At 52.8% G+C, this 55,592-nt stretch carries 56 protein-coding genes, 1 tRNA gene and 1 riboswitch (1 of these 58 running past the window's edge); of the genes, 31 read left to right on the top strand and 26 right to left on the bottom strand.

All coding sequences use genetic code 11. The features are described from left to right. The 11 genes from NNO02_RS04860 to NNO02_RS04810 all read left to right on the top strand — a co-directional run. A protein-coding gene (locus NNO02_RS04860; RefSeq protein ID WP_271441541.1) for a phage tail tape measure protein crosses the window boundary here: on the top strand, nucleotides 1-913 show its 3' end. 1,055 nt of this gene lie to the left of the window's left edge; 913 of the gene's 1,968 nt are visible here — the last part of the coding sequence; its start codon lies off the left edge, out of view; its stop codon occupies nucleotides 911-913. Then, complete coding sequence (locus tag NNO02_RS04855) at nucleotides 910-1,239, top strand: DUF2590 family protein (protein WP_024232403.1); 330 nt, start codon at nucleotides 910-912, stop codon at nucleotides 1,237-1,239. Before NNO02_RS04860 ends, NNO02_RS04855 begins: the two co-directional genes overlap by 4 nt. Beyond that, entirely contained in the window at nucleotides 1,236-2,420 is a 1,185-nt protein-coding gene (locus tag NNO02_RS04850; RefSeq protein WP_271441542.1) for a baseplate J/gp47 family protein, read from the top strand. The genes NNO02_RS04855 and NNO02_RS04850 overlap by 4 nt, the downstream gene beginning before the upstream one ends. Next, nucleotides 2,413-3,000: a phage tail protein gene (locus NNO02_RS04845; RefSeq protein ID WP_271441543.1), complete on the top strand. Its 588-nt coding sequence runs from the start codon at nucleotides 2,413-2,415 to the stop codon at nucleotides 2,998-3,000. Before NNO02_RS04850 ends, NNO02_RS04845 begins: the two co-directional genes overlap by 8 nt. Before the next feature lie 10 nt (nucleotides 3,001-3,010). Then, nucleotides 3,011-4,579 carry a phage tail-collar fiber domain-containing protein gene (locus NNO02_RS04840; protein WP_271441544.1) on the top strand — a complete coding sequence of 523 codons (1,569 nt, stop codon included), beginning with the start codon at nucleotides 3,011-3,013 and terminating at the stop codon, nucleotides 4,577-4,579. Further along, nucleotides 4,579-5,166, top strand: coding sequence for a tail fiber assembly protein (locus tag NNO02_RS04835; RefSeq protein ID WP_271441545.1), 588 nt, complete (start codon nucleotides 4,579-4,581; stop codon nucleotides 5,164-5,166). The genes NNO02_RS04840 and NNO02_RS04835 overlap by 1 nt, the downstream gene beginning before the upstream one ends. Then, on the top strand, nucleotides 5,156-5,881 hold the full coding sequence (locus tag NNO02_RS04830) for a hypothetical protein (RefSeq protein ID WP_271441546.1): 726 nt from the start codon (nucleotides 5,156-5,158) through the stop codon (nucleotides 5,879-5,881). Before NNO02_RS04835 ends, NNO02_RS04830 begins: the two co-directional genes overlap by 11 nt. Beyond that, entirely contained in the window at nucleotides 5,853-6,398 is a 546-nt protein-coding gene (locus NNO02_RS04825) for a baseplate complex protein (protein WP_271441547.1), read from the top strand. The genes NNO02_RS04830 and NNO02_RS04825 overlap by 29 nt, the downstream gene beginning before the upstream one ends. A 2-nt stretch (nucleotides 6,399-6,400) precedes the next feature. After that, nucleotides 6,401-8,101 (top strand): hypothetical protein, encoded by a 1,701-nt coding sequence (locus NNO02_RS04820; RefSeq protein ID WP_271441548.1) that lies wholly within the window; start codon nucleotides 6,401-6,403, stop codon nucleotides 8,099-8,101. Nucleotides 8,102-8,759: 658 nt separating this feature from the next. Beyond that, a complete protein-coding gene (locus NNO02_RS04815; protein WP_271441549.1) occupies nucleotides 8,760-9,209 on the top strand; it encodes a hypothetical protein in 450 nt (149 codons plus the stop codon). Nucleotides 9,210-9,284: 75 nt separating this feature from the next. Beyond that, nucleotides 9,285-9,893 (top strand): BRO-N domain-containing protein, encoded by a 609-nt coding sequence (locus tag NNO02_RS04810; RefSeq protein ID WP_271441550.1) that lies wholly within the window; start codon nucleotides 9,285-9,287, stop codon nucleotides 9,891-9,893. Nucleotides 9,894-9,987: 94 nt separating this feature from the next. Here NNO02_RS04810 and NNO02_RS04805 read toward each other — a convergent pair. Beyond that, nucleotides 9,988-10,063 (bottom strand) — tRNA-Ile (locus NNO02_RS04805). A gap of 124 nt (nucleotides 10,064-10,187) precedes the next feature. Between NNO02_RS04805 and mug the strand changes: the two genes are divergently transcribed. Then, the gene (gene mug / locus NNO02_RS04800; protein ID WP_271454312.1) at nucleotides 10,188-10,694 is read left to right on the top strand and encodes a G/U mismatch-specific DNA glycosylase; all 507 of its coding nucleotides are present in this window, start codon (nucleotides 10,188-10,190) and stop codon (nucleotides 10,692-10,694) included. Nucleotides 10,695-10,871: 177 nt separating this feature from the next. Here mug and rpoD read toward each other — a convergent pair whose 3' ends face one another. The 3 genes from rpoD to rpsU form a co-directional block, all read right to left on the bottom strand. After that, nucleotides 10,872-12,719: an RNA polymerase sigma factor RpoD gene (gene rpoD / locus NNO02_RS04795; RefSeq protein WP_003024699.1), complete on the bottom strand. Its 1,848-nt coding sequence runs from the start codon at nucleotides 12,717-12,719 to the stop codon at nucleotides 10,872-10,874. A 359-nt stretch (nucleotides 12,720-13,078) separates the two neighbouring features. Beyond that, complete coding sequence (gene dnaG, locus NNO02_RS04790; RefSeq protein WP_271441552.1) at nucleotides 13,079-14,824, bottom strand: DNA primase; 1,746 nt, start codon at nucleotides 14,822-14,824, stop codon at nucleotides 13,079-13,081. Between the two features lie 237 nt (nucleotides 14,825-15,061). Then, nucleotides 15,062-15,277, bottom strand: a complete 216-nt coding sequence (gene rpsU / locus NNO02_RS04785; RefSeq protein ID WP_001144069.1) for a 30S ribosomal protein S21 — start codon at nucleotides 15,275-15,277, stop codon at nucleotides 15,062-15,064. A gap of 236 nt (nucleotides 15,278-15,513) precedes the next feature. Between rpsU and tsaD the strand changes: the two genes are divergently transcribed. Further along, nucleotides 15,514-16,527, top strand: a complete 1,014-nt coding sequence (tsaD, locus tag NNO02_RS04780) for a tRNA (adenosine(37)-N6)-threonylcarbamoyltransferase complex transferase subunit TsaD (protein WP_038633989.1) — start codon at nucleotides 15,514-15,516, stop codon at nucleotides 16,525-16,527. Between the two features lie 48 nt (nucleotides 16,528-16,575). Here tsaD and ureG read toward each other — a convergent pair whose 3' ends face one another. From ureG to ttdA, 10 genes are all read right to left on the bottom strand, one after another. Next, nucleotides 16,576-17,193 (bottom strand): urease accessory protein UreG, encoded by a 618-nt coding sequence (gene ureG, locus NNO02_RS04775; protein ID WP_271454311.1) that lies wholly within the window; start codon nucleotides 17,191-17,193, stop codon nucleotides 16,576-16,578. 9 nt (nucleotides 17,194-17,202) lie between these two features. Continuing rightward, on the bottom strand, nucleotides 17,203-17,874 hold the full coding sequence (locus NNO02_RS04770; protein ID WP_271454310.1) for an urease accessory protein UreF: 672 nt from the start codon (nucleotides 17,872-17,874) through the stop codon (nucleotides 17,203-17,205). After that, the gene (gene ureE / locus NNO02_RS04765) at nucleotides 17,874-18,332 is read right to left on the bottom strand and encodes an urease accessory protein UreE (RefSeq protein ID WP_271454322.1); all 459 of its coding nucleotides are present in this window, start codon (nucleotides 18,330-18,332) and stop codon (nucleotides 17,874-17,876) included. The genes NNO02_RS04770 and ureE overlap by 1 nt, the downstream gene beginning before the upstream one ends. A gap of 9 nt (nucleotides 18,333-18,341) precedes the next feature. Further along, nucleotides 18,342-20,045, bottom strand: coding sequence for an urease subunit alpha (ureC, locus tag NNO02_RS04760; RefSeq protein ID WP_271454309.1), 1,704 nt, complete (start codon nucleotides 20,043-20,045; stop codon nucleotides 18,342-18,344). Next, nucleotides 20,038-20,358: an urease subunit beta gene (locus NNO02_RS04755; protein WP_271441557.1), complete on the bottom strand. Its 321-nt coding sequence runs from the start codon at nucleotides 20,356-20,358 to the stop codon at nucleotides 20,038-20,040. Before NNO02_RS04755 ends, ureC begins: the two co-directional genes overlap by 8 nt. A 9-nt stretch (nucleotides 20,359-20,367) precedes the next feature. Beyond that, nucleotides 20,368-20,670 carry an urease subunit gamma gene (locus NNO02_RS04750; RefSeq protein WP_137382538.1) on the bottom strand — a complete coding sequence of 101 codons (303 nt, stop codon included), beginning with the start codon at nucleotides 20,668-20,670 and terminating at the stop codon, nucleotides 20,368-20,370. A gap of 10 nt (nucleotides 20,671-20,680) precedes the next feature. After that, nucleotides 20,681-21,505, bottom strand: a complete 825-nt coding sequence (locus NNO02_RS04745; RefSeq protein ID WP_271454321.1) for an urease accessory protein UreD — start codon at nucleotides 21,503-21,505, stop codon at nucleotides 20,681-20,683. Between the two features lie 123 nt (nucleotides 21,506-21,628). Beyond that, nucleotides 21,629-23,092 (bottom strand): anion permease, encoded by a 1,464-nt coding sequence (locus NNO02_RS04740; protein ID WP_271454308.1) that lies wholly within the window; start codon nucleotides 23,090-23,092, stop codon nucleotides 21,629-21,631. Nucleotides 23,093-23,141: 49 nt separating this feature from the next. Continuing rightward, entirely contained in the window at nucleotides 23,142-23,747 is a 606-nt protein-coding gene (gene ttdB / locus NNO02_RS04735; protein WP_271454307.1) for a L(+)-tartrate dehydratase subunit beta, read from the bottom strand. Beyond that, a complete protein-coding gene (ttdA, locus tag NNO02_RS04730) occupies nucleotides 23,744-24,655 on the bottom strand; it encodes a L(+)-tartrate dehydratase subunit alpha (protein ID WP_271441567.1) in 912 nt (303 codons plus the stop codon). Before ttdA ends, ttdB begins: the two co-directional genes overlap by 4 nt. Nucleotides 24,656-24,865: 210 nt before the next feature. Between ttdA and ttdR the strand changes: the two genes are divergently transcribed. After that, complete coding sequence (ttdR, locus tag NNO02_RS04725; protein ID WP_271454306.1) at nucleotides 24,866-25,807, top strand: L-tartrate utilization transcriptional activator TtdR; 942 nt, start codon at nucleotides 24,866-24,868, stop codon at nucleotides 25,805-25,807. A 31-nt stretch (nucleotides 25,808-25,838) separates the two neighbouring features. Here the strand turns inward: ttdR and plsY are convergent, their stop codons facing one another. Continuing rightward, on the bottom strand, nucleotides 25,839-26,456 hold the full coding sequence (gene plsY, locus NNO02_RS04720) for a glycerol-3-phosphate 1-O-acyltransferase PlsY (RefSeq protein WP_202037729.1): 618 nt from the start codon (nucleotides 26,454-26,456) through the stop codon (nucleotides 25,839-25,841). Nucleotides 26,457-26,562: 106 nt separating this feature from the next. On the opposite strand from plsY, the gene folB reads away from it, so the two are divergent. Next, a complete protein-coding gene (folB, locus tag NNO02_RS04715; protein ID WP_137382544.1) occupies nucleotides 26,563-26,931 on the top strand; it encodes a bifunctional dihydroneopterin aldolase/7,8-dihydroneopterin epimerase in 369 nt (122 codons plus the stop codon). Between the two features lie 90 nt (nucleotides 26,932-27,021). Beyond that, nucleotides 27,022-27,840 (top strand): undecaprenyl-diphosphate phosphatase, encoded by an 819-nt coding sequence (bacA, locus tag NNO02_RS04710; protein WP_271441560.1) that lies wholly within the window; start codon nucleotides 27,022-27,024, stop codon nucleotides 27,838-27,840. Nucleotides 27,841-27,949: 109 nt separating this feature from the next. Here the strand turns inward: bacA and NNO02_RS04705 are convergent, their stop codons facing one another. Continuing rightward, on the bottom strand, nucleotides 27,950-29,185 hold the full coding sequence (locus tag NNO02_RS04705) for a multifunctional CCA addition/repair protein (protein ID WP_271441561.1): 1,236 nt from the start codon (nucleotides 29,183-29,185) through the stop codon (nucleotides 27,950-27,952). A 62-nt stretch (nucleotides 29,186-29,247) separates the two neighbouring features. Continuing rightward, nucleotides 29,248-29,868, bottom strand: coding sequence for a TIGR04211 family SH3 domain-containing protein (locus NNO02_RS04700; RefSeq protein WP_137382547.1), 621 nt, complete (start codon nucleotides 29,866-29,868; stop codon nucleotides 29,248-29,250). Nucleotides 29,869-30,109: 241 nt separating this feature from the next. On the opposite strand from NNO02_RS04700, the gene NNO02_RS04695 reads away from it, so the two are divergent. From NNO02_RS04695 to glgS, 4 genes are all read left to right on the top strand, one after another. Next, complete coding sequence (locus tag NNO02_RS04695) at nucleotides 30,110-31,411, top strand: CYTH domain-containing protein (RefSeq protein WP_271454305.1); 1,302 nt, start codon at nucleotides 30,110-30,112, stop codon at nucleotides 31,409-31,411. 126 nt (nucleotides 31,412-31,537) lie between these two features. Continuing rightward, nucleotides 31,538-34,378, top strand: coding sequence for a bifunctional [glutamate--ammonia ligase]-adenylyl-L-tyrosine phosphorylase/[glutamate--ammonia-ligase] adenylyltransferase (gene glnE / locus NNO02_RS04690; protein ID WP_271454304.1), 2,841 nt, complete (start codon nucleotides 31,538-31,540; stop codon nucleotides 34,376-34,378). Between the two features lie 59 nt (nucleotides 34,379-34,437). Beyond that, entirely contained in the window at nucleotides 34,438-35,871 is a 1,434-nt protein-coding gene (gene hldE / locus NNO02_RS04685; RefSeq protein ID WP_137382550.1) for a bifunctional D-glycero-beta-D-manno-heptose-7-phosphate kinase/D-glycero-beta-D-manno-heptose 1-phosphate adenylyltransferase HldE, read from the top strand. A 273-nt stretch (nucleotides 35,872-36,144) separates the two neighbouring features. Beyond that, nucleotides 36,145-36,351, top strand: coding sequence for a cell surface composition regulator GlgS (gene glgS, locus NNO02_RS04680; RefSeq protein WP_137382553.1), 207 nt, complete (start codon nucleotides 36,145-36,147; stop codon nucleotides 36,349-36,351). Between the two features lie 33 nt (nucleotides 36,352-36,384). Here glgS and ubiK read toward each other — a convergent pair whose 3' ends face one another. Continuing rightward, entirely contained in the window at nucleotides 36,385-36,681 is a 297-nt protein-coding gene (gene ubiK, locus NNO02_RS04675; RefSeq protein WP_202037734.1) for a ubiquinone biosynthesis accessory factor UbiK, read from the bottom strand. Between the two features lie 132 nt (nucleotides 36,682-36,813). Continuing rightward, nucleotides 36,814-36,963, top strand: a riboswitch (FMN riboswitch). A gap of 106 nt (nucleotides 36,964-37,069) precedes the next feature. On the opposite strand from ubiK, the gene ribB reads away from it, so the two are divergent. Together ribB and NNO02_RS04665 are read left to right on the top strand one after the other, a co-directional pair. Continuing rightward, complete coding sequence (ribB, locus tag NNO02_RS04670) at nucleotides 37,070-37,723, top strand: 3,4-dihydroxy-2-butanone-4-phosphate synthase (RefSeq protein ID WP_137382554.1); 654 nt, start codon at nucleotides 37,070-37,072, stop codon at nucleotides 37,721-37,723. Between the two features lie 500 nt (nucleotides 37,724-38,223). Beyond that, nucleotides 38,224-38,400 (top strand): hypothetical protein, encoded by a 177-nt coding sequence (locus tag NNO02_RS04665; RefSeq protein ID WP_271442242.1) that lies wholly within the window; start codon nucleotides 38,224-38,226, stop codon nucleotides 38,398-38,400. A gap of 62 nt (nucleotides 38,401-38,462) precedes the next feature. Here NNO02_RS04665 and zupT read toward each other — a convergent pair whose 3' ends face one another. Then, nucleotides 38,463-39,236: a zinc transporter ZupT gene (zupT, locus tag NNO02_RS04660; protein ID WP_003024600.1), complete on the bottom strand. Its 774-nt coding sequence runs from the start codon at nucleotides 39,234-39,236 to the stop codon at nucleotides 38,463-38,465. Between the two features lie 147 nt (nucleotides 39,237-39,383). Between zupT and ygiD the strand changes: the two genes are divergently transcribed. Then, nucleotides 39,384-40,172 carry a 4,5-DOPA dioxygenase extradiol gene (gene ygiD / locus NNO02_RS04655; protein WP_137382555.1) on the top strand — a complete coding sequence of 263 codons (789 nt, stop codon included), beginning with the start codon at nucleotides 39,384-39,386 and terminating at the stop codon, nucleotides 40,170-40,172. Nucleotides 40,173-40,257: 85 nt separating this feature from the next. Here ygiD and NNO02_RS04650 read toward each other — a convergent pair whose 3' ends face one another. The 3 genes from NNO02_RS04650 to tolC form a co-directional block, all read right to left on the bottom strand. Continuing rightward, nucleotides 40,258-41,418: a glutathionylspermidine synthase family protein gene (locus tag NNO02_RS04650; RefSeq protein ID WP_271449653.1), complete on the bottom strand. Its 1,161-nt coding sequence runs from the start codon at nucleotides 41,416-41,418 to the stop codon at nucleotides 40,258-40,260. A 5-nt stretch (nucleotides 41,419-41,423) separates the two neighbouring features. Beyond that, nucleotides 41,424-42,101 (bottom strand): DUF1190 family protein, encoded by a 678-nt coding sequence (locus NNO02_RS04645; protein WP_016154521.1) that lies wholly within the window; start codon nucleotides 42,099-42,101, stop codon nucleotides 41,424-41,426. 148 nt (nucleotides 42,102-42,249) lie between these two features. After that, nucleotides 42,250-43,731 carry an outer membrane channel protein TolC gene (gene tolC, locus NNO02_RS04640; protein ID WP_271454303.1) on the bottom strand — a complete coding sequence of 494 codons (1,482 nt, stop codon included), beginning with the start codon at nucleotides 43,729-43,731 and terminating at the stop codon, nucleotides 42,250-42,252. 199 nt (nucleotides 43,732-43,930) lie between these two features. Between tolC and nudF the strand changes: the two genes are divergently transcribed. From nudF to parE, 5 genes are read left to right on the top strand one after another with little or no spacing between them, the layout of a single operon-like run. After that, entirely contained in the window at nucleotides 43,931-44,563 is a 633-nt protein-coding gene (gene nudF, locus NNO02_RS04635) for an ADP-ribose diphosphatase (protein ID WP_040233966.1), read from the top strand. Further along, nucleotides 44,560-44,982 (top strand): DUF1249 family protein, encoded by a 423-nt coding sequence (locus NNO02_RS04630; protein ID WP_005123087.1) that lies wholly within the window; start codon nucleotides 44,560-44,562, stop codon nucleotides 44,980-44,982. Before nudF ends, NNO02_RS04630 begins: the two co-directional genes overlap by 4 nt. 24 nt (nucleotides 44,983-45,006) lie before the next feature. Further along, nucleotides 45,007-45,834: a 3',5'-cyclic-AMP phosphodiesterase gene (cpdA, locus tag NNO02_RS04625; protein ID WP_271442239.1), complete on the top strand. Its 828-nt coding sequence runs from the start codon at nucleotides 45,007-45,009 to the stop codon at nucleotides 45,832-45,834. Then, complete coding sequence (gene yqiA / locus NNO02_RS04620; RefSeq protein WP_271454302.1) at nucleotides 45,834-46,415, top strand: esterase YqiA; 582 nt, start codon at nucleotides 45,834-45,836, stop codon at nucleotides 46,413-46,415. Before cpdA ends, yqiA begins: the two co-directional genes overlap by 1 nt. Before the next feature lie 28 nt (nucleotides 46,416-46,443). Further along, on the top strand, nucleotides 46,444-48,336 hold the full coding sequence (parE, locus tag NNO02_RS04615) for a DNA topoisomerase IV subunit B (protein WP_271454301.1): 1,893 nt from the start codon (nucleotides 46,444-46,446) through the stop codon (nucleotides 48,334-48,336). Between the two features lie 107 nt (nucleotides 48,337-48,443). On the opposite strand, the gene NNO02_RS04610 is transcribed toward parE, so the two are convergent. The 4 genes from NNO02_RS04610 to qseB form a co-directional block, all read right to left on the bottom strand. After that, the gene (locus NNO02_RS04610; RefSeq protein ID WP_003024557.1) at nucleotides 48,444-48,758 is read right to left on the bottom strand and encodes a putative quinol monooxygenase; all 315 of its coding nucleotides are present in this window, start codon (nucleotides 48,756-48,758) and stop codon (nucleotides 48,444-48,446) included. Between the two features lie 30 nt (nucleotides 48,759-48,788). Then, nucleotides 48,789-49,370 carry an NAD(P)H-dependent oxidoreductase gene (locus tag NNO02_RS04605; RefSeq protein ID WP_271442236.1) on the bottom strand — a complete coding sequence of 194 codons (582 nt, stop codon included), beginning with the start codon at nucleotides 49,368-49,370 and terminating at the stop codon, nucleotides 48,789-48,791. 109 nt (nucleotides 49,371-49,479) lie between these two features. Then, entirely contained in the window at nucleotides 49,480-50,829 is a 1,350-nt protein-coding gene (gene qseC / locus NNO02_RS04600; protein WP_271442235.1) for a quorum sensing histidine kinase QseC, read from the bottom strand. Then, a complete protein-coding gene (gene qseB / locus NNO02_RS04595) occupies nucleotides 50,826-51,485 on the bottom strand; it encodes a quorum sensing response regulator transcription factor QseB (protein ID WP_137382562.1) in 660 nt (219 codons plus the stop codon). The genes qseC and qseB overlap by 4 nt, the downstream gene beginning before the upstream one ends. A 152-nt stretch (nucleotides 51,486-51,637) precedes the next feature. Between qseB and NNO02_RS04590 the strand changes: the two genes are divergently transcribed. The 3 genes from NNO02_RS04590 (at nucleotide 51,638) to parC (ending at nucleotide 55,381) form a co-directional block, all read left to right on the top strand. Further along, a complete protein-coding gene (locus NNO02_RS04590) occupies nucleotides 51,638-52,033 on the top strand; it encodes a YgiW/YdeI family stress tolerance OB fold protein (RefSeq protein WP_137382563.1) in 396 nt (131 codons plus the stop codon). Between the two features lie 75 nt (nucleotides 52,034-52,108). Further along, nucleotides 52,109-52,975, top strand: a complete 867-nt coding sequence (locus NNO02_RS04585; protein ID WP_271454300.1) for an AraC family transcriptional regulator — start codon at nucleotides 52,109-52,111, stop codon at nucleotides 52,973-52,975. Nucleotides 52,976-53,122: 147 nt separating this feature from the next. Continuing rightward, nucleotides 53,123-55,381 (top strand): DNA topoisomerase IV subunit A, encoded by a 2,259-nt coding sequence (parC, locus tag NNO02_RS04580; RefSeq protein WP_271454299.1) that lies wholly within the window; start codon nucleotides 53,123-53,125, stop codon nucleotides 55,379-55,381. The last annotated feature ends 211 nt before the right edge of the window (nucleotides 55,382-55,592 follow it).

The following is a 55,592-nucleotide window of genomic DNA, read 5'->3' as shown; positions in this document are numbered from 1 at the left end:
GCTGAACCGCCTGGCCGATATGGGGCAGACCTTTGCCCGCTGGATGCAGCTGTTTCCCAACATTGCGCGTGTTGTCGGGTATGCGGCAATGGCCTTGCTCAGCTTTGCGGCTGTGGGTGCTGTCGCCAATATTGTGATGGGTGCCTCTAAATTCATCATGATGGGGTTGCGCGGGATCTGGGGGGCGCTGACGGCCGTCACGAAAATTTACACCGCCACTGTCTGGCTGGGAAACATTGCCGTTGTTGCCTGGAATGCCACGCTGAAATTTCTGCGCGGTACGTTGCTGGCGGTTCGTATGGCGGCAATGATGGCCGGGATAGGTATCAATCTGATGAGTTGGCCGATCCTGCTGGTGATTGGTGCCGTTGCCTTGCTTGCTGCCGGTTGCTGGCTGTTGATTAAACACTGGGACACAGTTAAGAACGCGGTCATGGATACCGCAGCATTTCAGGCATGCGCCAGGGTAGTGGAATGGCTGGCTGGAGTGTTTGCTTCAGCCTGGCAGTTTATCAGCGAAGGATGGAACAGTTTTATTTCCATGCTGACTGGGTTTTCTCCTTCACAGGCATTAAGCGGTCTGGCCACGGGTATTGTCTCGTTGTTTGATAATGTCTGGCTGTCCGTTAAAAACGGTTTTCTGAAGTCGTGGAACTGGATTGTTGAGAAACTGAATAAAATCCCAGGTGTGGATATATCAATGGCCAGTACAACTTCACCCCCATTAACTGGAAATACGTTATCAACGGGTGGGGAGCTAAAAGGAATTGATAAGGGCGGGATAAATAAAACAATCAGTAGCAATTCTAAATCAGTCACTGATAACAGTAAAAAAATAGGGGAGGTTCATTTTCATACCAAAGAAGCGATGTCCCCTGGTCAGTTAATGGAATGGCAGGAGCTAAATGCGTGAATGAACCACTTTATATAGATTTGCTGATCCTGAAGGGTGATTTTGTTCTGAATACCGGATATGAACCTGAACTGTGTAATAACCGTAAAAGTATCGGGCAGGACATTATTCACGCCATTATTGAGAGCGGACTGGCAACGGAACTGATTGCTGAACGCAGCCCAACAATGCGGGCGGATATTTTTACCCGTATGGAATTATTGATTGAAGATGATGAACGGATTATTCCGGGAACAGTAGAAATCAGTGAGGAAAGCCAGAAACGTTTATGGATAACTGCCAGCACCTATGACTTTGGCGGCATTTCTGCGCAGGTGGATTTATGACAGAAAAACCGCAGGTTGATTTTGAGGACGTCGTGAAGGCCAGCGGGATGCCGGTGACAGAATCTGAAGTGCGGGATCGCTTTAATGCGATTGCGGCTGAGGAAGGCATGATCACTAACACATCCCGCATGTCACCGTTCTGGCGGTTAATTACGGCCATTGTGACTGCACCGGTGATGTGGCTGAAAGAGGTTCTGGTGTCCACGGTACTGGCCAATATGTTTGTGGCCACGGCCAGTGGGAGCATGTTGCGTCTGCTGGCCTGGGCGGTAAACGTCACGGCAAAGCCCGCCAGTGCTGCACAGGGGGTGATCAGGTTCTTTAAAGAAGATGCCAGAGCGGTGGTGACGGTGAAGGCCGGAACGGTTATCCAGACTGAACGCATAAACGGCCGGGTGTATGAGCTGTCGACCACTGAAGATGTGGTGATCCCCTCAGGTACAACCAGCGCGTTGCTGCCGGTAAAAGCAACTGGCACAGGCGGCGCATACAACCTTGCGCCGGGTTATTACCGCATTCTGCCGGTGGCCGTTGATGGCATCAGCCATGTGGTCAGTGAGGAAAACTGGCTGACGGTACCAGGGGCTGATGAGGAAAGTGATGATGAACTGCGGGAACGCTGCCGGAATCAGTTCAATCTGGTAGGCAATTACCACACGGATGCGGTTTACCGTTCAATGATTGCCGGTGTTGTCGGGCTGAGTATTGACCGGATTTTCTTTGAGCACGACGCGCCGAGGGGACCCGGTACCGCAAACGCGTATTTGTTGCTGGACAGTGGGGTAGCCTCCGCGCCGTTTGTGAATGCGGTGAATGATTACATCAACACGCAGGGGCATCACGGCCACGGCGACGATATGCAGTGTTACGCCATGCCGGAAACCCTTCACGATCTGGCCGTGACGGTATACGTCAGAAATCTGGCCAACCTGACAGGCGATGAACAGCACAGCCTGAAAAACGGGATTGAAAACCTGATCCGTTGTGCTTTTCGTGAGAATGCGGATTTTGACGTCAGAAAGACGTGGCCATATTCGCGTTTCTCATTTTCCCAGCTGGGGCGCGAGATCCATAAAACCTTTTCACAGGCGGATTCGCTGGCTTTTTCACTGGGTGACATTACCAGTGAGCTGAATGTGCCGCGTCTGAAATCACTGGTGGTGAGTCTTGAAAATGAATGAGTTCATGAAAAAGCTGGCCGGAATGGTGCTTCCCTCCTGGATGAACCAGGGGGAGTCGAAGAAGCTGCGGAATACAGCGCGGCGATTCTGGGCGGAGGTTTACGGCTGGATAACCTGGCCGATGAATCAGTTTGATCCGCTGACCTGCACACCGGCATTACTGAACCTGCTGGCTTATGACCGCGATATTACCCGTTTTGACGGGGAGTCGTTGAGCCTGTTCCGCAGGCGCGTGGCATTCGCCTTTATCAATGCGCGTGATGCCGGTTCGGTAGAGGGGTTTATCAATATCTTTGAACGGCTGGGTATTGGGTATGTGGAACTGCGGGAACGTCAGCCAGACATTGACTGGGATGTGATTCTGGTTCGTGTCACGGACAGCCAGATCGCGGACAACACGCAGTTACTTATCCAGATTATCCGCCAGTACGGGCGAACATGCCGCCGTTATCAGTTTGAAGTGATTACATCTGAAAAGGTAACCATCCGGGCGGGATGGGATCAGGGGGAATACGTGGTTTATCCGGCAACGTTAAGCGGTATGGAAACCCACAGCGCGACATTTAGCGCGGGTTTGTAAGGAGTTTTATATGTCACAGACAGCTATCACGCTGGCATTTGAGCAGTGGAAAGCGCAGCAGGGTGCCACTGGCGAACCGGTGGTGCTGGATGAATTTGTGTTTGCGGATGTACCGGGGCTGAATCCGGATGTACCCATTGACCGGAATGAAGCACTGCCAGCTGTCGCGCAGATTGTGCACCGACAACCTGTTACCCGTACTGGTGTGGTGAATGAAAATGGCGTGGTGTATTCCGCCGTTCTGGGTGCTGACGTGGGCGACTTCAGCTTTAACTGGATCGGTCTGCTGAATAAGGCCAGCGGTACGCTGGCGATGATTGTTCATGCGCCGGTACAGCAGAAACTGAAAACAGCGGAAGGCCAGCAGGGGAACGTTCTGACCCGTTCGTTTCTGATGGAGTACAACGGCGCACAGGCTGAAACCGGGATTAATACACCGGCTGAAACCTGGCAGATTGATTTCACGGCGCGTATGGCCGGGATGGATGAACGCCAGCGCCTGGAGAATGTGGATATTTATGGTGCTGCCGCATTCTTTGGGGATGGTTATCTGGTCGGAAAAACCGGCAATCAGTATTTTGTCACCAAAGGCACCGGCTATGTGGCGGGACTGCGTACGTCACTGGCAGAAAATCAAAATATTACCGTGACAACAAAACCGGTAAAAGTCTGGCTGGATGTGTGCTGGGCGGGTGCGCTGACCAGTGTCTGGAATGTTCAGCGCAAAATTACCGTAGCGGAAAACCTGGCTGATTATGTGCAGAACGGTGAACAGCATTACGTGTTTGCAGTGGCCAGCATTGATGTGAATGGGAACATTACCGATTTACGGCCAAAGGGGAGTCTGAATGAACAACAGGCCAGCAGTGATTTCCTGCGAAAAGATACAAATTTAGCCGATGTTCAGGATAAAGCTGAAGCCCGTAAAAACCTGAATCTTGGGGAACTGGCGCTGTTAAGCCGAAGTGACGTTCTGCCGGTAGGTGTCCCCCTGCCGTGGCCGATGGATACGCCACCGGACGGTTGGGGGATTCTTCAGGGGCAGGCTTTTGATAAGGCCGCTTACCCGCTGCTGGCGAAGGCTTACCCTTCCGGCGTTCTGCCTGATATGCGCCGGATGACAATTAAAGGGAAAACAGACGACCGCGCCGTGCTTTCTTATGAAGAAGACGGCATCAAATCACATGCCCACGGTGCAACTGTTTCTGCGACCGATCTGGGGACAAAAACAGTGTCCACGTTTGATTACGGTTCAAAGCAAACAACAGGATTTGATTACGGTAACAAAACCACGGATGTGCAGGGGCATCACGACCATGGATATCCGGTGGGTGGTGTCGGGGGATCTAACTACCCTGTTTTGTCTAACGGTAATGGCAGCTGGAGCAGGACTACCGCAGAGGGAAACCATGCTCATAACGTTTATATCGGGGCGCATGATCACTGGGTGGGCATTGGTGCACACAATCACACCGTAACACTGGGCGCACACGGACATAACGTGACGATTAATGCGACGGGTAACGCAGAGAACACGGTAAAAAACATTGCTTATAACTACATTGTGAGGCTGGCCTGATGACTTTCAAAATGACCGATGAAAACCGGACGATTACTGTTTATAACCTGCGTGCGGATACGCATGAATATATTGGTAAAGGTGATGCGCTAATCCCGGCACATACGGGACTCCCTGCGAACTGCACCACGACAGAGCCGCCAGAAACAAAGGCGGGTTTTATTCCCGTTTTTAATATGGAAAAACAGCAATGGCTTGTCATGGAAGACCACCGGGGAGAGGTTGTTTTCGACACGCAGACAGGCAATGCGCGTTTTATTTCTGAGCTGGGAGCATACCCGGCAGGGACAACGACAATTCCAAAGGATTCTGCCTGGCAAAAATGGGATGGCAGTAAATGGGTATCTGATCCCGATGCTGAACGCGTGGCGCTGGTCAGTGAAGCTGAGACGACGAAAACCAGTCTGATGAAACAGGCCAGTGAGGTAATTTCAACCTTACAGGATGCGGTTGATTTTGATATGGCAACAGATAAGGAGCAAACGCTGCTGGTTGCCTGGAAAAAATACCGTGTGCTGTTAAGTCGGGTTAACCCTGATGATGCCGGGAATATAGTCTGGCCGGAGGTGCCTGATAATGTGGCGTGAAGCACGTCTGGCCTTCGCTGATTCGCTGGCCGCGCTGAATTGCTCAATTGTTCCGGCGCATCCGTGGATAAACGGGCTGGGACAGCAGACGGATAACGGTGCATATCTTAGCCCGGTGAATGCTGTCCGCTATCTTGCCGGGAGGCTGGCCGGAACGGGCGGAAATGCCGATGTGATGATCATGATGGTGACAGGCCAGACGCATGAAAATTTCATGAACAGCCTTAACAGCCTGGTGGATGTTTTCCCCGCGCCGGCATTCACCCAGGTAAAGCGTCTGGCGCAATCCGCTGCGGCGCTGGCCATCGAAAAAATGCAGATCCCCGCGAAAGCCGGGGCGGGGTTGCCGGTTGCTGTTCCGTTGTCTGTGCCAACCAGCAGGGCGGCATTGTCAGCGGCGGCGGTAAGCCAGGCACAAAAAGCGGCCAGTGCGGGCTTCAGTCTGGATGGCATGAAGCAGCAACTGGGGGAGTTTGCGCAGCTGCGTGACAAACTTATCAGTGATGTGGCCAGCGGACTGGGCGATTTACAGGGAAAAAGTGCCAGAGCCTGGGTTTTTACGGGCAACGGCGATACAGCCACCACGCTGCTGGAACTGGTAAAAGATATTCCGCAGCCATCAGCCGTTTATACGGCGGCGATGATGCTGGTTGGTGACAATCTGGATGGAATAAAGGGAATGATTCATGACTTCGATCCCAACACTGGCGCTTAACGGCGAGGCCATACCGCTGAAAAACATGCGTTTAACCGTATCGCAGCAGTTCCAGGATAAAGACCAGTCCGGCCAGACCAGCGCCACCACAAAATCAGAGCAGGGTGCAAAGGGCAAGGAACTGCGTATCAGCGGTGAAATTCCGTTTAAAAGCCCGGAGATCCTGAAACGTATTTTCGAGCTGGCCAGCGCCACGGATGCCGGAGGAAACCGCCAGAAATACCGTGTGGCGCATGAAGTGGCCAGAGCGGTGAATTTTCGCGAGGCGACATTCAGCGGGACGATCGATGCGCCGCAGCAGGACGGAAAAATGGCCTGGCTGGTCACGTTTACGCTGGCAGAACATATCAGCGTGCAGGAAAAGCGGGAGGCCAGAGCCACAGGGAAATCCAGCGCGAAAAAACAGACGGCCGGAGGAACCGGACAGGCCGGTGGCCAGAGTGCCGGGGAAGATGAAGAAAAACTGACGTGGTTTGAGAAACGTGTGCTTAAACCCGTCAATGATGCTTTGGGTTAACGATGAAACCAGTTAAACGCCTGTACCTTTCAACGGATGAAGTTCACCTGGCGGATGCCAGTCTGGTGCTGGAGCTGAACAGTTGCGGCCGGGGATTTATTACTGCACAGACAACCACGGACTATACCGGGAAACTGGTGCGGCTGGATGTGGGGTATTCTGACCTGCTTTTGCGCTGGTTTACCGGCTACGTGGAACGCTCGCAACCTGCTGAAAATGGCTTTCAGCGCCTGTTTGTACGTGAGCTGGTCGGTGTGTTTGAAAAAGCGTGGCCATGTTCATTTCAGCATCCCACGTTGCGTAAAATCGCCGGCTGGCTGACGGAAAACAGCGGGATAACGGTCAGTGTGCCGGATACATCATACAGCGATAAGCCGATCCCCCATTTTACCCATAACGGCACGGGTTATCAGTTGCTGAATAACCTGGGCAGGGCATTCAGTATCCCGGATTACATCTGGTATCAGTTGCCTGATGGTTCCCTGTATGTGGGCGGTGCAGAAAAGGCGCTGTTTGCCGGTCGTCCGGTAGATATCCCCGCAGAGTTCAGCCAGGGGGCGGCGGGCGGTAACTCCATGACGCTGCCGGTGATCCAGAGTCTGCGACCGGGAGTTGAGCTGAACGGGGAGCGCGTGACCAGAGTTCATCTGACCAATGACACAATGGCCGTCACCTGGACACCCAGAAACCGCGCTACAGGTCAGCCATTACAGAAAACACCGGCGCAGCGCCAGATTGAAAGCCATTACCCGGAACTGGCTTCCGGGCTGCACCTGCCGAAGCTGGCCAGAGTGGTGGCACCCAGCGAAGCGGTGAAAAGCGGTGATTTTTCCGATCCGTTCCGGCCACGTTATGCCGTTGATGTGCAGCTGCTTGACGCAGACGGCAATCCCGACAACCAGACGCCGGTTTATTCGGCAGTGCCGCTGCCGGTACCGATGGCTGGTAATGACTCCGGCATGTTCCAGTTCCCGCCAGAAGGGACGCTGGTTGAAGTTGCTTTTACCGGGGGGAGACCTGATAAACCGTTTATCAGGCAGACACTGCCGGATGGTACCAGTCTGCCGGATGTTAAGCCCGGGGAGCAGTTGCAACAGCAGCGGGCGGAGGTATCGCAACGCGTTACCCAGGCTGGCGACTGGGTGCGGCAGACCGATCAGACCATCAGCGAGACATCGATGGCGAGGACGGTCAAAGCCGACACGGAACAACGTGATCTGGTCAGTCGGGAAACCACGGTTAAAGCCACCGATAAGACAACGGTACTGGGTACCGCCACCCTGATGGCCGGAGCCATTCAGCAGGTCAGCGCCGGTGATTTTAGCCAGGCCGTGAAGGGCAACAGGCTGGCCAGCATTGAAGGGAATGACGAAGCCGATATAACCGGGAAGCAGTCCACGAAAGTGGCCGGTGCTGTGGATGTTGATGTGGGGGGAACCCTGACTGAAAAGATTGCCGCGCTGCGTAAATCGGTGGCGGCGGGCGGTCAGCAGATTATGGGACCAACCGTCCATATTGGCAGTGAGAGTGTTAACACGCTGACCATGATGCTGGATACCATTGATTTACTGGCAGAGCTGGCGCAGCAGTGTGCGAACCATTCACACCCCAGCGTGGGTACGCCAACCAATGCCAGCGCATTTACCCAGACGGCAGAGAAGGCCGGGCAGACCCGCAATAAGTACCAGAGCATAATCGCCTGACCATCCCATCAGCCCGCATCTAAGCGGGCTTTTTTGTACCCATTCCCAGGCCTCACCAGACGCATTCTAAGCGTTTATTTTCCCTGACCACTACCACGCAACACCATAAAAGGATCTGTGCTGCCACGTTATGCTGGCGGCGCTAAATGCTGACAAAATAAATCTTTCGCAGACAAAAACGGCACTACACCGCACCCGCCTGCGGTTTCTGGATCGATAAAATTTTTCAGTTTTCTTTTTCTACAAACCAGACCGCCAGACAGCGCCAGTACTGGCAGTTTCGCGGAAAACCAGAACTGAAAAGAATGAAAGGAATTTCAGTAATTTTCAGTTTGAAGGATCTGCGAAGGATCTAAGAAAAATATCAAGTTAATGAAATTTAAGAGAAAAATGTATTTTACGTGCGTTTGAGAAGATCAAAAGGCGGTAGGTGGCTGGAGAAAGAAAAACCCGCGAACTCAGTGAGGGCGCGGGTTGTGGAGGTGCTTGGCAAAAAATGAAAACTGAAATTCTTACTGTGTAGTTTCTGTGTAGTTCAGGTAACACCAACTACACACGAGTTACACGTTAAGATAGAACCTGTAGATTCGTTGTTGTCATTGATTTGGCGTTGAGGTATAACTTGATGCGTATCTTTAATCAACTGGAGAATTTTTAGATGAATAGCGGTTTCTTTATTTCCCGCTCTGACTTTCAAAAAATGTCGGAACGAACTCAGGCTGAGATTTTAAGTGCGGTGACTGGGGAGGATAACTCACAACACTCAGAACCAGACTATAGCGGCTTGGCAGCGGATTTATCCTCTTTGCAGGCAACACAATTTGTTAAAGGGTTAAGTGGTAAGTCTCGGAACGTTTTGAAAGCGATTCTTGAAATTAAAGATGTGGAGTCGGGCTTCTGGATGAAAACTCTTGCTGTAACTTTATCGGTGGAGGCTGATTCGTTGACAGGGGTATGGTCGGGGCTAACACGCCGCAGCAGAACGGTTACTGGTGATGCGAATGCCTACTTGATCGATTGGGTATGGCGTGAGCAGGAAGAGGATTATTTCGGAACGTTGAATGCAATCACAATTAAAAATCTAAAGAAGGCAATGAATATTCGATGAATGTAAATAGTGAAGCCCCAGCTGCGCTAACAGCCAGGGCTTCGGTTTTGTCCAATCCCAGCAAGGAATTTAGACATGAAGACTGTAGCAAAAACGGAACTCGTATTCCACGAAACAAAATTCACTACTGCTAAAAGAAACGGCCAGATTTGGTTCACCGCTGCTGATTTGGCTCATGCGCTTCAGTACGCGAACATGAAATCGATTACTAATCTTTTTCACCAAAATTCTGATGAATTTTCGCCAGGAATGTCTCAGGTCATTGAATCAGTGACCTCAGGGAATTATCGGAAGCGGGTGCGCATTTTTTCACTTCGTGGTGCTCACCTTCTGGCTATGTTTGCCAGAACCCCCATTGCTAAAGAGTTTCGCCAGTGGGTGCTAGATATCCTTGAACGTGAAAGTTCTCCACGAGGGTTGCCAACTGAAGCAAAGCTGAATTCTATTTGCCCATGTTGCGGTAAACCATCAGTCATTATTGAAAGCAGGTATATCACACGGTATCGAACAGAAATTATCTCTAAGTGTGAGCGGCGAGAGTGTCCTGATCAGCTTTTCAGCTCAGAGATTTCGTTCTCCTATTACATAGATAAAGCGGATAGCTTGGGTATGGATGGGGTCATTTGGTCTTTATCATCTGGCCAAAGGGAAAGGCTGATCCGGCTGCTATCGACCTCTATGTGATCTTTGAGGGGACGAAAAGGGGACAGTAACTATTGTGTCAATAAAAAAGCCACTCGTTAGAGTGGCTTAATTATATGATTTTAAAGATAAAATTTGGTGGCCCCTGCTGGACTTGAACCAGCGACCAAGCGATTATGAGTCGCCTGCTCTAACCACTGAGCTAAGGGGCCGTGGCGGTGGATTATAAAGTAACTCCGCGTTGCAATCCAGACATAAGCGTACGGATGCTGTTTTTATAAACAATGTATTTTCAGTCCGTTATACTTGTTCCCTGATGTATTGTGTGGAGTGAATATGGTTAAGGACATACTGGCGCCGGGGCTGCGGGTGGTTTTTGGCGGCATCAATCCGGGGCTGTCTTCTGCGGGGACCGGCTTCCCATTTGCGCATCCGGCTAACCGCTTCTGGAAGGTTATCCATCAGGCGGGATTTACTGAACGCCAGCTAAAGCCGGAAGAGGCGCAACACCTACTGGATTTCCGCTGTGGCGTCACCAAATTCGTCGACAGGCCAACGGTGCAAGCCAATGAGATAAAGCTACAGGAGATGCGTAGCGGTGGCCGTAAGCTCATTGAGAAGATAGAAGAGTTCCAACCCGCAGCGCTCGCAATCCTCGGGAAACAGGCATTTGAGCAGGGGTTCAGTCAACGTGGCGCGCAGTGGGGGAAACAGACACTGACGATTGGTACGACGCAGATTTGGGTATTGCCGAACCCCAGTGGGTTAAGCCGTATTACGCTGGATAAGTTAGTGGAGGCGTATCGGGAAGTGGATGTGGCGTTGAAGGCGCGCGGCTTGTAAGGTGGATAAGTGAATCTGCCATCCGGAAGAACCCGCGCAAATTGCCGGATGGCGGCGTAAACACCTTATCCGGCCTACGGGTAGCCCGGCCAAGCGTAGCGCCGCCGGGAATGCTTCGATTGACAGGCGAAAAAAAAGCTCCCATGAGGGAGCTTTTTCACGTTTTAAACCTTGAGGTTAATCGTCGAGGAAGCTGCGCAGTACTTCAGAACGGCTCGGGTGACGCAGTTTACGCAACGCCTTCGCTTCGATCTGACGGATACGTTCGCGGGTAACGTCGAACTGTTTACCGACTTCTTCCAGCGTGTGGTCGGTGTTCATATCGATACCGAAACGCATACGCAGAACTTTCGCTTCACGCGCTGTAAGTCCAGCCAGAACGTCGTGCGTTGCAGCACGCAGGCTCTCGGTGGTGGCAGAGTCCAGCGGCAGCTCAAGGGTGGTATCCTCGATGAAATCACCCAGATGCGAATCTTCATCGTCGCCGATCGGCGTTTCCATGGAGATAGGCTCTTTCGCGATCTTCAGCACTTTACGGATCTTGTCTTCCGGCATCAGCATACGTTCAGCCAGTTCTTCCGGCGTTGGTTCGCGACCCATCTCTTGCAGCATCTGGCGGGAGATACGGTTGAGCTTGTTGATGGTCTCAATCATATGTACCGGGATACGGATGGTACGCGCCTGATCCGCGATCGAACGGGTGATCGCCTGACGGATCCACCAGGTTGCATAGGTGGAGAACTTGTAACCACGACGGTATTCAAACTTATCAACCGCTTTCATCAGACCGATGTTGCCTTCCTGAATCAGATCCAGGAACTGCAGACCACGGTTGGTGTATTTCTTCGCGATGGAGATAACCAGACGTAAGTTTGCTTCAACCATCTCTTTTTTCGCACGGCGGGCTTTCGCTTCACCGATGGACATACGACGGTTGATGTCTTTAACCTGCTCGATGGTCAGGCCGGTTTCTTCTTCAATTTGCTGCAGTTTCTGCAGGCCGCGGTGAACATCATCTGCCACATCGTGCAGTTTTTCAGACCACGGTTTGTTCATCGCGATTGCCGCGTTGAACCAGGTTTCGCTGGTTTCGTTGCCAGTGAACAGAGTGATGAAGTTCTTCTTCGGCATTTTGCACTGCTCAACGCAGAGCTTCATGATCAGACGTTCCTGAGTACGCACGCGGTCCATCATGACGCGCATGCTGTTGACCAGGTAGTCGAACTGTTTTGGCACCAGGCGGAACTGCTTGAATACTTCAGACAGCTTCTGAATTTCTTCCTGCGCGGCTGCATGGCTGCGGCCTTTCGCTTTGATAGTGTCGCGGGTGATTTCGTACTGAGTACGCAGTTCACCGAATTTCTCGCGCGCTAATTCAGGGTCGATGCTGTTGTCGTCGTCGCTGCTGTCGTCGTCGCCGTCTTCTTCATCTTCGTCTTCGTCATCATCCATCTCTTCCTGAGAAAGTTCAGAGCCGACGTGGGTCGCGGTTGGCGCCATGTCTTCTTCTGCGTTCGGATCGACAAAGCCGGTTATCAGATCGGAAAGACGTGCTTCTTCAGCTTCTACGCGATCGTATTGCTCAAGCAGATAGGTGATGGCTTCCGGGTATTCGGCAACGGAGCATTGAACCTGGTTAATCCCGTCTTCGATGCGCTTAGCGATGTCAATTTCGCCTTCACGGGTTAACAGTTCAACGGTACCCATTTCACGCATGTACATGCGGACCGGGTCAGTTGTACGACCGATTTCGGACTCAACGCTGGACAGAACCTGGGCAGCCGCTTCTTCCGCGTCTTCATCGGTGCTGTTGGAGGTTTCAGCAAGCAGCAGATCATCGGCATCCGGTGCTTCTTCCATCACCTGAATACCCATGTCATTGATCATTTGGATGATGTCTTCGATTTGATCTGAATCGACGATATCTTCCGGCAGATGGTCATTGACCTCGGCATAGGTCAGATAGCCTTGCTCCTTACCACGTTGGACAAGAAGCTTCAGCTGTGACTGCGGGTTTTGCTCCATAAGACGGTATCCACACTTAATTCGTTTGATTGGTGTTGGGCGGTAAAACCGCCAACGGCAAAACGAGGGCATACTTATATTTTGCCGCTGCCTCTCCGTGCGGCTGTCGGGGGCTTCCCGATCGATATTCGGCAGTTAAGCCGTTAAATACTTCATCCTTCACGTTGTCTCTGCGTTAGCTGCGTTCGTTACTCGGCTCATCCTGAGCCTCGCCCCTTACGGGGCCGCCGCAAGCAGCGTTCAAATCCGCTCCCGGCGGATTTGTCATCCTGGTCATGTACTGATGTACACTCCCAGGCGTTCGTTCACTTGCTGCCTTGATACAACGCGAATGATTTTGTCTTTGTTTTGTCTTTCTCTTATTTCTTGGCCAGTTCCTGGTTCAGCGTCCAGAGTTCCCGGCGTTCTTCGCTGCTTAAACCGTGTGTGCGCTCACGAGCTATCAACTCTTCCTGGCGCAGTTCAAGCATCGAATCAAACATATGGTTGAGTGAGTCGGTGAAGGTTTTTTCTGCGATATCTTTATCTGCTATATCGTCCCACATCGACAGTTTTTCAAGGGTCGCAGCATCATTTGTACCGCGATAGTGCTCTAAAAGTTGTCCGGTGGTCAGACCTGGCTGAGACAGACAAGTGTTGACCAGTTCTCTGAATAAGCCAAGTCCAGGTAGCTTATTTTGATCCAGAGCGCCTAACGACGGAACCAGTGGGGCCAAATCCGGGTTTTGCACCAGTAACCCTATAAGTATACGCATGGTCGTACGTTTTAGCTGTGGAACAGGGCGGGAAGCCCCATTTTCTGCCAGTTTTGGCATTAAACGTTCAAGCTGGCTGTCATCCAGGATGCCGAGCTTGTTCCCTAACTCCTGTCGCAGATAAATGCGTAACGTTTCGCCCGGTACCTGAGTAATCAGCGGCAATGCCAGCGTGCTGAGCTGTGCGCGTCCGTCCGGGGTACTCAAATCGACCTGCGGTAACAGGCTGTTAAATAAAAACGCGGAGAGCGGCAGCGCCTGCTCCATCCGGGCTTCAAAGGCCTCTTTCCCTTCTTTACGCACCAGCGTATCGGGGTCTTCGCCGTCAGGTAAAAACATAAAACGTAGCTGGCGGCCGTCTGTCATATAAGGCAGTGCGGTTTCCAGCGCGCGCCATGCTGCATCGCGCCCGGCGCGGTCGCCGTCGTAGCAGCAGATGACGTTGTTCGTTGCACGGAACAACAGCTGAATGTGATCGGCGGTGGTTGACGTCCCAAGGGATGCCACGGCGTAGTTAATGCCGTACTGTGCCAGGGCGACCACATCCATATAGCCTTCGACCACTAACAGACGCTGCGGATCGGCGTTATCCTGTTGGGCTTCATAAAGGCCATACAACTGACGGCCTTTATGGAAAATATCGGTTTCCGGGGAGTTCAGGTACTTCGGCAGGGCATCGCCCAGCACACGTCCACCAAAACCAATGACCCGACCACGTTTATCACGAATGGGGAACATCACCCGTTCGCGGAAGCGATCGTAACTGCGTCCTTGATCGTTGGTGACCAACATTCCCGCGTCGATCAGCGATTTGCGATTCTCGGGATTGCCGCCAAACCGTTTCAGGACGTTGTCCCAACCAGGGGGCGCAAAACCAATGGCAAAACGGGTGATAACGTCGCTACTTAATCCTCGCTTTTCCAGGTACTGGCGCGCAGGGGTAGCGGCGGGTTGCATCAAAGACTGTTGATAAAAAGTGTTCAGGCCGTCCATCAATTGATAAAGACTTTGCCGTTGATGGCGCTCTATCTGACTGGGGCCACTGCCTGCTTCATAGGGCACTTCTAAGTTGTGCATTGCGGCCAGTTCTTCGACGGTTTCCACGAACTCGAGCTTGTCGTAGTTCATGAGAAAGTCGACGGCGTTGCCGTGTGCACCACACCCAAAGCAGTGATAAAACTGTTTTTCACCGTTTACGGTGAAAGAGGGGGTTTTTTCGTTATGGAACGGACAGCACGCGTGATAATTTTTGCCCTGCTTTTTCAGCTTTACCCGCGCGTCGATGAGATCGACGATGTCGGTTCTTGCCAGCAGGTCATTGATAAAAACGCGAGGAATTCGTCCAGCCATAAGCCCCTGTTTTTTGATGACTCATATACACAAAATCATTCAGGATGCATCAAGGCGGCAAGGAAGCGAATCCTCAGGAGCGTACAGCAGTACGTGACTGGGGTGAGCGACTGCAGCCAACACTGAGGCAGCTTGAATGATGACGTGTATAAACGAAAATAAGCCGCGCATTCCTTCCGGAAGCACGGCCTTACAACTACAACTCAGTCTGAATTGAGAGCGTTGGCTCTCAATGGATTAGTACAGACGAGTACGGCGTGCGTTTTCGCGAGCCAGTTTCTTCGCGTGACGTTTCACAGCAGAAGCTTTAGCGCGCTTACGTTCGGTAGTCGGTTTTTCATAGAACTCACGACGACGAACTTCCGCCAGAACACCTGCTTTTTCGCATGAACGCTTGAAGCGACGCAGTGCTACGTCGAACGGCTCGTTTTCACGTACTTTAATTACCGGCATGTAACTCTCACCTTTAATAAATTCGGTTTGCCGCTGGCATCAACGCCAGCTTATTTCAAAATGGTGCGGAATTTTACTGCAATTGCTGCTGCTTTGTAAAGCACCGACGCGATTTTGAAAGGGACTTTTATAAGGACAAGGAGTATACACGAGCGGAACTCCTGGGGCGAACAAAGTTTTACATCAACCCGCATTGGTCCTACACTGCGCGGTAATAGAGCGAGGTAAAACAAGTCATGCGTGTATTGGGCATTGAAACATCCTGCGATGAAACCGGCATCGCCATTTACGACGATGAAAAAGGTCTTTTAGCCAACCAATTGTATAGTCAGGTGAAATTACATGCTGACTACGGCGGCGTGGTGCCAGAACTGGCTTCGCGCGATCATGTGCGTAAGACCGTACCGCTGATCCAGGCCGCGCTGAAAGAGGCGGGACTGACGGCCAAAGAGATTGACGCGGTAGCCTATACCGCAGGTCCTGGTCTGGTTGGTGCGCTGTTGGTCGGCGCAACCGTGGGGCGTTCGCTGGCATTTGCCTGGGGCGTTCCAGCAATTCCAGTACACCACATGGAAGGCCATCTGTTAGCCCCAATGCTGGAAGAAAATCCGCCTGCATTCCCGTTTGTCGCGCTGCTGGTCTCCGGCGGTCATACACAGCTGATTAGCGTCACCGGAATTGGCCAGTATGAACTGCTGGGCGAATCGATTGATGATGCGGCAGGTGAAGCATTCGATAAAACAGCCAAGCTGCTGGGGCTGGATTATCCTGGCGGTCCAATGCTGTCAAAATTGGCATCACAGGGCGTCGAAAAGCGTTTTGTCTTCCCGCGTCCAATGACTGACCGCCCGGGGCTGGATTTCAGCTTCTCTGGTCTGAAAACGTTTGCTGCGAATACCATTCGTAATAACGAAAATGACGATCAGACCCGCGCAGATATCGCCCGAGCCTTTGAAGATGCGGTGGTCGATACGCTGATGATCAAGTGCAAGCGCGCACTGGATCAAACCGGTTTTAAACGTCTGGTGATGGCGGGGGGCGTCAGTGCGAACCGTACGCTGCGTGCAAAACTGGCCGAGATGATGCAAAAACGCCGTGGCGAAGTGTTCTACGCGCGTCCGGAATTTTGCACCGACAACGGGGCAATGATCGCCTATGCCGGGATGGTGCGTTTTAAAGCGGGCGCGACGGCCGATCTTGGCGTGACGGTGCGTCCACGCTGGCCGCTGGCGGAATTACCGGCGGCATAAGCACACAATATCGTAGGCCCGGTAAGCGCAGCGCCACCGGGCAATACGCTACATCCGCAGCATTCCCTTCTCTTCCAGAAACGCGATAATTGTTTCCAGACCCTCTCCGGATTTTAAATTACTGAACGTCCATGGCCGCTCGCCGCGCATGCGCAAGGTATCGCGCTCCATCACCTCCAGTGATGCGCCGACGTAAGGAGCCAGATCGGTTTTATTGATCACCAGAAAATCGGATTTGGTGATCCCCGGACCACCTTTACGCGGGATCTTCTCGCCTTCAGCAACGTCGATCACGTAGATCGTCAGGTCGGCCAGTTCCGGACTAAAGGTGGCGCTCAGGTTATCGCCGCCGCTTTCCACGAAGATCAGATCCAGATTACCGAATTTGTCGCTCAGTGCTTCTACTGCCGCCAGGTTCATTGACGCATCTTCACGGATTGCGGTATGTGGACAGCCGCCGGTTTCCACGCCGACAATCCGTTCAGGCTCCAGTGCGCCAGCCTCGGTGAGAATGCGCTGATCTTCTTTGGTGTAGATATCGTTGGTCACGACGGCGAGTTGCCAGGTGTTGCGCATGGCTTTGCATAATGCCTCCAGTAGCGCGGTTTTTCCGGAACCCACCGGGCCGCCTACGCCCACGCGCAGGGGATGTTTGTGTGTATTCATGTTTTCTCCTCAGGAGCGGAATAGTCGGGAATATTGCGTTTCGTGCCGGGCAGAGGCGATGGCGGCCAGTGGCGTAGAGGAGCCGAGACCAATGTCAGGGCAAGCCAGTGCCTGTGCCAGACCCTGCGCATAGCGATCGCAAAGCGAGATAATCAAGCGCTGCGCCGCCTGCTGACCAAAGGGAACCAGTTTGACGCCGGCCATCACCGCACTTTCAATCCAGCTGTAGCCGAAGCTTAACGCCAGCTCTGTCAGCGGGATTTTCCAGCGTACGCCCAGCCAGGCCATGCCGCAGAGCTGGCTTTCACTAAAGAGCGCACGCCATTGCGGGGAACAATCGGGCTCCCAGTCGGTGACCAGGCGCGTAAAAGCGGTGCCCCGACTGCGTTCTTCATCCCGCAGTTCGCGGGTTTCCCGGCAGGCCAATAACCAGGCCGTCCAGCGATGTGCCGCCGTAAGATCGTCCTGTTCGCAGGCACGATAAAGTCTTGCCAGTAGCGGCAGGTCGACGGTAAAAAAGTTCTGTTCCATCTGCTGGATTTGCCAGTCAGAGAAGTCATCGACGTTTGTCACCCAGCCGATTTCGACCGCCCACTCCAGGCCCTGGGACCAGGTAAACGCCCCGACCGGTAAACTGCCGCTGGCGAGTTGCATCAGGCGCAGCTGTTGGGTGTTATGCATCAGTGCGCATGACCGTGATGATGGCCGTGTGACTCGCTGGCATAAGCGCCTGCCTCTGGTTCAAACGGCAACTGGGCGAACGTGACCTCAAGGTTGAACTGGCGCAGCATATCGTCCAGCACATGATCGTGGTGGTAGCGCAATTCAGTGGGCAGGATTTGCAGAGGAACGTGGCGGTTGCCGAGGTGATAACAGGCTTTAGCGAGCAGGAAAGGATCGGCGCAGCGCACGACAGAAACCGACTCCGGCGCGGCGATGACTTCGATGACTTCGCTGCCTTCGTCGTTGGTCAGCAGATCGCCGCCGCGCAACAGTAAGCCTCGCGGTAGCATCAACCCGGCTTCGCGGCCGTCGTTCAACGCGACTCTGGCGCGACTTTTTACCCGAACATCAATGGGTAGCGTGACGCTTGCAGTGACAGGATGGGCGTGGTTAAGGCGTTGGGTCAGGTAGATCATCATCACTCCTTAAAACAGGAAATAGCGTTGCGCCATCGGCAACACATCTGCCGGTTCGCTGGTGATAAGTTCGCCATCAATACGCACCTCGTAGGTTTGGGCATCGACGGTGATATTGGGCTGTAGGCTGTTGTGGATCATGTCGGCTTTTTTCACCGTTCGGCACCCCTTAACGACAGCGATGGCACTTTGCAGATTGAGCTGTAGCGGGAGGTTTAGCGCATCAGCAGCCTGAGAGATAAATGTCAGACGACTGTGATGCCGCGCCGCGCCAAGCGCGCCAAACATCATGCGGTAATGCACCGGCTGCGGAGTCGGGATCGAGGCGTTGATATCGCCCATCGGTGCGCAGGCAATCATCCCGCCCTTAACGATCGTTGCCGGTTTTACGCCAAAGAATGCCGGTGACCACAGCACCAGGTCAGCCAGTTTGCCAGGCTCAATGGAACCGACTTCGTGGGCGATACCGTGGGTCAGCGCCGGGTTGATGGTGTATTTGGCGATATAGCGTTTAACGCGTTGGTTATCGTTATCGCCGGTTTCTTCCGCCAACGGACCGCGCTGGACCTTCATGCGATGCGCCACTTGCCAGGTACGCAGGATCACTTCACCCACACGCCCCATGGCCTGAGAATCAGATGAGGTCAGGGAAAATGCGCCAATATCGTGCAGCACATCTTCGGCGGCGATTGTTTCCCGACGAATACGCGATTCGGCAAAAGCCACGTCCTCAGCGATATCCGGGTCGAGGTGGTGGCAGACCATTAACATATCGAGGTGCTCGTCGATGGTGTTGACGGTGTAAGGCAGCGTTGGGTTGGTAGAAGATGGCAGTATATTAGCGTGTGCGCAGGCGGTGATGATGTCTGGCGCATGGCCACCCCCCGCCCCTTCGGTGTGGAAGGTATGAATAGTGCGATCGCCAATTGCCGCCAGCGTATCTTCGACGAAGCCAGACTCATTCAACGTGTCACTGTGCAACGCGACCTGAATGTCCATTTCATCAGCGACGGTCAGTGCGCAGTCGATAGCTGCCGGGGTGGCACCCCAGTCTTCGTGGATCTTCAGGCCAATTGCACCCGCAGCGACTTGTTCGCGTAACGTGTCGGGATTCGATCCATTGCCCTTGCCCAGCAGACCGATATTGACCGGCAGCGCATCAGCCGCCTGGAGCATACGGGCGATATACCATGGACCTGGCGTACAGGTGGTGGCATGGGTTCCTGCTGCCGGTCCCGTGCCGCCGCCGATCATTGTCGTCACGCCGGATACCAGTGCTTCTTGCGCCTGCTGCGGGCAGATCCAGTGAATATGGGTGTCCACACCGCCGGCGGTGACGATCTTACCTTCTCCGGCGATCGCTTCCGTGCCAACGCCGACAGGGATCGTGACGTCAGGTTGAATGTCCGGGTTACCTGCTTTACCAATGGCGAAGATCCTGCCGTTCTTGATGCCAATATCCGCTTTAACGATCCCCCAGTGATCGACGATCAGCGCGTTGGTTATCACCAGATCCACACACGCTTGCGCGCGCATTTGACCCTGACCCATACCGTCGCGGATCACTTTTCCTCCGCCGAATTTGATCTCTTCGCCGTAGGTGGTGAAGTCTTTTTCTACTTCGATCCACAGTTCCGTATCTGCCAGCCGTACTTTATCGCCGGTTGTCGGGCCAAACATGTCAACGTAAGCCTGCCGGGACAGTTCATTCATTGTCTGCCTCCAGTGCACCCATGACTTCACCGCGAAAACCCACGATCCGCTGTGCACCGGCCACACGCACCAGTTCGACTTCCCGCTTTTGTCCGGGTTCGAAACGTACTGCGGTACCCGCAGCAATATTCAGGCGAAAACCACGTGCGGACTGACGGTTAAAATGTAGCGCCGGATTGACTTCGTAAAAGTGATAGTGCGATCCCACTTGGATGGGGCGGTCGCCATGATTTTCCACTACGATCGTGCGGGTTGTCCGGCCCGGATTGATCGCGATAGTTCCCGTTGAGATCTGATATTCACCAGGGATCATTGCTGCTCCTTAAACGATCGGGGTATGGACGGTGACCAGTTTAGAACCGTCCGGAAACGTGGCTTCTACCTGAATATCCGGGATCATCTCCGGAACGCCTTCCATCACTTGATCGCGGGTGAGAACGTGGCGACCGTCTTCCATCAGTGAGGCAACAGTTTTGCCATCGCGCGCACCTTCCATAATAAAAGCGCTAATCAACGCCACTGATTCCGGGTAGTTCAGCTTTAGCCCGCGGGCCAGGCGACGCTCTGCCACCAACGCAGCGGTGAACAGCAACAGCTTGTCTTTTTCTCGGGGGGTCAGTTCCATAAGGGTTCTCTTAGGTTTGCCAGATTCGCGGGAGTACGGGAGATTTCTGCGTAAGCAGTGGGCGTAGGAATTGCCAGATATCGCGCATCACGCGCTGAACGACCAGGTTGTCATCTGCCAGAAAACGTAGCGTAAGCAACGCGTCGTTAAGCGTGGCACCGGCGTAATTTCCCAATGGTGTGAGCCGTTCGCGTACACCTTCCAGCATATTTTCGTTCGCCGGGTAGCACAGCAGCGTGCCGACCCAGGGATGCCGGGCAATGCTGCTCAAGTCTCCACCTTGCAACTTCAGGCGTTCTATCAGGAGCGGTTGTCCGTCCCGCCATACTTCCAGACGGTTCTGTAGCGTGCCGTGACTGAACGTTTCCTGCAGTACCGGTCGTCCGAGACACAAGAGATCCCAGGCAAACAGATGACTTTCATGTGTCAGGTGAAAGACTGACTGGAGAGTGGCATTGGCGCCGGGAAAAAGGATTGTGTCCTGCGGTAGCCACTCCAGCGTGGCGTGTGGGGCGAGGGTAAAATGCTGGCGTAGCTGCGCCTGCGGTCCACGGCTACGATAGAACTTGCCCGCACCGGGCATGGTTATTAAGGCATGGCTGTGTTCGCTGAGTGAAACGGAAATATGCAACTCGTCACCGCCGACAATGCCGCCGGGAGGATGAAGTAAATAGAGATGACAGACGTCGTTTTCCGGGTAAAACGGGCGCTGGACCGTTAACGGGCCGTGATGACGCGACGAGGCAAGCACCGTTTTGTGTGTAGTGCGGGTAAACTGCAGATCCAGTTCGGCCTGCCAGCCTCGTGTATGTGTCTCGTGCGCAACCGTATCCAGAGCGTTTCCCTTATCGGCATGAGGGTATTTGCATACAAAAAAGTATGCCTCAGCGCAGTGGGAAAAGGGTCATATGAGAAGCTTATGGAAAAAAGGGGCGACAATACGCCGCCCCAATGGGGTTTACAGTAAAACGAGGGGCATCCAGACCAGACCGGTTATCACCAGCAGCACGAGGAAGATCAGGCCGAAAATGGCACCTAATCGCCAGTAATCTACCGTCGGTAAATAGCCGCTACCGTAGTAGATAGGGCTTGGGCCGGTTGCATAGGGGGTCAGAATGCTGCCCAGACCAATCGCCGCCCCCACCATCAGGCAAAAGACTGGTAATGGGATAGCGGGCATCGCCAGCGCGGCGGCAATCATCATCGGCGCCAGTGCCGAGGTGTATGCCGTGGCGCTGGCAAAGAAGTAGCGCAGCAGATAAAACACCACGATCAGTGCCACCATCACCATCATTGGCGAGTAACCGCTTAGCCCGTTTGCCAGCAGTTTGCCAAACCAGGTGATAAAGCCTGTGTTATTGAGTCCAGTGGCGAGCGTTATCAGCGAGGCCAGCCAGAAAAAGACGTTCCACGCGGCTTTATTACTGACGATGTCATCCCAGCTGATGATGCGCAGCACCAGCATGAGTGCCACCACGCTGTAACCGACCATTGCAGCATCGATATAGTCACCACCGAAGATCCACAGCACCAGCGCGCCAACCATCAGCGCCAGCATCTTTTTCTCACGTGCGCACAGCGGTCCCATTGTTTTTAGCTCGGTGTCTGCCCAGCGCGGTACCTGGTCGCCGGATTTCAGCACCGGTGGGTACAACACGTACGCCAACCAGGGCACGATCAATACCAGCAAAATGCTCAGCGGCAGCATCCCTAAGAACCAGTCGCCCCAGCTTAGCGCCGTGTGAGATGCGCCTTTCATCAGACCGATTAGCAGCAGGTTTGGTGCCATCGCCGTTAAGAAAATAGCGCTGGTAACGCAATCAGCGACAATCCCCATCCACATAATGTAAGAGCCGATAGAGCGGGCGCTGGGATCATTGGGCTGTGAGTTATATAGCGGCGGCAGGTTGCGGATGATCGGATAGATAATCCCGGCACCACGCGCAGAGTTAGAGGGCGTGACAGGAGCAAGGATCAGCTCAGAGAACATCACCGCGTAGCCGAGAAACAACGTACGGTGCCCCATCTTTTTCACTAACATCAGCGCGATACGTCGACCCAGTCCGGTTTTCTCATAGCCGGTGCCAAACATAAAGGCCGCGAAAATCAGCCAGATAACCGAGTTAGAAAACCCCGATACCGCCCATGACAGCGATTTGGCAGTAAATTTAAAACCGTCCTGCGCGAGTTGTTCAGGGCTGAACAGGATCCACGGCGACAGTACCGCGATAATCGAAATACCTATCATCGCGACTACCGCACCCGGTACAGGTTCCAGAATGAGCCCGACAATCACACCGGTAAAGACGGCAAAATAGAGCCAGGTGTGGCTCTCAAGACCGGTGGGAACGGGCAGAACAGCAATAATGGCGATAACCACCAGCGGAGCCAGGTATCGCCACCAACCAGCTAAAGGTGCCATTGTTGTATCCCTGCGAAAGGGGGAGGGGCGCAGCGCCCCTCCGGAAGGGTTATTTGATGTAGTGCACGTGCTCGCAGATTTCTTCCACGATCGGCTCGCGGCGTTCAGCGAACAACTTTTTGTTTTCAGCGATCAGGTTATTGCCGTGGGTGTCGATGGAAACAATCAGCGGGCCGAACTCTTTTACCCGGCATACCCACAGGGATTCCGGCATGCCTAACTCCGTCCAGTGCACTTCTTCGATCTCTTCAACCTGGGTTGCCGCAACGACTGCGCAGCCAGCCGGGAAGATCACGTGCAGCGCTTTGAACTGCTTGCAGCCTTCTTCCGTCAACGGTCCCATACCGCCCTTACCGACCACCAGTTTCACACCTGTTTGTTCAATGAACTCTTTCTCGAAGGCTTCCATACGCATGCTGGTGGTTGGGCCAACGGAAACCATCTCCCATTTTTCACCGTTCTTACGCACGATCGGTCCGGCGTGGAAAATTGCTTTACCGTTTAGATCGTACGGGATCGGGCGCTTAAGTTCGATCAGGCGGCGGTGGCACACGTCGCGACAAGTCACCAGCGTACCGGTCAGGTAAATGACATCGCCAACGCGGATGTCTGCCAGATCTTCGGCTTTGATCGGGGTTGTCAGGATCTTTTTCATAACGCGCTCCGGGTGTGAGACAGATTTTCGAAGGAGAGATCAGCATGAACCAGCAGCGTGCCGCGACGGTGCGCCCAGCAGCCAGTAGAGACGGCAACGCCGATAGTGGAGGGATGGCGTGCGGCAGATTCGATATGCACGCCCATGACGGAGCTATTCCCGGTCAACCCTTGTGGGCCAATGCCCAGACGGTTAAGTCCCTCTTCCAGGCGCAGTTCCAGTTCTGCCGCTTTCGGGTTCGGGTGACGTGACCCGATAGGACGCAGTACCGCTTTTCGTGACAGCACGGCAGCGGTTTCGACGGAGGTCGCAATACCGACACCGACCAGCACCGGCGGGCAGGCGTTGACCGCCAGCGTGGAGATATTTTCGAAGACAAATTTCACTACGCCTTCGTAGCCTTCAGAAGGCATTAACACTTTGGAGCGTCCCGGTAGCGTGCAGCCGCCGCCCGCCATGTAGACTTCGATTTCTGCATCGTCGCCGTCAGGGATGATATCCCAGGTAACCCATGGAACACCGGTACCGGTATTTTTACCGGTATTCACTTCGTCAAAAATTTCTACTGCATTGTGACGCAGCGGCGCTTTGACGGTCGCGTCTTCAACGGCTTGTTTCAAAATGCTTTGCAGTTCGCCCAGTAGCGGAAAGCGGGAGCCGACTTTTACAAAGAACATGATTTCGCCGGTGTCCTGACAGGCCGGGCGATTCAGGTCGATAGCCTTCTGCATGTTGTCAAACATGGTGTGGTAAATGATTTTACCCATTGGTGAAGTTTCACCTTCGCGTAGCTGTTTTAATTTATCTACGACGTCGTCGGGCATGCGGGTAGAAATCATGGCGGTAAAATTCGCGACAATGTTAGTCAGCGTGTTTATCGCATTTTGGTTATTTTGCTTGCTCATTATGCTAACTCCAGTTCTTTTATTTATCTGGAAATAAATTCTCCGGCACAAACTACCACTAAAAATGTGGCTTTATATTATTTGCCACTGTGAATATCCAATTAACAGTTCGTGAATGATGTCCCGATAAGGCAATAAAAATTGCGCAAGGGCAGGGTTTAATTCGCATCAGAGAATTACACTGCGGTTAACAACATCACGGATATACTGAACATGCTGAACACTTATCCCCTGGCGAAAGACCTGCAGGTGCTGGTTGAGATTGTTCATAGTGGCAGCTTTAGCGCAGCAGCCGCGACGCTTGGACAAACGCCTGCGTTTGTGACAAAACGCATTCAGATCCTCGAATCCACGCTGAGCACGACACTGCTTAGCCGCTCTGCGCGCGGCGTGACACTCACGGAAAGCGGGCAACGCTGTTATGAACATGCGCTGGAGATCCTTGCCCGTTATCAGCATCTGGTGGATGACGTCACACAAATCAAAACGCGTCCGGAAGGGATGATTCGTATCGGCTGTAGCTTTGGATTTGGGCGTAGTTATATTGCTCCTGCTATTACCGAATTGATGCATAGCTATCCTGAATTACAGGTGCATTTTGAGCTTTACGATCGGCAAATTGATTTAGCTCAGGATAATATCGACCTGGATATTCGGATTAATGATGATATTCCTGATTATTATATTGCGCATTTGTTAACGAAAAATAAAAGAATATTGTGTGCCGCGCCGATATATTTACAAAAATATGGCCAGCCGATGACGTTACAGGAATTAAGTCATCACGATTGCCTGGTAACGAAAGAGCGCGATATGACCCACGGGGTATGGGAGCTCGACAACGGTCAGGAGAAAAAAACGGTTAAGGTGGCAGGGCACCTTTCGTCCAACAGCGGTGAGATCGTGCTGCAGTGGGCGCTGCAAGGAAAGGGGATTATGTTACGCTCCGAATGGGATGTGCAGCCGTTCCTGCGCAGCGGCGAGCTGGTTCGCGTACTGCCAGGCTACGCGCAGAGCGCCAACATTTGGGCGGTTTATAAGGAGCCGCTGTATCGCAGCGTGAAGTTGCGTGTGTGCGTGGAGTTTCTGGCAACGTGGTGTCAGCACAGATTGGGTAAGCCTGTTGAGGGGTATCAGATTCCACAAGCCGGATAAGACGCGTTCGCGTCGCCATCCGGCAAGAAAATCACTCAGGGTCTTTTTCGCGCTTTTTCTTTAGCTTGGTCCAGATTTTTGTCTCCTGACGACGCCACAGACGCTGGATATTGTCATGGTGACGCAGCAGAATTAAGCATGACAGCATGGAGACCGGAAAGGTGAACTGAGGGTTGAACCACCAGACGTAGAACGGCGCAATCAGTGCGCTGACGATAGCGCCTAATGATGAATAGCCGCTCAGCAGGACGGTTAGCAGCCAGGTACCAGCCATTACGCCAGTAAGATCCCAACCAATCGGCGCAATCGCGCCAAAGGCGGTGGCTACGCCTTTTCCACCTTTAAAACCGAAAAATATCGGCCAAATATGCCCCAGGCAGGCCGCGATGGCGATCAATCCTAACCAGAAGGGGCTGACGCCTAGCGCGTATGCCCCCCAGACGGGTAACATACCTTTCAGGACGTCGAAAATCAGCACGGCGACGGCGGCTCCTTTGCCTCCAATTCGCAGCACGTTTGTCGCGCCCGGATTCCCAGAGCCGCTTGTACGCGGGTCCGGCAATCCAGCGAGGCGGCATACCAGAATGGCACTGGAAATTGAGCCGCAGAGGTACGCGAAGATGATCATTCCAGGCGCGATTGCACTCATAAGCTGTTCCGTTTTGAAAATGTCGTGTAAAACGCTACTTCTGTGGATAATACGCATATTTCGCCGGAAGTGGTATCCGGGTTAGCCAAAAAGCAGGCAGGTCGTGATGGATATTGTATTTATAGAGCAACTTTCAGTAATCACCACTATCGGTGTTTATGACTGGGAACAAACTATCGAACAAAAACTGGTGTTCGATATCGAAATGGCATGGGATAACCGTAAATCTGCCAAAAGTGATGATGTCGCTGATTGCCTGAGCTATGCTGATATTGCTCAAACAGTTGTTAATCATGTGGAAGGTGGGCGTTTTGCGCTGGTAGAACGTGTGGCGGAAGAGGTGGCGGATCTCCTGCTCAGCCGCTTTAATTCTCCATGGGTGCGCATAAAGCTGAGCAAACCTGGTGCGGTGGCCCGTGCGGCAAACGTCGGGGTTATCATCGAACGTAGCAATAATCTGAAAGAAAATAATTAACTTAATAATATCTAAACCAAACAGGTATAAAAGAGTCCTGACGTCGGCTCTTTTTTGCCGTGCTTTTTCTCTTTCGTTAGGGGTTTATTGATGAGTGATATGCACTCGCTGCTGGTAGCGGCAATTTTGGGTGTGGTCGAAGGGCTGACGGAGTTCCTCCCCGTTTCCAGTACCGGCCATATGATAATTGTCGGCCACCTGTTAGGTTTTGAGGGCGATACCGCAAAAACGTTTGAAGTCGTGATCCAACTGGGTTCCATTCTGGCTGTAGTGGTGATGTTCTGGCGACGTCTGTTTGGTTTAATTGGCATTCACTTTGGTAAGACTCCGCATGAAGGCTCTGGTAAGGGGCGACTGACCCTCGGACATATCTTGTTGGGGATGGTTCCTGCTGTGGTTCTGGGTCTGGTCTTCCACGACACCATCAAGTCACTGTTTAACCCGATCAACGTGATGTATGCGCTGGTGGTGGGGGGCGTGCTGCTGATTGTCGCAGAGTGTCTCAAACCAAAAGAACCGCGTGCGCCGGGTCTGGATGATATGACTTACCGCCAGGCGTTTATGATTGGCTGTTTCCAGTGTTTGGCGTTGTGGCCCGGCTTTTCCCGTTCCGGAGCGACTATCTCTGGCGGTATGCTGATGGGGGTGAGCCGTTATGCAGCATCTGAATTTTCATTCCTGCTGGCGGTACCGATGATGATGGGCGCGACGGCGCTGGATCTCTACAAAAGTTGGTCGTTCCTGACCGCATCAGATATTCCGATGTTTGCTGTTGGCTTCGTGACGGCATTTGTTGTGGCGTTGGTGGCGATCAAAACCTTCCTGCAACTGATTAAACGGATCTCGTTTATTCCGTTTGCGATTTATCGTTTTGTGGTCGCCGCCGCCGTTTACGTGGTGTTCTTCTGATGACTTTCCGTGGTGCCGGATGGCGGCGTTCCGCCTTATCCGGCCTACGGGTTATATCCGTTTCGAACCTGTAGGCCGGATAAGCGCAGCGCATTCGGCAATGCATTTCCTACGCTTTTGGGCAACGCTGTTCCTTCCAACTGGCCACTGCTGCAATGCGACGTCGGGTCAGTTCCTCGCGAATTGCCGGACCTTTAAAACCTGCCTCGACAACCTCTTTTGTGGGTACCGCTTGTGCAACCTGCCAGGCCTCGCGCAGCAATCTGCCCTGCGGATAATCTGTTGCTTCAAAACCAGTTCGACCACGTACGTCGGCCTCGCTGGTCAGGGCGATTTGTTCCACACGTTGCGGTTTACGCCAGGCGTCAATGGAATCAAACAGCTTCACGATGGTTTTGGGCTGCAGGATCGGGAAGGTATGAATCAGATCGTGAAATTCGGCTACCAGTTTGGCTAAGTCGCGGATGTCATTGGGCACACGCATGCGTTGGCACAGTTGCTCTACCAACTTAACGCCTGCCGGGCCGTGACCATGGTGGCGCGGCCAGAGTGCTTTGGGTGTCAATCCTTTACCGAGATCGTGACACAGCGTGGCGAAACGCACGTCGACCTCCGGGCTTAACATGGCCGCCATCGACAGCGTCATTAGTGTGTGAATGCCGGTGTCGATTTCCGGATGCCATTGTGCGGGGGCTGGAACGCCAAACAGGGCATCTACTTCCGGGAACAGCACGCGCAGGGCATCGCAATCGCGCAGGACCTGGAAAAATACCTGCGGATTGCGGGTGGTTAAGGCGCTTTCTGTCTCTTTCCACACACGTTCTGGCGTCAGGTGTTCCAGCTCTCCAGCGGCGGCCATGTTGCGCATCAGCATCATGGTTTCATCAGCAACACGAAAGCCAAGGTGTGCATAGCGGGCAGCAAAACGCGCCACGCGCAGGACGCGCAGCGGATCTTCACTAAAAGCAGGGGATACATGGCGCAACAAACGATTTTCCAGATCGCCACGGCCGTTATACGGATCGATAATCTCTCCGTCGTCGTCACGGGCTAACGCGTTGATCGTCAGGTCGCGGCGCTGAAGATCGGCTTCCAGCGAAACGTCCGGCGCGGCATAACAGGTGAACCCGGTGTAACCTGAGCCCGATTTTCGTTCGGTGCGTGCCAGCGCATACTCTTCCCGGGTGCGTGGGTGGAGAAACACGGGGAAATCGCGACCTACCTGCTGATAGCCCGCGTCAAGCATCTCCTGCGGCGTGGCGCCGACAACGACCCAATCTTTATCTTTAATCGGTAGCCCTAATAACGCATCCCGAACAGCACCACCGACCAGATAAATCTTCACACCACGTTCCTTTTGAAAAACAGTATTCCTTAATCATATGTCAGTGTGAGGGAGAAGGCGATTCAGTTCATCCAGCGATCTTTGCGCTTCCGGCTCGGGATCATGTGTGGCAGAACCAGACCGAGAAGCAGGCCGAGTCCGAGCACGCCGCCACCATACATGAACCACTGCATGATGATGGTGCGCTGTTTGTCATCAAGCTGAAGGTTAGCGGCGCTGACTTTCTTTTGCGCCACAATAAGCTCGTTCTTCAGCTTCTGGTTTTCTTCCTTCAACCCGTCGATCACGCTGTCGCTTTGCGCTACTTTTTGCTGCATATCGGCGGTGCGTTGATTCCAGGTGGTATCGATATTATTGAGCTTATCGGTCAGTGTCTTAACCTGGTTTTCAAGGTCGGGTACGCGGGTACGCAGGCTTGGCGTACTGTTCAGTTCTTTAAGTGGGATCCACGCGGTACGTCCAGTGCTGTCTTTCACCTGGGCGTAGTTGGTGTTGGCGTCAGTCTGTAAAAGCGTGACTTCCTCGCCGGCGTTAACCGTGCCCACGAGGCGATAATTATCTCCCGGACCGCTGCGGACCCAAGTGTTCAGTTCATCAGAGACATAGCGCTTCTCTTCGGCATGAGAGACTGCAGTGGCGCTAAGTGCGAGTAAAGTTAATCCAATCAGGCGTAATTTTGGCATCAGGCTGTCGTTATTGTCATAGAAAGTGGAACGATAGTAGTGGCATCAGTGTCTCTACGCAAAGCATTCGACATCAATCGGAATCATCTGTGTCCTTTTTGCCACCACTCGAAACTTTTACGCCCGTCAAATTGCACGTTGCATGGCAATTTGGCGCAAAATACTATCTACTGACAATAAAGAATGCACTTAGTTCGCAGTCTGTTTTCTCAACTGTGACATAACCCATAAGTACAAGACCATGGCCCAGGAAATCGAATTAAAGTTTATCGTCAATAGTGATGCTGTAGATGCACTACGTGAACGTCTGAATACATTGGGGGGAGAGCATCACGCCCCCAGCCAGTTGCTGAATATTTACTACGAGACCCCGGATGCCTGGTTGCGAGGCCATGATATGGGGCTGCGTATTCGCGGGGAGAATGGTCGTTATGAAATGACCATGAAAATTGCCGGACGGGTAACGGGCGGTCTGCATCAGCGACCAGAATATAATGTCGCCTTGAGCGCGCCGGAACTGGATCTCACCCAGTTTCCTGCTGAGGTTTGGCCCAATGGTGAACTGCCAGCCGATCTTGCCTCTCAGGTGCAACCGTTGTTCAGCACCGACTTTTACCGCGAGAAATGGTTGGTTGATGTCGACGGCAGCCGGATTGAAATCGCTCTCGATCTGGGGGAGGTGAAGGCCGGCGAGTTTGCAGAACCCCTCTGCGAGCTTGAACTTGAGTTGTTGAGCGGCGATACCCGTGCGGTACTGAAGCTGGCAAGTCAGTTGGTGTCGCAAACCGGTTTACGCCAGGGCAGTCTGAGTAAAGCGGCGCGCGGTTATCATCTGGCGCAGGGGAACGCGCCGCGTGAACTCAAACCGACGCGCATTTTGACCGTTCCGGCGAAGGCGAGCATTGAACAGGGGCTGGAAGCGGCGCTGGAGCTGGCATTATCACAGTGGCAGTATCATGAAGAGCTGTGGGTGCGCGGCGTCAAAGGCGCGAAAGCCGAGGTGCTGGCGGCAATGGGCCTGGTGCGTCACATTCTGATGCTGTTTGGCGGTCATGTTCCGCGTAAAGCGAGCGCTCACTTACGTGATTTGCTTACTCAGTCGGAAGCGACAATTGCTGCGGATGTTTCTGCCGTTTCGGCGGTTTATAGTACGCAAACGGCAATGGCTAAACTGGCACTGACCGAATGGCTGGTGACCAAAGGATGGCAGCCGTTCCTTGATGCAAAAGCACAGGCTAAAATTACCGACTCCTTTAAGCGTTTTTCTGACACCCATCTTTCACGCCATGCCGCTGAACTGAAAACGGCTTTTGCTCAACCGCTGGGCGATCAGTACACCGATCAACTCCCTCGTCTGACGCGAAATATTGATAGCATTCTGATGCTGGCGGGTTACTACGATGAGAATGTCGCATCAGAATGGATTGCCAACTGGCAGGGGCTGCGTCATGCCATCGAAACCCGCCAACATATTGAAATTGAACACTTCCGCAACGAAGCGATCTCTCAGGAACCGTTCTGGCTACACAGCGGTAAACGATAACCAGGATCGAGGCCGGGATGCCTGATGGCGCTGCGCTTATCAGGCCTACGCGATGGGTGTAAGTGTCATGTAGGCCGGATAAAGCGAAACGCCGCCATCCGGCACCATTCAAAGGATAACCCGTAGATGAAGCAGCTCTCTTCACCGTTACAGCAGTACTGGCCGACCGTTGTTGAGCGGCTGCCAGCAGCAATATCTGAGTCCTCACTTAGTGTGCAGGCGAAGTCAGTGCTTACATTCAGTGATTTTGTTCGCGACAGTGTGATTGCCCATCCTGAATGGCTGGTGGAGCTGGAAAGCGCCGCGCCACAGGCTGATGAATGGCAACACTATGTCACCTGGTTACAGCAAGCGTTGAACGACGTCAGTGATGAAGCGACGTTGATGCGTGAACTTCGCCTGTTCCGCCGTCGCATCATGGTGCGCATTGCCTGGGCGCAGACGCTGTCGCTGGTGGCTGAAGAGAGTATTTTGCAACAGCTAAGTCACCTGGCGGAGACGCTGATCATTGCCGCACGTGATTGGCTGTATGACGCCTGTTGCCGTGAGTGGGGAACGCCCTGTAATCAGGATGGCACCCCACAACCGCTGCTGATTTTAGGGATGGGAAAACTCGGTGGCGGCGAGCTGAATTTTTCTTCCGATATTGATCTGATTTTCGCCTGGCCGGAACATGGTTCTACGCAGGGTGGGCGGCGTGAACTGGATAACGCGCAGTTCTTTACCCGTATGGGGCAGCGACTCATCAAGGTGTTGGATCAGCCAACCATGGACGGGTTTGTTTATCGGGTAGACATGCGCTTACGTCCGTTTGGCGACAGCGGTCCGTTGGTGCTGAGCTTCTCCGCGCTGGAGGATTATTATCAGGAGCAAGGGCGCGACTGGGAACGCTATGCAATGGTGAAAGCACGTATCATGGGCGATGCCGACGGTACTTATGTCAGCGAGCTTCGCGCCATGCTACGACCGTTTGTCTTCCGTCGCTACATCGATTTCAGTGTGATCCAGTCCCTGCGTAATATGAAAGGAATGATTGCCCGTGAAGTTCGCCGTCGTGGCCTGAAGGACAACATTAAGCTCGGCGCGGGCGGTATTCGTGAAATTGAATTTATCGTTCAGGTATTCCAGCTGATCCGCGGCGGGCGTGAGCCTTCTCTGCAATCCCGTTCGCTTTTACCCACACTAAGCGCCATCAATGCGCTGCATTTGCTGTCTGATACCGATGCGGAACAACTACGGACGGCCTATCTCTATTTACGCCGCCTGGAAAATCTGCTGCAGAGTATCAATGACGAACAGACCCAAACGCTGCCGGGCGATGAGCTGAACCGGGCAAGACTGGCGTGGGGGATGCGTGTCGATGACTGGCAGCAACTGACTGATGTGCTGGCGGCGCACATGAGTAATGTGCGCCGGGTGTTTAATGAGTTAATTGGTGATGACGACAGTGAAACTCAGGAAGAGTCGCTGTCGGAACAGTGGCGCGAGCTGTGGCAGGATGCGTTGCAGGAAGATGATACTACGCCAGTGCTGATGCATCTGGCGGATGATGATCGCCGCCGTGTGCTGACACTGATCGCTGATTTCCGTAAAGAGCTGGATAAGCGCACGATAGGCCCGCGGGGGCGTCAGGTGCTGGATCATTTGATGCCGCATCTGCTGAGCGATGTCTGTTCCCGCGATGATGCCTCCGTGCCGTTGTCGCGTATTACTCCGCTGCTGGTGGGCATTGTCACCCGCACGACTTATCTGGAACTGCTGAGCGAATTCCCAGGGGCGCTTAAACACCTGATTTCGCTGTGCGCTGCCTCACCCATGGTGGCCAGCCAACTGGCACGCTATCCGCTGTTGCTCGATGAACTGCTGGACCCCAACACGTTGTACCAACCCACGGCGACTGACGCCTATCGCGATGAGCTGCGTCAGTATTTGCTGCGGGTACCGGAAGATGACGAAGAGCAGCAGCTGGAAGCCCTGCGTCAGTTTAAGCAAACGCAGTTGCTGCGTATTGCGGCGGCTGATATCGCCGGGACGCTGCCAGTCATGAAGGTAAGCGATCACCTGACCTGGCTGGCGGAAGCCATTATTGATGCCGTAGTTCAGCAGGCGTGGACGCAAATGGTCGCCCGCTACGGGCAGCCAACGCATCTTGGCGATCGTGAAGGCCGCGGTTTTGCCGTTGTTGGCTACGGCAAACTGGGCGGTTGGGAGCTGGGCTATAGCTCCGATCTCGATTTGATCTTCCTGCATGATTGCCCGATGGATGTGATGACTGACGGCGAACGTGAGATTGACGGGCGGCAGTTCTATCTGCGCCTGTCGCAGCGCATTATGCATCTTTTCAGTACCCGCACCTCATCTGGCATTTTGTATGAAGTGGATGCACGGCTGCGTCCGTCCGGTGCGGCGGGAATGTTGGTGACCTCAACAGACGCTTTTGCTGACTACCAACGTAATGAAGCCTGGACGTGGGAGCATCAGGCGCTGGTGCGGGCTCGTGTAGTGTACGGCGACCCACAACTAACCTCTCAGTTTGATGTGGTGCGGCGCGATATCATGACCCTCGCCCGTGATGGAAAAACATTACAGACAGACGTGCGCGAAATGCGTGAGAAAATGCGTGCCCATCTGGGCAATAAACATCGCGATCGTTTTGATATTAAAGCAGATGAAGGCGGTATCACCGACATTGAGTTTATTACGCAATATCTGGTGCTGCGCTATGCCCACGAAAAACCCAAGCTGACGCGCTGGTCGGATAACGTGCGCATTCTGGAATTACTGGCACAAAACGACATTATGGACGAACAGGAAGCGCTGGCGCTTACCCGCGCTTACACGACGCTGCGCGATGAACTTCACCATCTTGCCCTACAGGAACTTCCGGGCCATGTCGCGCCGGAGAGCTTCAGTGCTGAACGTACGCTGGTGCGTGACAGCTGGCAGAAGTGGCTGGTTGCCGAGTGAAGTGTGCTATTATCGCGCGCAAATTTTAAGACCCTCAGAGAATCTCTCAGGAGACAGGAATGAAAGTAACGCTGCCAGAGTTTGAACGTGCAGGAGTCATGGTTGTCGGTGATGTGATGCTGGATCGCTACTGGTACGGCCCTACCAGCCGTATCTCCCCGGAAGCGCCGGTCCCGGTGGTAAAAGTGGATACCATTGAAGAACGTCCCGGTGGCGCAGCAAACGTGGCGATGAACATTGCCTCTCTGGGAGCGAATTCGCGTCTGGTGGGCCTGACCGGCATTGACGATGCGGCGCGTGCACTCAGTAAAACGCTGGCGGACGTAAACGTAAAATGTGACTTCGTTTCCGTGCCGACGCATCCGACGATAACCAAGCTGCGCGTGCTTTCCCGCAACCAGCAGTTGATTCGCCTGGACTTCGAGGAAGGCTTTGAAGGTGTGGATCCGCAGCCACTGCATGAGCGTATCAATCAGGCGCTGGGATCTATCGGCGCGCTGGTGCTGTCGGACTACGCCAAAGGTGCGCTGGCAAGCGTTCAGCAAATGATTGCACTGGCACGTAAAGCAGGGGTTCCGGTACTTATCGATCCGAAAGGGACCGATTTTGAACGCTACCGCGGCGCAACGCTGCTGACGCCGAACCTGTCTGAGTTTGAAGCGGTCGCGGGTAAGTGCAAGAGCGAAGATGAGCTGGTTGAACGCGGTATGAAGGTGATTGCGGATTTCGGCCTTTCTGCACTGTTAATCACGCGCTCCGAACAGGGCATGACGCTGCTGCAACCGGGCAAAGCGCCATTGCACATGCCGACCCAGGCGCAGGAAGTGTATGACGTGACCGGTGCGGGCGATACGGTTATCGGCGTACTGGCAGCGACGCTTGCCGCGGGTAATTCGCTGGAAGAGGCGTGCTATTTTGCTAACGCGGCAGCAGGTGTTGTTGTCGGTAAGCTGGGGACCTCTACGGTTTCACCGATCGAGCTGGAAAATGCCGTGCGTGGTCGCGCTGATACCGGCTTTGGCGTGATGAGTGAAGATGAGCTGAAGCAGGCTGTCGCCAGCGCCCGCAAACGTGGTGAGAAAGTGGTGATGACCAACGGTGTCTTTGACATCCTGCATGCGGGGCATGTCTCCTATCTGGCAAATGCGCGCAAGCTGGGTGACCGTCTGATCGTCGCGGTTAACAGCGATGCGTCCACCAAACGTCTGAAAGGCGAAACTCGCCCGGTCAATCCGCTTGAACAGCGTATGATCGTGCTGGGGGCGCTGGAGTCTGTCGACTGGGTCGTCTCTTTTGAAGAGGATACGCCGCAGCGTCTGATTGCCGGTGTTCTGCCGGATCTGCTGGTCAAAGGCGGCGATTACAAGCCGGACGAGATTGCCGGCAGCAAAGAGGTGTGGGCCAACGGCGGAGAAGTGTTGGTACTCAACTTCGAAGATGGTTGTTCGACGACCAATATCATCAAAAAGATCCAGAAAGACAGCGATAAATAACAATTACCGGAAACGCGTCGAACCTTCCGTTTAGCGCGCTTTCCTTGCTTGACGATGCTGTTTTCTCGCCCCGGAGTACCGGAAGAAAGATGAGAGGAGGAGAGGTATTCCTCCTCTGATAGACCTCATCTGACTCTCTCACAGATTTCGTAGAAAAGTGTGAAGCAGAGCCCTCATTTTGCGCACATAATGTACAGAACAGCTTCGCGTATAGGGAAATACTGAAATCAGAAAAAGCATATGGCCTTAACAGATATTCAATAACTGGAGGGTATGCTCATGAACAGCAATATGTATTCACTGAACAATTTCGATTTCCTGGCCCGGAGTTTTGCCAGAATGCAGGCTGAGGGCCGACCCGTTGATATCCAGGCTGTCACTGGAAATATGGATGAGGAACATCGCAGCTGGTTTTGCAAACGCTATGCACTTTACTGCCAGCAGGCAACAGAGGCGAAAAAATTAGAACTGGAACACTAACATATTAACGGGCCTTACGGCCCGTTGTCGTTTTTATACTTGTGGATCGACTGGCGGGATTGCGGGCGCAGGCTTAACTTCAGCCGTTTTCTCACGCGCTTCAAGCTCCGTCAGGCGTTGCTCAAGCAACGCCAGTTTTTCACGGGTACGCAGTAAAACCTGGGTTTGTACGTCAAACTCTTCGCGGCTTACCAGATCCAGACGTGTCAGCTGCGACTGCAGCGTTTGGCGAATTTTCTTCTCGACGTCTTCGCCAAACTCCCGGATCCCTTTCGGCATCGACTCGTGAACCTGACGAGCAATCTGCTCAATTTTTTTCGGGTCAATCATTATGGTTTCCCTGAACTGGTACGTGTTGCTGCCTATTGTAGTGCGAACTGCCCCAGGCATAAACCAGAATTGTGTGAAGCTAAGTCGAGTAAAGGCGTTGATGAAGGTAATCAATAGCGTTATAGTTAACCCACTTATTCTCAGGGCGGGGCGAAATTCCCCACCGGCGGTAAATCAACGAATGTTGAAAGCCCGCGAGCGCTTTTTGTTACGGCAAAAAGGTCAGCAGATCCGGTGTAATTCCGGGGCCGACGGTTAGAGTCCGGATGGGAGAGAGTAACGATCCAGTCGGGCATGGACCCGCTCACGTTATTTTTTTGCCGCTTTGACGGCACTCCTAAGACTGCCCTGATTCTGGTAACCATAAATTTAGTGAGGTTTTTTTACCATGAATCAGACGCTACTTTCCTCTTTTGGTACGCCTTTCGAACGTGTTGAACATGCGCTTGCTGCGCTGCGTGAAGGACGCGGTGTGATGGTGCTTGACGATGAAGACCGTGAAAACGAAGGTGATATGATTTTCCCGGCAGAAACCATGACTGTTGAACAGATGGCGCTGACCATCCGTCACGGTAGCGGTATTGTTTGCCTGTGCATCACTGAAGACCGACGCAAACAGCTCGATCTGCCGATGATGGTAGAAAATAACACCAGCGCTTACGGTACGGGTTTTACCGTGACCATTGAAGCTGCAGAAGGTGTGACTACCGGTGTTTCCGCAGCAGACCGTGTCACGACCGTTCGCGCGGCGATTAAAGATGGCGCTAAACCTTCCGATCTGAATCGTCCGGGTCACGTTTTCCCGCTGCGTGCTCAGGCTGGTGGCGTGTTAACTCGCGGTGGCCACACTGAAGCAACCATCGATCTGGTGACGCTGGCTGGTTTTAAACCGGCTGGTGTACTGTGCGAATTGACTAATGATGATGGCACCATGGCGCGCGCGCCGGAGTGCATTGCATTTGCCGGCAAGCACAATATGGCTGTAGTCACTATCGAAGATTTAGTGGCTTATCGTCAGGCGCACGAGCGCAAAGCCAGCTAATAGCGTATTCCCACGCTTGTTGTGGTAGAAAAAAACCGAAGTCAGTTTTCTGTCTTCGGTTTTTTGTTGTTATGGCCGGAAAATTTAGCTTTAGTTAGATGGGATGCTCGGTACTACGTATCAACACGAAATAATAGTTTTTAATATATTTTTCTTATGCTGATGCGTTGTCATAATTAAATGGTATAACCCGTGAATGTTTAAATAAATATCACGTTCCGTGAGAAAATTATTAATTATCAGTGGGTAACATTTTTATTATTATGTGAATGACAATGAGGAACGTTGTTCTGGATAATGAGTTTTTATTTGGCCGTATGAATCTGATGATATTGTTTCCTTTTTAATGCAGGTTTTTTGATTAGCTTTATCCGTTACGTTATATGATCGAAATCATATATTTGTTTTCATGTTATGCCACTATAGAGGTAGGTCAGAATATAGTTATGTAAAATTTTAACGTTAAATGTTTAATGATGTTAAATTTTAAGGGTAAAAGAATGTTTATTGCCTGGTATTGGATTGTATTAATTGCACTCGTTGCTATCGGTTATTATTGCCATATGAAACGTTATTGCAGAGCGTTCCGGCAAGACAGAGATGCATTACTTGAGGCGCGCAACAAACTGTTTCGCCATACGGGCGAAGGTGGTACCACCGTCAAGGACCACGAATAGCAGCCCTGCCACCATGAATGAGGCGGATGTTCTGAGTCACAGAGCAGCATCCGCCATCGGCTTCACCCGATGCCCATAGATTGCAGGATAACCAGGCTGAGGCCCATTACCGACATTCCACACAGTACCCCATAGCTGGGATTATTATTGGGGTCGATTTCTTTTGCCAGCGGCATCAGTTCATCAACGGATAATGCGACCATAATTCCGGCGACCGCGGCCATAATTGCCGCCATTACCACGGGCGAAATCAAACTGCCCAGAATTAACCATGCCAGTACCCCACCTAATATTTCCGCCATTCCTGAGATCCCTGCCCAGAATATAGCGGTACGTTTGGAACCTGTGGCAGCATAAACGGGCCCGGCAACGGCTAAACCTTCAGGTATATTATGTAATGCAACGGCCAGTGCGATACCAAAACCCAACTCCAGGTTGCTGCTGGCAGTAACAAAAGTCGCGATCCCTTCCGGAAAGTTGTGCAGGCTGATACCCAGCGTTAATAAAATCGCAGTACGCTTAATGGAACCGGGTAACGGCTGTGTGGTTTTTTGGACTAAATCCTGAGGGTGAGCGTGCGGCAGCAAACGATCCAGGCCAAAGTAGCCCAACAAACCAACGATAAACATCCCGTAACCCAGCACCGGCGACATTCCCTCTGCTGCCAGTGCGGCTGGCAACATTTCCATCAGGGAAATCAGCAGCATGATACCTGCGGCAAAACCCAGAGAAAACGCGAGAACGCGGTTAGAGGGTTTTTGTCCCAGCACGCCAAGAAATGCACCGATAAATGTGGCGGCGCCTGCCAGTAAGGTCAGAAGTAAAGGTACTGACATCGACAAATAAAACTCCTTATCAATCTGCTGTTCGGGGCGGATCGTCAAAATAACTGATGATCTTCATCATGGTTATCTGAGTTCTTCATCAACCGAAAAAGCGTATTGTGGTGATATCAAAATGACTCCCTCAGTAAGGATATCATCATGTCTTCAACTCGTATGCCAGCATTGTTTTTGGGACACGGCAGCCCAATGAATGTTCTGGAAGATAACGTTTATACCCGCGCCTGGCAGCAACTGGGGGAAACGTTGCCACGCCCGAAAGCGATTGTTGTGGTCTCGGCACATTGGTTCACTCGTGGGACAGGTGTGACGGCGATGGAAGCACCAAAAACGATCCACGATTTTGGTGGTTTCCCGCAAGCACTGTATGACACGCATTATCCGGCCCCTGGGTCTCCTGAACTGGCTCAGCATCTGGTGGATCTGCTTTCTCCAGTGCCAGTCACGTTGGATAAAGAGGCGTGGGGATTTGACCACGGCTCATGGGGCGTGCTGATCAAGATGTACCCGAACGCGGATATCCCGATGGTGCAGTTGAGTGTCGATAGCACTAAACCTGCGGCCTGGCATTTTGAAATAGGCCGTAAGCTGGCAGCATTGCGCGATGAAGGCATTATGCTGGTGGCCAGTGGCAACGTGGTACATAACCTGCGTACAGCACGCTGGCACGGTGAAAATACACCATACCCGTGGGCGACCTCATTCAATGATTATGTGAAAGCCAACCTGACCTGGCAGGGACCGGTTGAACAGCATCCGCTGGTGAATTATCTCGAGCATGAAGGCGGATCGTTGTCGAACCCAACACCGGATCACTTCCTGCCGCTGCTGTATGTTTTAGGCGCATGGGATGGTAAAGAACCTGTAACAATCCCGGTCGATGGCATTGAGATGGGTAGCCTGAGTATGTTGTCGGTGCAGGTCGGATGATGAATGCCCGATGGCGCTGCGCTTATCGGGCATTAAATTCGTGTCGTAGGCCGGGTAAGGCGAAGCCGCCACCCGGCACTCTCAATTATTCGACAAAAATATGCGGATAGAAGCGTGAGAGATCCTGGGTGATCAACGCTCTGTCTTCACGAATGCCGATCCCGGCCGGTTGATCGTTAATCAGCCAGCTGCCGATCAGCATATAGCTGTCGCCAAATTTTGGTAGCTGATGGAACTGCTGTACGATCATACCTTCTTCACCGTATGGCCCTTCCACGGCTTCGATCGTTTTACCGTTTTCAATGATGGAAACGTTAGCCCCTTCACGCGAGAAGATCGGTTTCACGACAAATTTATCCATCTGCGGATAGTCGTCTTCGGCGAAATATGCCGGTAGCAGATTCGGGTGATCCGGGAACATTTCCCACAGCAGCGGCAGCAGTGCTTTGTTGGAGATAATGCTCTTCCATGCCGGTTCCAGCCAGCGAACGCCAGCGTCTTCCAGCTTGGTGGAGAACATTTCACGCAGCATAAACTCCCACGGATACAGCTTGAACAGGTTGGCGATCACCTGGTCCTGCATGTCCGTGAACTGACCTTTTTCACCGAGCCCGATATCTTCGACATAGAGAAATTCAGTGGCAATTTCAGCCTCAGCCGCACAATCCTGCAAATACTGGATCGTTCCACGATCTTCGACCGTATCGCGACAGCAGGTCAGGTGCAGCAACTGAAAACCGTACTGCTCGCGCAGCTCAGTGAAACGTTCGATCAGTTTTTCCTGCAGGCTGTTGAACTGATCGCTGCCTTCCGGCAGGTTGCCCGCATTAAGCTGATCTTCCAGCCAGATCCACTGGAAAAAAGCAGCTTCATACAATGAGGTTGGCGTATCTGCGTTGTTTTCCAGCAGTTTGGGTTCACCCGTGCCATCCCACGCCAGATCGAGACGGGAATAGAGCGACGGCTGCTGTGTCTGCCAGGACTGGCGAACAAAGCCCCAGGTATGTTTTGGAATGCGAAACTTGGTCATCAGCTCATCGCTGTTGATGACTCTTTCCACCACTTTGAGGCACATCTGATGCAGCTCTGCGGTGACCTCTTCCAGTTTTTCAACCTGGGCCAGCGTGAGCTTGTAGTAGGCATCTTCACACCAGTACGGCTCGCCGTACATGGTGTGAAAGTTGAAACCGTATTCGGTAGCTTTGTCGCGCCAGTCCGGGCGCTCAACAATACTGACTCTTTCCATAGGGATCAGCCACCCATCGAACGTGTCGTGGTGCCGCTGGCGCTACGTTGCATGGTGCTCTGTTTTGCCACCGACTCACCAAATCCACCGCGCGTAACGGTAGACGTTGTGGCAGGTTTTGGTGCCATCGCGGTTTTCGGCACGGTCATGGTGCGGCCCGGTGTGGCGGCACCATAGTTTTTACCGCCGGCATCAGTGTATTTGCCATATGCCGGGCTTGCCGGATTTTTCGAGCTGAACAGCGGTTGTTGCGCGCCCATGCCGCCGCCCATCATCCGACCCATCATGTAACCCGCCATCAGCGGCATCCAGAAGCTGCCACTGCTTTGATTCTGCGCTTGAGCCTGGCCTTCGCCCGTAGGTGCCATTCCTGCCTGGGCAGGTGCCTGCTGGCACTGACCTTCACCGAACTCGGCAATACAGTCTTCGCGCGTGGCGTATTTTGGCGCCGTGCGTTCAGCTTCTTTCAGTGCGTTGTTGAATGCGGTAGTACATTCAGCGCTTTTACCCGGATTCGCCGCAGAGCAGTCGTCCGCATTCTGGTAAAGCGAAACTGTTTCGTCACTTTTTTCACAGCCTGCCAGCATAAAAACAGCGGTCACAGCCAGTGCGACAGGAGTCAGATGGCGTGCGCTCCAGCTTTTGCGGAACGACGCGTGATGTATAGATTTTGTCCGTTTCATTTATGTCTTCCAGGACCCAGTGGTAAATACTGCTCAGAATAGAGGATGGCTGGTCGAAATTGAAGCGGGAAGAGGCGAGAATGCGGAAGAAGGGGCGGATCTTTACGTTGTCTTACGTTCAGACGGGGCCGAAGCCCCGTCATCAACATCAATTACGGAACGGGTTGTTGCCGTTACTGCTGCTGGTTGTATGTGCTGCTGCCGGTTTGACCGCCGGTGCCGCACTGTTCGCGGTATATCCGTCTGCCGCGGCGTCTTGCTGGGTGTTTTCCGGCGCAACGGCGTCAGGCGCGGTGGAAATAGGTTTGCCCAGCGTATTGTTCAGCGCCACCAGATCCTGCTCGTTAAGCGTACCAAGTGCAGATTTGATGTTTAACTGGTTGATCAGATAGGTATAACGCGCATTTGCCAACTGCTGCTTAGCGTTGTACAGCGTGGTGGTGGCATCCAACACGTCCACGATGGTACGTGTACCGACAGAATAACCCGCTTCCATCGCGTCCAGGGAGCTTTGCGCAGAGACAACGGCTTGTTTGTACGCATTAATGCTACTGATAGACGCATTAATGTTGTTGAATGACGAACGAACGGTCTGCACTACGCTGCGGTGCGCGCTTTCCAGTTGCTCGCTGGCACCAACAAAGTTGTACTGCGCTTGTTTAACCTGCGAGTTAACCATCCCGCCCTGGTACAGCGGCAGCGAGAAGTTCAGACCAATTTTGTTCTGGCCCTGGTTGCTGTCGTCATACTGAGAGGTGTTAGTTTTAGAACCACTGTAAGAGGTATCAGATACACCGGTAGAGGCGGTTAAACCCAGCGTCGGCAGATGACCATCCTGCGCCAGACGAATTTGCTCACGCGCCAGATCCTGACTTAAACGTGCCTGCAATAACGTCAGGTTGCGGTTTTCTGCTTCTTTCAGCAGTGAATTCACCGCCTGCGGTTTGTTGGTTTTAAAACCATCAACATTGAGCGAGGCCAGTTCCGGGTAGTAATTGCCGGTGACCTGACGCAGCTGTTCAACGGCGTTGTCCAGGTTGTTACGCGCGGTAACTTCGTTCGCCAACACGGTATCGTACTGTGAACGGGCGTTCTGTACGTCAGTGATGGCAACCAGGCCAACGTTAAAACGCTGGGTTGTCTGATCTAACTGACGATAAACTGCGTCTTTTTGTGCCTGGGTATAAGAGAGCACGTCAATCGCGTTCAATACGTTAAAATAGGCCGTGGCGGTATTCAGGATCAGCGTTTGCTGATCGGTCTGATAAGTCACATCCTGGATGCCTGCTGATTTTTCTTGCAGCGTCAGGGCACGCCATTTTGACATATCGAACAGAGTCTGAGTCAGGCTTAACGAAGCACTGGTCGCGTTGGAGTTGACGCCATTGGCATCACGAAAGCCATTGCTGTAGGTGTAATCGGCACCTAAGCCCAGTTGCGGCAGTAAAGGACTACGCGCTTCGTTAATTTTTTCGAATGCAGCATCGCGATCGGCGGCGGATTTACGCAATTCCGGGTTGCTCAGGCGTGCTTGCTGATAAACCTGCATCAGGTTTTCTGCCTGGCTCAGAGTACTGAACCCCGACAGGCTCAGGCCGATAAGGATGGGGAGCAATTTCTTCATTTGCATTCCTTGTTGTGAAGCAGTATTTAGCGCTGATCAAATTGTAAAAATAATTGCTGATTCTAGCAGAATCCGCCACTTCAAAAAGTTGGCGTTACGTGCCATACGGCGTTAATTTGCATCAATTTAACACAAGGGCGCTCAAACAGCAGTCAAACGACCTTGAAATTCACACTTTAATCACTATTGGTACCAGGACAGCACAATGCGTAAACCAGACAACTTGCCAATGACATTCACTAAAAATGATGTAGAAATTATTGCACGAGAAACACTATACCGCGGTTTTTTTTCACTGGATCTTTATCGCTTCCGTCATCGTCTGTTTAACGGTGGTATGAGCGGTGAAGTGAAGCGTGAAATTTTTGAGCGCGGACACGCGGCAGTCTTGCTACCCTTTGACCCTGAGCGGGATGAAGTTGTGCTGGTTGAACAGATCCGTATCGCGGCCTATGACACCAGCGAAACGCCGTATCTGCTGGAAATGGTAGCTGGAATGATCGAAGAAGGTGAAACCGTTGAAGATGTGGCCCGCCGTGAAGCAATGGAAGAAGCCGGACTGGATGTGAAGCGGACTAAGCCCGTGCTGAGCTATCTGGCAAGCCCGGGCGGCACCAGTGAACGCCTGTCGATTTTGGTAGGTGAAGTGGACGCTTCGACCGCAAATGGTATCCATGGTCTGGCGGATGAAAACGAAGATATTCGTGTTCATGTGGTGAGTCGGGAACAGGCTTATCAATGGGTAGAAGAGGGGATAATCGACAACGCGGCTTCTGTCATCGCCTTGCAATGGTTACAGCTGCACTATCAAGAGTTAAAAACTGAGTGGAAAAAATGAAGCGTTACACACCTGACTTCCCTGAAATGATGCGCCTGTGCGAAACCAATTTTTCGCAGTTGCGCCGCCTGTTGCCACGCAATGATGCAGCCGGTGAAACAGTGAGCTATCAGGTTGCAAACGCACAATATCGATTAACGATTGTTGAATCGACCCGATACACTACGCTTGTCGCGATCGAACAGACGGCACCAGCGGTTACCTACTGGAGTCTGCCGTCGCTGACTGTGCGCCTGTATCATGATGCGAGGGTGGCTGAAGTGTGTTCAAGTCAGCAGATCTTTCGCTTCAAAGCGCGGTATGATTATCCAAATAAAAAGTTGCATCAACGCGACGAAAAGCATCAAATTAATCAGTTTTTGGCCGACTGGTTACGGTACTGTTTAGCACATGGAGCGATGGCGATTCCGGTTTATTAGCGTCGTGAAACCTAAGGACACCATTTGGAAAGCCTGTTAACCCTTCCTTTGGCTGGTGAGGCCAGAGTCAGGATCTTACAAATTACAGACACTCACCTGTTTGCCGAAAAGCATGAAACCTTGCTGGGTGTGAACACCTGGGATAGCTACCAGTGCGTACTGGATGCAATACATGCAGAGTCGCCAGAGTACGATCTCATCGTCGCGACTGGGGATTTGGCGCAGGATCAATCCGCTGCGGCTTATCAGCATTTTGCTGAGGGCATCGCAAGTTTTCGTGCGCCCTGCGTTTGGTTACCCGGTAATCACGATTTTCAGCCAGCGATGTACAGCGCGCTTCAGGATGCGGGTATTTCCCCCGCCAAACGCATCTTCATCGGTGAACAGTGGCAAATTTTGTTGCTGGACAGCCAGGTTTTTGGCGTCCCTCACGGTGAGTTAAGCGAATTTCAGCTTGAATGGCTGGAGCGTAAACTTGCTGATGCGCCTGAACGTAATACGTTGCTGCTTCTGCATCATCATCCTTTGCCTGCGGGCTGCAGTTGGCTCGATCAACACAGTCTGCGTAATGCGGCGGAGCTCGACAACGTGCTGGTGAACTATCCGCGCGTGAAGTATCTGCTCTGTGGGCATATTCACCAGGAGCTGGATCTCGACTGGAACGGCCGCCGACTGCTGGCGACGCCATCAACATGCGTGCAATTTAAGCCGCATTGCGCCAATTTCACGTTAGATACGATAAGCCCCGGCTGGCGTACGCTGGAACTCTTTGCAGACGGTACGTTGCAGACCCAGGTGTGTCGTCTACAGGGAAATCGGTTCCACCCTGATACCGCTTCAGAAGGCTACTGATGTCTACGCTTCTCTATCTTCATGGATTCAATAGTTCTCCTCGTTCGGCGAAGGCATGTCTGCTAAAAAACTGGCTGGCGGAGCACCATCCGCACGTTGAGATGATTGTGCCGCAGTTACCTCCGTATCCAGCCCTGGCGGCAGAGATGCTGGAGTCAATTATCCTTGAACATGGCGGCGAGTCGCTGGGGATTGTCGGCTCTTCCTTAGGAGGCTATTACGCCACCTGGCTGTCGCAATGTTTTATGCTGCCAGCGGTGGTCGTGAACCCTGCTGTACGGCCTTACGAACTGCTGGTCGACTATCTCGGTCAAAACGAGAACCCCTACACGGGGCAGCAATATGTGCTAGAGTCACGCCATATTTACGATCTTAAAGTCATGCAGATTGACCCGCTGGAAGCGCCGGATTTGATTTGGCTGCTTCAACAAACGGGCGATGAAGTGTTGGACTACCGCCAGGCGGTGGCGTATTACGCCTCCTGCCGTCAGACAGTTATTGAGGGCGGAAACCACGCATTCACGGGCTTCGAAGATTATTTCAACCCGATTGTCGATTTCCTTGGACTGCACAGTTTCTGACGATCAATTCGAATTGCTAATTTAAACCATGACGCAAACTTATAACGCTGATGCCATTGAGGTACTCACTGGGCTTGAGCCGGTACGCCGTCGCCCTGGGATGTACACTGACACGACCCGTCCTAATCACCTTGGACAGGAAGTGATTGATAACAGTGTGGATGAAGCACTGGCTGGCCACGCGAAACGCGTGGATGTGATCTTACATGCCGATCAATCGCTGGAAGTCATTGACGACGGACGCGGTATGCCGGTGGATATTCACCCAGAAGAAGGCGTTCCGGCGGTCGAGCTGATCCTCTGTCGCCTGCATGCAGGCGGTAAGTTTTCTAATAAGAACTACCAGTTTTCAGGCGGTTTACACGGGGTGGGTATCTCCGTGGTCAACGCGCTTTCAAAACGTGTAGAAGTGAACGTGCGTCGCGATGGTCAGGTGTACAACATCGCGTTTGAAAACGGTGACAAAGTGCAGGATCTGCAGGTGGTCGGTACTTGCGGTAAACGCAATACCGGTACCAGCGTGCACTTCTGGCCGGATGAAACCTTCTTTGACAGCCCACGTTTCTCTGTTTCTCGCTTAACGCACGTACTGAAAGCCAAAGCGGTACTGTGCCCGGGCGTAGAAATTACCTTTAAAGATGAAGTTAACAACAGCGAGCAGCGCTGGTGCTATCAGGACGGTCTGAATGACTACCTGAGCGAAGCGGTGAATGGCCTGCCGACGCTGCCGGAAAAACCGTTTATCGGTAATTTTAGCGGTGAGACGGAAACTGTTGACTGGGCGTTGCTGTGGCTGCCGGAAGGCGGTGAGTTGCTGACTGAAAGTTATGTCAACCTGATCCCTACTATGCAGGGCGGTACGCATGTTAACGGCCTGCGTCAGGGACTGCTGGACGCGATGCGCGAATTCTGCGAGTACCGTAATATTCTGCCGCGCGGCGTGAAGCTGTCAGCAGAAGATATCTGGGATCGTTGCGCCTATGTGCTGTCGGTAAAAATGCAGGATCCACAGTTTGCCGGACAGACCAAAGAGCGTCTTTCTTCACGTCAGTGTGCGGCATTCGTTTCTGGCGTAGTGAAAGATGCCTTCAGCCTGTGGCTGAACCAGAACGTGCAGTCAGCCGAGCAACTGGCGGAAATGGCGATTTCCAGCGCGCAGCGTCGTTTGCGTGCGGCGAAAAAAGTAGTACGCAAAAAGCTGACCAGCGGTCCGGCGCTACCGGGGAAACTGGCGGACTGTACCGCACAGGATCTCAACCGCACCGAACTGTTCCTCGTTGAAGGTGACTCGGCGGGCGGGTCGGCCAAGCAGGCGCGCGATCGTGAATTCCAGGCGATCATGCCGCTGAAAGGTAAGATCCTCAATACCTGGGAAGTCTCTTCTGATGAAGTGTTGGCCTCGCAGGAAGTTCACGATATTTCGGTAGCGATCGGTATCGATCCAGACAGCGATGATCTGAGCCAGCTGCGCTATGGCAAGATCTGTATTCTGGCGGATGCGGACTCCGATGGTCTGCACATCGCGACGCTGTTGTGTGCGCTGTTTGTGAAACACTTCCGTACGCTGGTGAAACACGGTCACGTCTATGTGGCGCTGCCTCCGTTGTACCGTATCGATCTCGGTAAAGAGGTGTATTACGCACTGACAGAAGAAGAAAAAGCGGGCGTGCTGGAGCAGTTAAAGCGCAAGAAAGGGAAACCGAACGTACAACGCTTTAAAGGTCTGGGTGAAATGAACCCGATGCAACTACGTGAAACGACGCTGGACCCTAATACGCGTCGTCTGGTACAGCTCATCATTGATGATGAGGACGATCAGCGTACGAATGCGGTGATGGATATGCTGCTGGCCAAGAAACGTTCAGAGGATCGTCGCAACTGGTTGCAGGAGAAAGGTGACCTGGCGGATCTCGAAGGGTAATTGCATGTAGAAAAGCCGGAAAGGGGCGTAAAATGCCTTATCCGGCTCTCATCTGACGAAGCGATTATATGCCGGATAGCAAAGCGTCACCCGGCAAATCGACAATCTTAAATGCCCGATTCCAGAATACGAATATTCATGTCCAGCACGTCACCTTTAACGGCTTCGCTGTAGGCTTTCATATGCGGGGTCTGCAAATGCGCTTCAAGATGCGCGATGCTTTCCCACTGTTCAACCATCACGATTGAGTCTGGTGCTGTGGTCTGAAAACTCACACCCGCAGCATGATCCACCATCGGCGCATAGCCGTGGCAGCCTTCTTCCTTCAGTACGGTCGGAACGATTTTAGCAAACTGATCCAGTACCGCCTGGCGGTGATGTTGACCTGGACGTGTACGGATTTCTGCAATAACAGTAAGCATGATTAACTCCTTCTAATTCCAGGTACCTAGTTAACCAAAAATCTCGGTCAGATGCTTGCGATATTCTGCGATATAACGCGGAACATCTGGCATTTTAATCACGTCATTGGTGATAAACGTCGGCAGTGCTTCCATTCCCAGGAACTGATTTGCTTTATGGAACGGCAGATACACACCATCAACGCCAACACCATGGAAGAATTGGTCTTTTTCAGTGAAGGCTTCCATTGGCGCGTTCCAGGTCAGGGACAGCATGTATTTTTTGCCCTGAATCAGACCGCCGGAACCGTATTTTTTAGAGGCATCTGAACGCGTACGACCATCGCTGGCATACAGCGTACCGTGACCTTCGGTAAACACATCATCGATGTATTTTTTCACCGTCCACGGTGCACCCATCCACCAGCCCGGCATTTGCCAGATAACCACATCAGCCCAGACGAAGTTCTGCACTTCAGTTTTAATGTCGTAATCGCCATCTGCACGCACGATTTTAACATCATGCCCGAGGTCGCGCAGGAGGCCATCCGCGACCTCGGTCAGGGTGTCGTTTAACTGACCGTTGGAGTGAGCGAATTTTTTCGCACCATTGATAATCAGAATGTTGCTCATTTTGTGTCCTCAAGGAAATACGTTTGAGGACGATTTTACCCCCACGGGCGGTGCGGTGAAATTAGCAAAATGTGCAAAGTCTTTTGCATTATTAGCAATAATGAGGTCTTTACCAGCTGATTTTTGCCTCAAAACCGCCTTCCGGAGCATTACCAAAGGAGGCCGACATCCCGTGTAAGGTCGCGATACGACGAACGATCGACAGGCCCAGACCACTGCCGGTAACGCTTTGTCCCGGCGGACGATAAAAGCGTTCACCGATGTGTGTAAGTACCTCCGGTGCAACGCCCGGGCCGTTATCTTTGACGCTAAAATTACGGGCGTTGAGCGTCACTTCCACAATGCTACCTTGCGGGCTATAGCGAATCGCATTATCCAGCAGATTCCGCACCATCAGGCTGAGTAACAAGGGTTGTCCCATTCGCTTGATATCGTGGGCGTTAATCTGCAAACGCACATCAATATGCGCCTGTCGGGCCGAATGGTAGATATCCATCACCGAAGATTGCAGCAACTCCTCCAGCGAGATTTCCGCTACATCCTGAAGGTTGTCGAGGGAGTCAAGGCGCGAAAGCGTCAGTAACTGATCGACCAGACGTGTAGCGCGATCGATCCCGGCCTGCATCTGCATTAAGGCTTTTTGCCTTGCCTGAGGATCATCGTCAGACAGTTGCGCCACTTCGGTTTGCACTTTCAGCGCCGTCAGCGGACTACGCAGCTCGTGAGCAGCATCTGAAGTAAAGCGCCGTTCACGCACCATGGTGGTATGAATACGAGTGAAAAGTTGATTGAGTGATTCAACCAACGGGCGGACCTCGCCAGGAATGCCTTTCAAACTGAGCGGTTCTTCTGATTCCGGGTCGCGTAAACGTAGCGCCTTCGCCAGTTTTTTCAGTGGTTTAAGTTCAAGACTTAACAACACAATCAGGATTAACAGCATCAGCGGCAAAGCGACCAACCACGGCACTAATTGTGCTGTCACAATCGCTAAAGCCATATCTTCACGATATTCCCATTCCTGGCCGACAACGATTCGATACTTTTTATCTGCGGAAGTCAGCCAGACAAAACGCCATTTATCGTTGTCGCCATTCAGATAGCCATCGTCAAAACCTTCCCGGCGATAGCTATAGGGAATGTACTGACCATTGTCGCCATCGTGAAGAACCATTTTCCCTTCTGGCGTGTAGGCCGCAAAGGTTAGAACATCGTCGTCAATATGACCATGTTTGAATTTTTTCGGGGTATGCGCTATGCGTTCAGAGGCTTTTAGTTCATCGAGATCCAGCGTGATAAGGCGTTTGGCGAACAGCATCTGTTGCGTGTCGAACATCTCATTCACGTTATCGGTCGTTTGCTTCCAGGCGACAAAGCTGGAAATCAGCCAGGTCACTAAAACCAAAATCATGAATATAAGCGTTAGTCTGACGCGCAGGCTGAGGCGTTGTGTGAGTTTCATGCGTCACCCAGGGTGTAGCCAATGCCATGTACAGTGCGGATAAAGTCGCTGCCGAGCTTACGGCGTAAGTGGTGGACGTGCACTTCAACAGCGTTGCTGGAGACGTTTTCATCCCAGTTATACAGTTTTTCTTCGATCAGTTTGCGGGGCAGCACGCGGCCTTTATTACGCATCAGTAGTTCCAGTAGGGCGAACTCTTTGGGTTTGAGTGACAAAGGTTCACCTGCGACTGTCGCGACCAGCGCGCCGGGATCAAGTGAGACCTGACCATGGCTCAGAATATTGCTGGCCTGACCGCTGGCGCGGCGTACCAATGCTTCCAGTCTGGCGGCAACCTCGATGAGTGCAAAGGGTTTGCACAGATAGTCATCCGCGCCCAGGCGCAGGCCTTCAACGCGTTCTGTCAGCGCATCCCGAGCCGTCAGAATCAGCACAGGCTCTTGCTTACCTTTTGCCCGCCATTCGCGCAGGATATCGCGCCCGTCGATGCCTGGTAGCGTCAGGTCAAGGATCACCGCATCATAAGGGGCGCTGTACAGCGCTTCTTTTCCCTGACGACCTTCGGTAAACCAGTCAATGCTGAAACCCATTTTACTCAGACCTGTTTTAAGGCCATCGCCAATCAACGTGTCATCTTCGATCAGTAAAATACGCATATGTTCTTCCCTGCGGTAACGCTCTTTGCCGACAGTAAACCTTGTGACAACGGTCTCTGTACAGCAAAAAAAGTATCTTTTTTTGCCTTAAGAACTTGTTAAGGATTAACTTATTAAATAGTCGTAAACCAACATGAAAGGGAGACATGAAGATGAAAAAATTAGCTGCAATGGTTGCCGTGATGGCATTGTGTTCCGCACCTGTTTTTGCCGCACAGCAGGGCGGTTTCTCTGGACCTACGACGACGACGCAAAGTCAAAATGGCGGGTTTACTGGCCCGAACGGCAGCAGCACCACTGTTGAAAGTGCAAAGTCACTGCGTGATGACACCTGGGTCACGTTGCGCGGGAATATCGTTGAACGTATTTCTGACGATCTGTACCTGTTTAAGGATGCCACTGGCACGGTTAATGTGGATATCGACCATAAACGCTGGAACGGCGTAACCGTCGGCCCGCAGGATACGGTTGAAATCCAGGGTGAAGTAGATAAAGACTGGAACTCCGTTGAAATCGACGTGAAACAAATCCGCAAAGTAAATCCGTAATCCTACGAAGAGTGCGCAAGATCGGTCAGGATTCAATGCGGCCAGGTGGACAGAATAAGCCACAAGGAGGCAGTGATGAATGACCGATTCAGCGCGGCTTATGCCAGACGATTGCGGTGTGTTTGTGAACACATTGAGCGTCATCTGGATGAGCCCCTTACACTTGAGGCGTTAAGCCGAATGGCGCACAGTTCGCCATTTCATTTTCACCGGCAGTTTACTGCCTGGAGTGGCCAACCGCTTTATCGCTATATCCAGTGGCTTCGTCTGCGCCGTGCTTCATGGCGGCTGGCGTTTAACCCGCAGGATAAAGTCATTGATATTGCGCTGGATGCCGGGTTTCAGAATCCGGAGTCGTTCACACGTGCTTTCAAAACTGCGTTTGGTAAAAGCCCTCGCCAGTTCCGGCAAACCCCGGACTGGCTGGACTGGCACCGGCGTATTCCTAAGCAGGTATTTCAGGAGCAGCACGTAATGGACGTAAAAATTGTCGATGTCCCTCGTATTCAGGTGGCGATGTTAACGCATCGGGGCCATCCGGATTTGGTTAACGCCAGTGCCGCAAAGTTTATCGAATGGCGACGCACGACGGGCTTGTCACCGGTTGCTGGCAGCCAGACATTTGGAATTGCCTGGCATGACCCACAGAGCACGCCGCCGGCAGAGTTTCGTTTTGATATTTGCGGGAGCGTCAGCCAGGCGGCCCCCGAAAATGCGTTTGGCGTCGTGAACAGTGAAATTCCCGCCGGACGCTGTGCAGTAGTGCGCCACCAGGGGGCATTGGACACGCTTTCTGACAGCGTGTGGTTTCTTTTCCGGGAATGGCTACCGGGTAGCGGTGAAACACCGCGTGATTTCCCGGTCTATTTCCAGTATCTCAATTTCGTGCATGAGGTTGCTGAACACGAGTTACTCACGGATATTTATTTGCCGTTGGTATAGCGTTGTTCACAATCAATTCCTGGCGATGCATTGTTATTTCTGCGTCGCCAAATCCACTGAACTTTGTGACTCAACACGCCAGATAGGGTAGTATCTGCGGCAATATTGCCCTTCAATAGACGGGTATAAGTTGAGGAACCACGATTAATGAGCGATATGGCAGAGCGCCTTGCGCTGCATGAATTCACGGAAAACGCCTATCTGAACTACTCCATGTACGTCATCATGGACAGGGCGTTGCCGTTTATTGGTGATGGTCTGAAACCTGTTCAGCGTCGCATCGTTTACGCGATGTCCGAACTGGGGCTGAACGCCAGCGCCAAGTTTAAAAAATCCGCCCGTACTGTCGGTGACGTGCTGGGTAAATACCATCCACACGGCGACAGCGCCTGCTATGAAGCGATGGTGCTGATGGCCCAGCCGTTCTCTTACCGTTATCCGCTGGTTGACGGGCAGGGGAACTGGGGGGCACCGGACGATCCGAAATCCTTCGCCGCGATGCGTTACACGGAATCCCGTCTGTCGAAATATGCGGAAGTCCTGCTGGGTGAACTTGGTCAGGGAACGTCGGATTGGGTGCCAAACTTCGACGGCACCATGCAGGAGCCGAAAATGCTGCCTGCGCGTCTGCCGAATATTCTGCTGAACGGCACGACCGGAATTGCTGTGGGTATGGCGACGGATATTCCACCGCATAACCTGCGTGAAGTGGCCAAAGCGGCAATTACGCTGATTGAACAGCCGAAAACGACGCTGGATCAGCTGCTGGATATCGTACAGGGGCCGGATTACCCGACCGAAGCAGAGATCATTACTTCGCGTGCGGAGATTCGTAAAATATACGAAAACGGACGCGGTTCCGTACGCATGCGTGCGGTATGGACGAAAGAAGATGGCGCGGTGGTGATTTCCGCGCTGCCGCACCAGGTTTCCGGCGCAAAGGTGCTGGAGCAGATTGCGGCTCAAATGCGCAATAAAAAGCTGCCAATGGTCGATGACCTGCGCGATGAATCGGATCACGAAAACCCGACTCGTCTGGTGATTGTCCCGCGGTCGAATCGCGTGGATATGGAACAGGTGATGAACCATCTGTTTGCCACTACCGATCTGGAAAAAAGCTATCGCATTAACCTGAACATGATTGGCCTCGACGGTCGTCCGGCAGTTAAAAACCTACTGGAGATCCTCACCGAGTGGCTGACGTTCCGTCGCGATACTGTGCGCCGCCGCCTGAACTATCGCCTGGAGAAAGTACTCAAGCGCCTGCACATTCTTGAAGGTTTACTGATAGCGTTCCTCAACATTGACGAAGTCATTGAAATTATTCGTCATGAAGATGAACCTAAACCCGAGCTGATGTCACGGTTTGGTATTTCAGAAACTCAGGCGGAAGCCATTCTTGAGCTGAAATTACGTCACCTTGCCAAACTGGAAGAGATGAAAATCCGCGGTGAGCAGGATGAACTGGCTAAAGAGCGCGATCAACTGCAGGGCATTCTGGCCTCTGAACGCAAAATGAGTAACCTGCTGAAGAAAGAACTACAGGCTGATGCGGATGCCTATGGTGACGATCGCCGTTCTCCATTGCAGGAGCGCGAAGAAGCGAAGGCGATGAGTGAGCACGACATGTTGCCGTCTGAGCCGGTGACCATTGTGCTGTCTCAGAGTGGCTGGGTGCGAAGTGCGAAAGGCCACGATATAGACGCTCCGGGCTTAAGCTATAAAGCGGGTGATAGCTTTAAATCGGCGGTGAAAGGGAAGAGTAATCAGCCGGTCGTCTTCGTTGACTCAACCGGGCGTAGCTATGCTATCGACCCGATTACGCTGCCGTCAGCACGGGGTCAGGGGGAGCCGTTGACCGGTAAGCTCACGCTACCACCGGGTGCGACGGTTGAACATATGCTGATGGAAGGCGACGATCAGAAACTGCTTATGGCATCTGATGCCGGTTACGGTTTTGTCTGCACCTTCAATGACCTCGTCGCGCGTAACCGTGCGGGCAAGGCATTGATTACGCTGCCTGAAAACGCGCATGTTATGCCGCCGGTGGTGATTGAAGATGAAACCGATATGCTGCTGGCTATTACCCATGCGGGCCGCATGTTGATGTTCCCGGTGAGCGATTTGCCGCAGTTGTCGAAAGGCAAAGGGAACAAGATTATCAATATCCCTTCAGCGGAAGCGGCGAAAGGCGAAGATGGTCTGGCACAACTCTACGTGCTGCCGCCGCAAAGCACGCTGACTATCCACGTCGGGAAACGCAAAATTAAACTGCGCCCTGAAGAGCTACAGAAGGTAACCGGCGAGCGTGGTCGTCGTGGTACGCTCATGCGCGGTCTGCAACGCATCGACCGTGTTGAGATTGACTCGCCTCGACGCGCCAGTCACGGCGACAGCGAAGAATAACGCCAGCGTCTGGCTCTCCCTGTTTTCGCACAGGGAGAGCTTGTTTTAAAAATTCCCGTGAAACCGTTGTTTATTCGTGCGTTGCGATTAACAATACGCTTTTCCAGAGAGCCGCTCTTAACAATGCCCTAACCTGATGTAGTGTTCGGAATCAGGTGACGTAGAATGCCAGGCTCTTAGGCCTTTAGAGGTTGTTATGCTATATATTTTT

Origin of the sequence: Citrobacter sp. Awk 2 (assembly GCF_028069815.1) — a bacterium.
Lineage (GTDB): Bacteria > Pseudomonadota > Gammaproteobacteria > Enterobacterales > Enterobacteriaceae > Citrobacter.
The sequence above is the reverse complement of the archived record's forward strand: the minus strand, read 5'-3'. Positions and strand labels throughout refer to the sequence as shown.

What these genes read in the sequence shown, in the direction of transcription:
- NNO02_RS04850 (WP_271441542.1), top strand. Translation starts at nt 1,236, where the DNA reads ATGACAGAAAAACCGCAGGTTGATTTTGAGGACGTCGTGAAGGCCAGC.
- NNO02_RS04845 (WP_271441543.1), top strand. Translation starts at nt 2,413, where the DNA reads ATGAATGAGTTCATGAAAAAGCTGGCCGGAATGGTGCTTCCCTCCTGG.
- NNO02_RS04840 (WP_271441544.1), top strand. Translation starts at nt 3,011, where the DNA reads ATGTCACAGACAGCTATCACGCTGGCATTTGAGCAGTGGAAAGCGCAG.
- NNO02_RS04835 (WP_271441545.1), top strand. Translation starts at nt 4,579, where the DNA reads ATGACTTTCAAAATGACCGATGAAAACCGGACGATTACTGTTTATAAC.
- NNO02_RS04830 (WP_271441546.1), top strand. Translation starts at nt 5,156, where the DNA reads ATGTGGCGTGAAGCACGTCTGGCCTTCGCTGATTCGCTGGCCGCGCTG.
- NNO02_RS04825 (WP_271441547.1), top strand. Translation starts at nt 5,853, where the DNA reads ATGACTTCGATCCCAACACTGGCGCTTAACGGCGAGGCCATACCGCTG.
- NNO02_RS04820 (WP_271441548.1), top strand. Translation starts at nt 6,401, where the DNA reads ATGAAACCAGTTAAACGCCTGTACCTTTCAACGGATGAAGTTCACCTG.
- NNO02_RS04815 (WP_271441549.1), top strand. Translation starts at nt 8,760, where the DNA reads ATGAATAGCGGTTTCTTTATTTCCCGCTCTGACTTTCAAAAAATGTCG.
- NNO02_RS04810 (WP_271441550.1), top strand. Translation starts at nt 9,285, where the DNA reads ATGAAGACTGTAGCAAAAACGGAACTCGTATTCCACGAAACAAAATTC.
- mug (WP_271454312.1), top strand. Translation starts at nt 10,188, where the DNA reads ATGGTTAAGGACATACTGGCGCCGGGGCTGCGGGTGGTTTTTGGCGGC.
- rpoD (WP_003024699.1), bottom strand. Translation starts at nt 12,719, where the DNA reads ATGGAGCAAAACCCGCAGTCACAGCTGAAGCTTCTTGTCCAACGTGGT.
- dnaG (WP_271441552.1), bottom strand. Translation starts at nt 14,824, where the DNA reads ATGGCTGGACGAATTCCTCGCGTTTTTATCAATGACCTGCTGGCAAGA.
- rpsU (WP_001144069.1), bottom strand. Translation starts at nt 15,277, where the DNA reads ATGCCGGTAATTAAAGTACGTGAAAACGAGCCGTTCGACGTAGCACTG.
- tsaD (WP_038633989.1), top strand. Translation starts at nt 15,514, where the DNA reads ATGCGTGTATTGGGCATTGAAACATCCTGCGATGAAACCGGCATCGCC.
- ureG (WP_271454311.1), bottom strand. Translation starts at nt 17,193, where the DNA reads ATGAATACACACAAACATCCCCTGCGCGTGGGCGTAGGCGGCCCGGTG.
- NNO02_RS04770 (WP_271454310.1), bottom strand. Translation starts at nt 17,874, where the DNA reads ATGCATAACACCCAACAGCTGCGCCTGATGCAACTCGCCAGCGGCAGT.
- ureE (WP_271454322.1), bottom strand. Translation starts at nt 18,332, where the DNA reads ATGATCTACCTGACCCAACGCCTTAACCACGCCCATCCTGTCACTGCA.
- ureC (WP_271454309.1), bottom strand. Translation starts at nt 20,045, where the DNA reads ATGAATGAACTGTCCCGGCAGGCTTACGTTGACATGTTTGGCCCGACA.
- NNO02_RS04755 (WP_271441557.1), bottom strand. Translation starts at nt 20,358, where the DNA reads ATGATCCCTGGTGAATATCAGATCTCAACGGGAACTATCGCGATCAAT.
- NNO02_RS04750 (WP_137382538.1), bottom strand. Translation starts at nt 20,670, where the DNA reads ATGGAACTGACCCCCCGAGAAAAAGACAAGCTGTTGCTGTTCACCGCT.
- NNO02_RS04740 (WP_271454308.1), bottom strand. Translation starts at nt 23,092, where the DNA reads ATGGCACCTTTAGCTGGTTGGTGGCGATACCTGGCTCCGCTGGTGGTT.
- ttdB (WP_271454307.1), bottom strand. Translation starts at nt 23,747, where the DNA reads ATGAAAAAGATCCTGACAACCCCGATCAAAGCCGAAGATCTGGCAGAC.
- ttdR (WP_271454306.1), top strand. Translation starts at nt 24,866, where the DNA reads ATGCTGAACACTTATCCCCTGGCGAAAGACCTGCAGGTGCTGGTTGAG.
- plsY (WP_202037729.1), bottom strand. Translation starts at nt 26,456, where the DNA reads ATGAGTGCAATCGCGCCTGGAATGATCATCTTCGCGTACCTCTGCGGC.
- folB (WP_137382544.1), top strand. Translation starts at nt 26,563, where the DNA reads ATGGATATTGTATTTATAGAGCAACTTTCAGTAATCACCACTATCGGT.
- bacA (WP_271441560.1), top strand. Translation starts at nt 27,022, where the DNA reads ATGAGTGATATGCACTCGCTGCTGGTAGCGGCAATTTTGGGTGTGGTC.
- NNO02_RS04700 (WP_137382547.1), bottom strand. Translation starts at nt 29,868, where the DNA reads ATGCCAAAATTACGCCTGATTGGATTAACTTTACTCGCACTTAGCGCC.
- NNO02_RS04695 (WP_271454305.1), top strand. Translation starts at nt 30,110, where the DNA reads ATGGCCCAGGAAATCGAATTAAAGTTTATCGTCAATAGTGATGCTGTA.
- glnE (WP_271454304.1), top strand. Translation starts at nt 31,538, where the DNA reads ATGAAGCAGCTCTCTTCACCGTTACAGCAGTACTGGCCGACCGTTGTT.
- hldE (WP_137382550.1), top strand. Translation starts at nt 34,438, where the DNA reads ATGAAAGTAACGCTGCCAGAGTTTGAACGTGCAGGAGTCATGGTTGTC.
- glgS (WP_137382553.1), top strand. Translation starts at nt 36,145, where the DNA reads ATGCTCATGAACAGCAATATGTATTCACTGAACAATTTCGATTTCCTG.
- ubiK (WP_202037734.1), bottom strand. Translation starts at nt 36,681, where the DNA reads ATGATTGACCCGAAAAAAATTGAGCAGATTGCTCGTCAGGTTCACGAG.
- ribB (WP_137382554.1), top strand. Translation starts at nt 37,070, where the DNA reads ATGAATCAGACGCTACTTTCCTCTTTTGGTACGCCTTTCGAACGTGTT.
- NNO02_RS04665 (WP_271442242.1), top strand. Translation starts at nt 38,224, where the DNA reads ATGTTTATTGCCTGGTATTGGATTGTATTAATTGCACTCGTTGCTATC.
- zupT (WP_003024600.1), bottom strand. Translation starts at nt 39,236, where the DNA reads ATGTCAGTACCTTTACTTCTGACCTTACTGGCAGGCGCCGCCACATTT.
- ygiD (WP_137382555.1), top strand. Translation starts at nt 39,384, where the DNA reads ATGTCTTCAACTCGTATGCCAGCATTGTTTTTGGGACACGGCAGCCCA.
- NNO02_RS04650 (WP_271449653.1), bottom strand. Translation starts at nt 41,418, where the DNA reads ATGGAAAGAGTCAGTATTGTTGAGCGCCCGGACTGGCGCGACAAAGCT.
- NNO02_RS04645 (WP_016154521.1), bottom strand. Translation starts at nt 42,101, where the DNA reads ATGAAACGGACAAAATCTATACATCACGCGTCGTTCCGCAAAAGCTGG.
- tolC (WP_271454303.1), bottom strand. Translation starts at nt 43,731, where the DNA reads ATGCAAATGAAGAAATTGCTCCCCATCCTTATCGGCCTGAGCCTGTCG.
- nudF (WP_040233966.1), top strand. Translation starts at nt 43,931, where the DNA reads ATGCGTAAACCAGACAACTTGCCAATGACATTCACTAAAAATGATGTA.
- NNO02_RS04630 (WP_005123087.1), top strand. Translation starts at nt 44,560, where the DNA reads ATGAAGCGTTACACACCTGACTTCCCTGAAATGATGCGCCTGTGCGAA.
- yqiA (WP_271454302.1), top strand. Translation starts at nt 45,834, where the DNA reads ATGTCTACGCTTCTCTATCTTCATGGATTCAATAGTTCTCCTCGTTCG.
- parE (WP_271454301.1), top strand. Translation starts at nt 46,444, where the DNA reads ATGACGCAAACTTATAACGCTGATGCCATTGAGGTACTCACTGGGCTT.
- NNO02_RS04610 (WP_003024557.1), bottom strand. Translation starts at nt 48,758, where the DNA reads ATGCTTACTGTTATTGCAGAAATCCGTACACGTCCAGGTCAACATCAC.
- NNO02_RS04605 (WP_271442236.1), bottom strand. Translation starts at nt 49,370, where the DNA reads ATGAGCAACATTCTGATTATCAATGGTGCGAAAAAATTCGCTCACTCC.
- qseC (WP_271442235.1), bottom strand. Translation starts at nt 50,829, where the DNA reads ATGAAACTCACACAACGCCTCAGCCTGCGCGTCAGACTAACGCTTATA.
- qseB (WP_137382562.1), bottom strand. Translation starts at nt 51,485, where the DNA reads ATGCGTATTTTACTGATCGAAGATGACACGTTGATTGGCGATGGCCTT.
- NNO02_RS04590 (WP_137382563.1), top strand. Translation starts at nt 51,638, where the DNA reads ATGAAAAAATTAGCTGCAATGGTTGCCGTGATGGCATTGTGTTCCGCA.
- NNO02_RS04585 (WP_271454300.1), top strand. Translation starts at nt 52,109, where the DNA reads ATGAATGACCGATTCAGCGCGGCTTATGCCAGACGATTGCGGTGTGTT.
- parC (WP_271454299.1), top strand. Translation starts at nt 53,123, where the DNA reads ATGAGCGATATGGCAGAGCGCCTTGCGCTGCATGAATTCACGGAAAAC.